At 35.1% G+C, this 57,671-nt stretch carries 62 protein-coding genes, 3 pseudogenes and 1 riboswitch (2 of these 66 cut by a window edge); of the genes and pseudogenes, 16 read left to right on the forward strand and 49 right to left on the reverse strand.

The genetic code is table 11. The features are described 5' to 3' along the window. The 3 genes from DN393_RS28505 to DN393_RS28515 all read right to left on the reverse strand — a co-directional run. A protein-coding gene (locus tag DN393_RS28505) for a putative quinol monooxygenase (protein ID WP_064475659.1) crosses the window boundary here: on the reverse strand, positions 1-156 show its 5' portion. 138 nt of this gene lie to the left of the window's left edge; the window shows 156 of its 294 coding nt (coding positions 1-156); its start codon is at positions 154-156; the stop codon falls past the left edge of the window. 44 nt (positions 157-200) lie between these two features. Further along, positions 201-761, reverse strand: a complete 561-nt coding sequence (locus tag DN393_RS28510; RefSeq protein ID WP_255449881.1) for a nitroreductase family protein — start codon at positions 759-761, stop codon at positions 201-203. Between the two features lie 107 nt (positions 762-868). Next, a complete protein-coding gene (locus DN393_RS28515) occupies positions 869-1,297 on the reverse strand; it encodes a MarR family winged helix-turn-helix transcriptional regulator (RefSeq protein WP_064475661.1) in 429 nt (142 codons plus the stop codon). 264 nt (positions 1,298-1,561) lie between these two features. On the opposite strand from DN393_RS28515, the gene tet reads away from it, so the two are divergent. Next, positions 1,562-3,505 (forward strand): tetracycline resistance ribosomal protection protein, encoded by a 1,944-nt coding sequence (gene tet, locus DN393_RS28525; protein ID WP_088046657.1) that lies wholly within the window; start codon positions 1,562-1,564, stop codon positions 3,503-3,505. A gap of 48 nt (positions 3,506-3,553) precedes the next feature. On the opposite strand, the gene DN393_RS28530 is transcribed toward tet, so the two are convergent. Together DN393_RS28530 and DN393_RS28535 are read right to left on the reverse strand one after the other, a co-directional pair. Next, positions 3,554-4,198: an alpha/beta hydrolase gene (locus tag DN393_RS28530; RefSeq protein ID WP_149174163.1), complete on the reverse strand. Its 645-nt coding sequence runs from the start codon at positions 4,196-4,198 to the stop codon at positions 3,554-3,556. Positions 4,199-4,219: 21 nt separating this feature from the next. After that, positions 4,220-4,687 carry an NUDIX hydrolase gene (locus DN393_RS28535; RefSeq protein WP_088046655.1) on the reverse strand — a complete coding sequence of 156 codons (468 nt, stop codon included), beginning with the start codon at positions 4,685-4,687 and terminating at the stop codon, positions 4,220-4,222. 136 nt (positions 4,688-4,823) lie between these two features. Between DN393_RS28535 and DN393_RS32635 the strand changes: the two are divergent. Next, positions 4,824-4,967: pseudogene (locus DN393_RS32635) on the forward strand (DUF4240 domain-containing protein); the annotation flags it as partial. Between the two features lie 55 nt (positions 4,968-5,022). On the opposite strand, the gene DN393_RS28540 reads toward DN393_RS32635, so the two are convergent. The 9 genes from DN393_RS28540 to DN393_RS28580 form a co-directional block, all read right to left on the reverse strand. Then, positions 5,023-6,060, reverse strand: a complete 1,038-nt coding sequence (locus DN393_RS28540) for an SDR family oxidoreductase (RefSeq protein ID WP_064475665.1) — start codon at positions 6,058-6,060, stop codon at positions 5,023-5,025. 183 nt (positions 6,061-6,243) lie between these two features. Further along, a complete protein-coding gene (locus DN393_RS28545) occupies positions 6,244-6,915 on the reverse strand; it encodes an ABC transporter ATP-binding protein (RefSeq protein WP_000522857.1) in 672 nt (223 codons plus the stop codon). After that, positions 6,915-8,180 carry an ABC transporter permease gene (locus tag DN393_RS28550; RefSeq protein ID WP_179876832.1) on the reverse strand — a complete coding sequence of 422 codons (1,266 nt, stop codon included), beginning with the start codon at positions 8,178-8,180 and terminating at the stop codon, positions 6,915-6,917. Before DN393_RS28550 ends, DN393_RS28545 begins: the two co-directional genes overlap by 1 nt. Before the next feature lie 2 nt (positions 8,181-8,182). Beyond that, positions 8,183-9,268 carry an FtsX-like permease family protein gene (locus tag DN393_RS28555; RefSeq protein WP_098103117.1) on the reverse strand — a complete coding sequence of 362 codons (1,086 nt, stop codon included), beginning with the start codon at positions 9,266-9,268 and terminating at the stop codon, positions 8,183-8,185. Between the two features lie 65 nt (positions 9,269-9,333). Beyond that, entirely contained in the window at positions 9,334-9,702 is a 369-nt protein-coding gene (locus tag DN393_RS28560; protein ID WP_088048318.1) for a hypothetical protein, read from the reverse strand. Between the two features lie 207 nt (positions 9,703-9,909). After that, on the reverse strand, positions 9,910-10,857 hold the full coding sequence (locus tag DN393_RS28565) for a serine hydrolase domain-containing protein (RefSeq protein WP_088048317.1): 948 nt from the start codon (positions 10,855-10,857) through the stop codon (positions 9,910-9,912). A gap of 23 nt (positions 10,858-10,880) precedes the next feature. Continuing rightward, positions 10,881-11,771, reverse strand: coding sequence for an AraC family transcriptional regulator (locus DN393_RS28570; RefSeq protein WP_088048316.1), 891 nt, complete (start codon positions 11,769-11,771; stop codon positions 10,881-10,883). Between the two features lie 48 nt (positions 11,772-11,819). Further along, positions 11,820-12,290 (reverse strand): GNAT family N-acetyltransferase, encoded by a 471-nt coding sequence (locus tag DN393_RS28575; RefSeq protein WP_098111780.1) that lies wholly within the window; start codon positions 12,288-12,290, stop codon positions 11,820-11,822. A gap of 17 nt (positions 12,291-12,307) precedes the next feature. Next, on the reverse strand, positions 12,308-12,709 hold the full coding sequence (locus tag DN393_RS28580; protein WP_000610481.1) for a DUF3980 domain-containing protein: 402 nt from the start codon (positions 12,707-12,709) through the stop codon (positions 12,308-12,310). Between the two features lie 96 nt (positions 12,710-12,805). Between DN393_RS28580 and DN393_RS28585 the strand changes: the two genes are divergently transcribed. Continuing rightward, positions 12,806-13,273: an NUDIX hydrolase gene (locus DN393_RS28585; RefSeq protein WP_098111781.1), complete on the forward strand. Its 468-nt coding sequence runs from the start codon at positions 12,806-12,808 to the stop codon at positions 13,271-13,273. 18 nt (positions 13,274-13,291) lie between these two features. Here the strand turns inward: DN393_RS28585 and DN393_RS28590 are convergent, their stop codons facing one another. Then, positions 13,292-14,203: a DMT family transporter gene (locus DN393_RS28590; RefSeq protein ID WP_088048314.1), complete on the reverse strand. Its 912-nt coding sequence runs from the start codon at positions 14,201-14,203 to the stop codon at positions 13,292-13,294. 124 nt (positions 14,204-14,327) lie between these two features. Between DN393_RS28590 and pdxR the strand changes: the two genes are divergently transcribed. After that, the gene (pdxR, locus tag DN393_RS28595; protein WP_064475673.1) at positions 14,328-15,770 is read left to right on the forward strand and encodes a MocR-like pyridoxine biosynthesis transcription factor PdxR; all 1,443 of its coding nucleotides are present in this window, start codon (positions 14,328-14,330) and stop codon (positions 15,768-15,770) included. 81 nt (positions 15,771-15,851) lie between these two features. After that, the gene (locus DN393_RS28600) at positions 15,852-16,292 is read left to right on the forward strand and encodes a YaiI/YqxD family protein (RefSeq protein ID WP_064475674.1); all 441 of its coding nucleotides are present in this window, start codon (positions 15,852-15,854) and stop codon (positions 16,290-16,292) included. A gap of 86 nt (positions 16,293-16,378) precedes the next feature. On the opposite strand, the gene DN393_RS28605 is transcribed toward DN393_RS28600, so the two are convergent. Further along, a complete protein-coding gene (locus DN393_RS28605; protein ID WP_098111782.1) occupies positions 16,379-16,693 on the reverse strand; it encodes a DUF3892 domain-containing protein in 315 nt (104 codons plus the stop codon). Between the two features lie 177 nt (positions 16,694-16,870). On the opposite strand from DN393_RS28605, the pseudogene DN393_RS28610 reads away from it, so the two are divergent. Continuing rightward, positions 16,871-17,743, forward strand: a pseudogene (locus DN393_RS28610) (hypothetical protein). A gap of 157 nt (positions 17,744-17,900) precedes the next feature. Here the strand turns inward: DN393_RS28610 and DN393_RS28615 are convergent. The 6 genes from DN393_RS28615 to DN393_RS28640 form a co-directional block, all read right to left on the reverse strand. Next, positions 17,901-18,725 (reverse strand): DUF2785 domain-containing protein, encoded by an 825-nt coding sequence (locus DN393_RS28615; RefSeq protein WP_098103113.1) that lies wholly within the window; start codon positions 18,723-18,725, stop codon positions 17,901-17,903. A gap of 235 nt (positions 18,726-18,960) precedes the next feature. After that, on the reverse strand, positions 18,961-19,503 hold the full coding sequence (locus DN393_RS28620; RefSeq protein ID WP_002168100.1) for a GrpB family protein: 543 nt from the start codon (positions 19,501-19,503) through the stop codon (positions 18,961-18,963). A gap of 43 nt (positions 19,504-19,546) precedes the next feature. Further along, positions 19,547-20,215 (reverse strand): nucleoside/nucleotide kinase family protein, encoded by a 669-nt coding sequence (locus DN393_RS28625; protein WP_149174164.1) that lies wholly within the window; start codon positions 20,213-20,215, stop codon positions 19,547-19,549. A 112-nt stretch (positions 20,216-20,327) separates the two neighbouring features. Next, positions 20,328-21,071, reverse strand: coding sequence for a metallophosphoesterase family protein (locus DN393_RS28630; protein WP_098111784.1), 744 nt, complete (start codon positions 21,069-21,071; stop codon positions 20,328-20,330). Positions 21,072-21,084: 13 nt separating this feature from the next. Next, entirely contained in the window at positions 21,085-22,023 is a 939-nt protein-coding gene (locus DN393_RS28635; protein ID WP_149174165.1) for an aminoglycoside phosphotransferase family protein, read from the reverse strand. Positions 22,024-22,037: 14 nt separating this feature from the next. Beyond that, on the reverse strand, positions 22,038-22,835 hold the full coding sequence (locus DN393_RS28640; protein ID WP_149174166.1) for a VOC family protein: 798 nt from the start codon (positions 22,833-22,835) through the stop codon (positions 22,038-22,040). A 98-nt stretch (positions 22,836-22,933) separates the two neighbouring features. Between DN393_RS28640 and DN393_RS28645 the strand changes: the two genes are divergently transcribed. Further along, entirely contained in the window at positions 22,934-23,944 is a 1,011-nt protein-coding gene (locus DN393_RS28645; protein WP_064475974.1) for a sulfite exporter TauE/SafE family protein, read from the forward strand. Between the two features lie 39 nt (positions 23,945-23,983). Here the strand turns inward: DN393_RS28645 and DN393_RS28650 are convergent, their stop codons facing one another. Next, entirely contained in the window at positions 23,984-24,433 is a 450-nt protein-coding gene (locus DN393_RS28650) for a GNAT family N-acetyltransferase (protein WP_064475685.1), read from the reverse strand. 323 nt (positions 24,434-24,756) lie between these two features. Further along, positions 24,757-24,949, forward strand: a riboswitch (Lysine riboswitch). Positions 24,950-25,061: 112 nt separating this feature from the next. Between DN393_RS28650 and DN393_RS28655 the strand changes: the two genes are divergently transcribed. From DN393_RS28655 to DN393_RS28665, 3 genes are all read left to right on the forward strand, one after another. Next, a complete protein-coding gene (locus DN393_RS28655; RefSeq protein ID WP_064475686.1) occupies positions 25,062-26,528 on the forward strand; it encodes an amino acid permease in 1,467 nt (488 codons plus the stop codon). Between the two features lie 113 nt (positions 26,529-26,641). Next, entirely contained in the window at positions 26,642-26,947 is a 306-nt protein-coding gene (locus DN393_RS28660) for an iron-sulfur cluster biosynthesis family protein (protein WP_064475687.1), read from the forward strand. 33 nt (positions 26,948-26,980) lie between these two features. Then, a complete protein-coding gene (locus DN393_RS28665) occupies positions 26,981-27,751 on the forward strand; it encodes a DNA alkylation repair protein (protein WP_064475688.1) in 771 nt (256 codons plus the stop codon). A gap of 63 nt (positions 27,752-27,814) precedes the next feature. On the opposite strand, the pseudogene DN393_RS28670 reads toward DN393_RS28665, so the two are convergent. Beyond that, positions 27,815-27,889, reverse strand: a pseudogene (locus tag DN393_RS28670) (DUF2716 domain-containing protein); the annotation flags it as partial. A gap of 240 nt (positions 27,890-28,129) precedes the next feature. Between DN393_RS28670 and DN393_RS28675 the strand changes: the two are divergent. Further along, positions 28,130-28,891: a class I SAM-dependent methyltransferase gene (locus tag DN393_RS28675; RefSeq protein WP_088048307.1), complete on the forward strand. Its 762-nt coding sequence runs from the start codon at positions 28,130-28,132 to the stop codon at positions 28,889-28,891. A gap of 49 nt (positions 28,892-28,940) precedes the next feature. Here DN393_RS28675 and DN393_RS28680 read toward each other — a convergent pair whose 3' ends face one another. Beyond that, the gene (locus DN393_RS28680; protein ID WP_064475690.1) at positions 28,941-29,798 is read right to left on the reverse strand and encodes a PhzF family phenazine biosynthesis protein; all 858 of its coding nucleotides are present in this window, start codon (positions 29,796-29,798) and stop codon (positions 28,941-28,943) included. 206 nt (positions 29,799-30,004) lie between these two features. Then, on the reverse strand, positions 30,005-30,193 hold the full coding sequence (locus DN393_RS28685) for a hypothetical protein (RefSeq protein WP_064475691.1): 189 nt from the start codon (positions 30,191-30,193) through the stop codon (positions 30,005-30,007). 248 nt (positions 30,194-30,441) lie between these two features. Here DN393_RS28685 and DN393_RS28690 point away from each other — a divergent pair, with 248 nt between their 5' ends. Beyond that, entirely contained in the window at positions 30,442-31,074 is a 633-nt protein-coding gene (locus DN393_RS28690; protein ID WP_081257278.1) for a cephalosporin hydroxylase family protein, read from the forward strand. A 33-nt stretch (positions 31,075-31,107) separates the two neighbouring features. Here DN393_RS28690 and lepB (DN393_RS28695) read toward each other — a convergent pair whose 3' ends face one another. Both lepB (DN393_RS28695) and DN393_RS28700 read right to left on the reverse strand, forming a co-directional pair. Continuing rightward, entirely contained in the window at positions 31,108-31,629 is a 522-nt protein-coding gene (gene lepB / locus DN393_RS28695) for a signal peptidase I (RefSeq protein WP_149174167.1), read from the reverse strand. 82 nt (positions 31,630-31,711) lie between these two features. Then, complete coding sequence (locus tag DN393_RS28700; RefSeq protein ID WP_064475694.1) at positions 31,712-33,865, reverse strand: peptidoglycan D,D-transpeptidase FtsI family protein; 2,154 nt, start codon at positions 33,863-33,865, stop codon at positions 31,712-31,714. 279 nt (positions 33,866-34,144) lie between these two features. Here DN393_RS28700 and DN393_RS28705 point away from each other — a divergent pair, with 279 nt between their 5' ends. Then, the gene (locus DN393_RS28705) at positions 34,145-34,723 is read left to right on the forward strand and encodes a hypothetical protein (protein WP_149174168.1); all 579 of its coding nucleotides are present in this window, start codon (positions 34,145-34,147) and stop codon (positions 34,721-34,723) included. A 47-nt stretch (positions 34,724-34,770) separates the two neighbouring features. Here the strand turns inward: DN393_RS28705 and DN393_RS28710 are convergent, their stop codons facing one another. The 8 genes from DN393_RS28710 to DN393_RS28745 form a co-directional block, all read right to left on the reverse strand. Beyond that, positions 34,771-35,499, reverse strand: a complete 729-nt coding sequence (locus DN393_RS28710; protein ID WP_064475696.1) for an NAD-dependent protein deacylase — start codon at positions 35,497-35,499, stop codon at positions 34,771-34,773. 75 nt (positions 35,500-35,574) lie between these two features. Further along, positions 35,575-36,222, reverse strand: coding sequence for a pyroglutamyl-peptidase I (gene pcp / locus DN393_RS28715; protein ID WP_064475697.1), 648 nt, complete (start codon positions 36,220-36,222; stop codon positions 35,575-35,577). A 15-nt stretch (positions 36,223-36,237) separates the two neighbouring features. Then, a complete protein-coding gene (locus DN393_RS28720; RefSeq protein ID WP_064475698.1) occupies positions 36,238-37,200 on the reverse strand; it encodes a DUF979 domain-containing protein in 963 nt (320 codons plus the stop codon). A gap of 1 nt (position 37,201) precedes the next feature. Then, positions 37,202-37,897 (reverse strand): DUF969 domain-containing protein, encoded by a 696-nt coding sequence (locus DN393_RS28725; RefSeq protein ID WP_000593388.1) that lies wholly within the window; start codon positions 37,895-37,897, stop codon positions 37,202-37,204. A gap of 21 nt (positions 37,898-37,918) precedes the next feature. Beyond that, complete coding sequence (gene pxpA, locus DN393_RS28730) at positions 37,919-38,680, reverse strand: 5-oxoprolinase subunit PxpA (protein WP_064475699.1); 762 nt, start codon at positions 38,678-38,680, stop codon at positions 37,919-37,921. A gap of 18 nt (positions 38,681-38,698) precedes the next feature. Continuing rightward, complete coding sequence (locus DN393_RS28735) at positions 38,699-39,688, reverse strand: 5-oxoprolinase subunit C family protein (protein WP_064475700.1); 990 nt, start codon at positions 39,686-39,688, stop codon at positions 38,699-38,701. Beyond that, on the reverse strand, positions 39,679-40,392 hold the full coding sequence (pxpB, locus tag DN393_RS28740; RefSeq protein WP_149174169.1) for a 5-oxoprolinase subunit PxpB: 714 nt from the start codon (positions 40,390-40,392) through the stop codon (positions 39,679-39,681). Before pxpB ends, DN393_RS28735 begins: the two co-directional genes overlap by 10 nt. Before the next feature lie 14 nt (positions 40,393-40,406). Next, the gene (locus DN393_RS28745; protein ID WP_064475702.1) at positions 40,407-41,159 is read right to left on the reverse strand and encodes an IclR family transcriptional regulator; all 753 of its coding nucleotides are present in this window, start codon (positions 41,157-41,159) and stop codon (positions 40,407-40,409) included. A 252-nt stretch (positions 41,160-41,411) separates the two neighbouring features. Between DN393_RS28745 and DN393_RS28750 the strand changes: the two genes are divergently transcribed. After that, entirely contained in the window at positions 41,412-41,825 is a 414-nt protein-coding gene (locus DN393_RS28750; RefSeq protein WP_149174170.1) for a hypothetical protein, read from the forward strand. 49 nt (positions 41,826-41,874) lie between these two features. Here the strand turns inward: DN393_RS28750 and lepB (DN393_RS28755) are convergent, their stop codons facing one another. The 4 genes from lepB (DN393_RS28755) to DN393_RS28770 all read right to left on the reverse strand — a co-directional run bounded on the left by lepB (DN393_RS28755) (position 41,875) and on the right by DN393_RS28770 (position 45,401). Beyond that, a complete protein-coding gene (gene lepB, locus DN393_RS28755) occupies positions 41,875-42,426 on the reverse strand; it encodes a signal peptidase I (protein ID WP_000662489.1) in 552 nt (183 codons plus the stop codon). Positions 42,427-42,449: 23 nt separating this feature from the next. Continuing rightward, positions 42,450-43,127, reverse strand: a complete 678-nt coding sequence (locus tag DN393_RS28760; RefSeq protein ID WP_064475704.1) for a copper homeostasis protein CutC — start codon at positions 43,125-43,127, stop codon at positions 42,450-42,452. A 193-nt stretch (positions 43,128-43,320) separates the two neighbouring features. Next, positions 43,321-44,454: a stage II sporulation protein P gene (locus DN393_RS28765; protein WP_149174171.1), complete on the reverse strand. Its 1,134-nt coding sequence runs from the start codon at positions 44,452-44,454 to the stop codon at positions 43,321-43,323. 218 nt (positions 44,455-44,672) lie between these two features. After that, positions 44,673-45,401, reverse strand: a complete 729-nt coding sequence (locus DN393_RS28770) for an ArsR/SmtB family transcription factor (RefSeq protein WP_064475706.1) — start codon at positions 45,399-45,401, stop codon at positions 44,673-44,675. Between the two features lie 69 nt (positions 45,402-45,470). Between DN393_RS28770 and DN393_RS28775 the strand changes: the two genes are divergently transcribed. Then, positions 45,471-45,941: a DinB family protein gene (locus DN393_RS28775; RefSeq protein ID WP_088048305.1), complete on the forward strand. Its 471-nt coding sequence runs from the start codon at positions 45,471-45,473 to the stop codon at positions 45,939-45,941. A gap of 197 nt (positions 45,942-46,138) precedes the next feature. Here the strand turns inward: DN393_RS28775 and DN393_RS28780 are convergent, their stop codons facing one another. The 8 genes from DN393_RS28780 to DN393_RS28815 all read right to left on the reverse strand — a co-directional run bounded on the left by DN393_RS28780 (position 46,139) and on the right by DN393_RS28815 (position 54,291). Further along, positions 46,139-47,287 (reverse strand): acyl-CoA dehydrogenase family protein, encoded by a 1,149-nt coding sequence (locus tag DN393_RS28780; protein ID WP_064475708.1) that lies wholly within the window; start codon positions 47,285-47,287, stop codon positions 46,139-46,141. Positions 47,288-47,441: 154 nt separating this feature from the next. Continuing rightward, positions 47,442-48,074, reverse strand: coding sequence for a YdcF family protein (locus DN393_RS28785; protein ID WP_000662228.1), 633 nt, complete (start codon positions 48,072-48,074; stop codon positions 47,442-47,444). A gap of 330 nt (positions 48,075-48,404) precedes the next feature. Further along, positions 48,405-48,992, reverse strand: coding sequence for a GNAT family N-acetyltransferase (locus tag DN393_RS28790; protein WP_064475709.1), 588 nt, complete (start codon positions 48,990-48,992; stop codon positions 48,405-48,407). 462 nt (positions 48,993-49,454) lie between these two features. Beyond that, entirely contained in the window at positions 49,455-50,783 is a 1,329-nt protein-coding gene (locus tag DN393_RS28795) for a YjiH family protein (protein WP_149174172.1), read from the reverse strand. Positions 50,784-50,895: 112 nt separating this feature from the next. Next, positions 50,896-51,774: an aminoglycoside phosphotransferase family protein gene (locus tag DN393_RS28800; protein WP_149174173.1), complete on the reverse strand. Its 879-nt coding sequence runs from the start codon at positions 51,772-51,774 to the stop codon at positions 50,896-50,898. After that, entirely contained in the window at positions 51,775-52,290 is a 516-nt protein-coding gene (locus DN393_RS28805; protein WP_149174174.1) for a GNAT family N-acetyltransferase, read from the reverse strand. 164 nt (positions 52,291-52,454) lie between these two features. Beyond that, entirely contained in the window at positions 52,455-52,889 is a 435-nt protein-coding gene (locus DN393_RS28810; RefSeq protein WP_098102041.1) for a ferritin-like domain-containing protein, read from the reverse strand. Positions 52,890-53,070: 181 nt separating this feature from the next. Next, on the reverse strand, positions 53,071-54,291 hold the full coding sequence (locus tag DN393_RS28815; protein WP_149174187.1) for a YhgE/Pip domain-containing protein: 1,221 nt from the start codon (positions 54,289-54,291) through the stop codon (positions 53,071-53,073). A gap of 131 nt (positions 54,292-54,422) precedes the next feature. On the opposite strand from DN393_RS28815, the gene DN393_RS28820 reads away from it, so the two are divergent. Further along, complete coding sequence (locus DN393_RS28820; RefSeq protein WP_098102038.1) at positions 54,423-55,040, forward strand: TetR/AcrR family transcriptional regulator; 618 nt, start codon at positions 54,423-54,425, stop codon at positions 55,038-55,040. Between the two features lie 55 nt (positions 55,041-55,095). Here DN393_RS28820 and ppsA read toward each other — a convergent pair whose 3' ends face one another. Beyond that, on the reverse strand, positions 55,096-57,671 hold the 3' portion of the coding sequence (ppsA, locus tag DN393_RS28825) for a phosphoenolpyruvate synthase (RefSeq protein WP_149174175.1). The gene runs 31 nt beyond the window's last position; only the last 2,576 of its 2,607 coding nucleotides appear in the window; its start codon lies off the right edge, out of view; it ends in the stop codon at positions 55,096-55,098.

The raw sequence follows: 57,671 nt of genomic DNA on the forward strand, positions 1-57,671 counted from the left end.
CATCGTATATACATTTTCTTTTTCTGTATCTTTATATAAGTCATAAGATACATTTCCACTTTCTTCTCTTGAGCCATGAAGTAGTGGCTGAATTTCTTCTAAAAATGATTGTTGTTTTGCTGGATCTACTTGAAATATTGCGTGAATAATAATCATGGTGTTTCCCCTCTCATATCTCACTTATTTCTGTATTTATAAAATTACTTCCACTCAGCAACTTTTTCAATTGGAAGGCGTACTGATTGGTAACCACTGTCAGCAGCTTTTCCGATAGAAATTAACATTACTGGCACGTGACGTTCTTTATCTAATCCGAAAGCTTCTGCGATTTGGTCTTTTTCAAATCCGCCAATTGGACAAGTGTCATAACCATGAGCACGAGCTGCTAACATAAATTGCATCGCTACAAGACCACCGTCAATTAGTACAGTATCTTTCATTACTTCTGGTGTAACCATTGAGAAGTAACCTGAAAGTTTTTTCATTTGATCTTCTTTTACTTCTGCTGGCATTAAACCGCGCTCTACTGCTGTACCGTAAATTTCTTCTGCGTTATCAAAGTTGTTTAAGTCACCAAACACAGCGATCATTGCTGAAGATGTTTCTACTTGAGATTGATTGAATTTCGCAAGTGGCGCAAGTGTTGCTTTCGCTTCGTCACTTTCAATCACTAAAAATCTCCATGGTTGCATGTTCACAGATGATGGTGCAAGTGTTGCTGTTGTAAGAATTTCTGTCATTTCTTCTTTACTAATTTTCACTGAAGGATCGTACTTACGAATTGAACGGCGTCCTGTTAAAATTTCGTTAAAATTTCGTTAAAATCATTTGTTTGTACTGAGTTAGTCATAGTTGAATTCTCCCTTTTTTAAAGTTCTTTTATATTTTCTTGAATGCGGTCTAACATTGCTAAAAGATTATCGCGCTGTTCTTCACTTAATCCTTTAAATGCAGATGCTGCAAAACGTTCTTTTTCCTCCTGATACACTTGAATTTTATTTCGTCCCTCTTCAGTTAGAGAAACTAACGTAATTCTGTTATCATCTGGATTTTTACGTCTTGTAATCATTCCATTTGCTTCTAGCTGTTTTAAATGCCTTGTAATTGCGGCATTATCAATATTCACTTCTTGCTGAAGTGCTTTTTGACTAATTTCACCTACTTCATATAACTGAAGTATAAGCTCTAATCGAGACTGGCTCATACCCGTACACCCTTCGAATTTTGAACTTACTTCTTTATTTAGAAAGTGTAATTTATATAAAATAATCGCTTCTTTCGAGCATGAACTTGTCAAAATACCCCTCCTTTACATGCAAAATAAAAATGTTTGATGTATCAATAGTTGATATGTCAATTAATATAATCTATATCGATTTAGAATGCAAGCATTTTGTTTTCATTTATATTTTTCCAAATTAAGACGCTTTGTCGCGTTACAAAAAATGTTAATTGCACTATAATAGTACTAATTTAAATGACTGGAGAGTGATTGTAATGCGGCAATACACAAATAGAAATGAGGAGATAAAAATGGAAAATGAAATGAGGATATTCACATATGACAACAATAAATATAGGGATTGTCGCGCACGTAGACGCTGGCAAGACGAGTTTGACTGAGCGTATTCTTTATGAAACGAATGTAATTAAAGAAATTGGCAGAGTTGATAGTGGAAGTACGCAAACTGACTCAATGGAATTAGAGAGACAACGCGGAATTACGATTAAAGCATCTGTTGTATCTTTCTTTATTGATGATGTAAAAGTAAATGTCATTGATACACCTGGACACGCTGATTTTATCGCTGAAGTAGAGCGATCATTCCGCGTTTTAGACGGTGCAATTTTAGTTATTTCTGCTGTTGAAGGTGTGCAAGCACAAACAAAAATTTTAATGCGGACATTGCAGAAACTAAACATACCAACAATATTATTCGTAAATAAAATTGATCGTAATGGCGCAAATACTGAAAAAGTTATGAAACAAATAAAAGAGGTTCTTTCAAATGAAGCATTCCCTTTCTACTCTGTAGAAAACGAAGGAACAAAGGAAGCACGAATTATTAAATACAAATCATATGACGACTGTATGGAACTGTTAGCACCATATAATGAATCATTACTTGAGTCATATGTAAATAATGAAATCGTACCGGGCACACTATTAAGAGAGGAACTCATTAAACAAATAGCGCAAGCAAATGTGTACCCGATCTTTTTCGGTTCAGCCATGACAGGTATGGGTGTAACTGAACTGCTCGAAAATATTTCAGCCTTATTTCCAGCTAAAAAGTCGGCAGAAAATGAAACATTATCCGGTGTTGTGTTTAAAATTGAACGTGAACCTTCTGGGGAAAAGATTGCATATGTAAGAGTTTTTTCTGGTCGTTTACACGTTAGAAAATATGTTGATATACAGCGCGGGGAAGCTCTGGCACATAAAGAAAAGATTAAGAAAATATGCATGTTTCATAACGGAAATGCTGTTCAAGTTTCTACCGTTTCTAGCGGAGAATTTTGCAAAGTGTGGGGACTGAGTGATATTAAAATTGGTGATATTATCGGTGAACGAACGGATTATATAAAAGACATTCACTTTGCCGAACCACAAATGGAAGCTGCTATTGAAGCAGTACCAAAAGAACGAATTCATGATCTATACGCTGCACTTATGGATCTATGTGAAGAAGATCCGCTCATTAAAGTGTGGAAAGACGATATTCATAATGAACTATATATTCGCCTTTTCGGTGAAGTACAAAAAGAAGTAATTGAAACAACACTTTATGAGAAATATAATTTGCAGGTTACTTTCTCAAATACGCGAGTTGTATGTATTGAGAAACCACTTGGCGTAGGGAATAGCGTTGAAGTAATGGGTGAAAAAGCGAATCCATTTTACGCAACAATTGGTTTTAAAATCGAACGTGGTGAGCTTAACTCTGGCATAACATATAAGTTAGGTGTTGAACTTGGATCATTGCCTTTAGCATTTCATAAAGCAATTGAAGATACTGTATTTCAAACGTTAAAACAAGGTTTATACGGATGGGAGGTTACGGACGTTATCGTCACGTTAACCCATACTGGTTATGCTAGTCCTGTTACAACAGCAAGTGACTTTAGAAATTTAACACCACTCGTTTTAATGGATGCTTTAAAGCAAGCTGACACATTTGTATATGAACCAGTTAACGAATTTGAATTGACTGTACCAGAACATGCAATTAGTACCGCGATGTATAAGCTTGCTGCTATTCCAGCCACTTTTGCAGAGCCTATATTCATTAATGATTCTTACCAGTTAACTGGGTCATTACCTGTCACGAAGACAGAGAATTTTAAGCGAATGCTTCATTCATTTACAGAAGGAGAAGGTATATTTACAACGAAGCCATCTGGTTATACAAAACTAAAGGCTCCCTTTCCTACTCGAAAACGTGTTGATTATAATCCTCTGAATCGTAAGGATTATTTGCTTCATGTGTTGAGGGCTTATTAAGTAAAAAAAGAGGTGCAATTTGCACCTCTTTTTGCATGTATTGATAGGTTAGTTTGTCCTAACAACTTCTTTAAGTTTTCCCATTATTTTTGCTATCGCTTCAATTGAATTCTCTGTTTCCAATCCCCCAACATTTACAGAATGATTTGCGTTTTTGACAACTTCAATTTGTAAATTCGTTTTATGTAACTGATCGATTTGATCTGCATTATATTGGTGATCTTTATCTCCAATTACTAATAGCCCTTCATGATGACTATGTAGGATCGAATCAAAAATGGAATCAAAAGTTAGTAAAGGTGTAAGTAGTATCATTTTTGACTGTAAAAACTCTTCCCTCTTCATTAAATCATTTGCAATCGGAATCGTTCCGAGTGACTTCCCTAAAAACATTGTATGATTGTATTGCTCACCTTTTAATACTTTTTTCATTACAGGATTAATATCATCCATCATTATTTTCGTTACTTCTTCGATTGGTTTATTCATTACTTGTTCGTCATAAGAATAATGAATATGTACTACATCTATTTTATTTTCGAGCATAAGCATCGTCGCATAATAAAATAACGGTTTATCGTAATTGTATCCTGAACCTGAGAACATAAAGCAAACCGTACTAGAACCTTTTTCGATATGTGTGTAACGAATTACCTTGTCATTTATATGTACCTCTTTTTTAGTCCCCTTCACCGTTTTCTCCTCCGAATACGTTTACTTTTGTAAAACGATATGTTCTGTATGAACTGCGATATCCTTTATTTTCTCTTTTATAAATGCTGGCTGTAAGTTATATGCATGTAACTCTTCTACCGGCACCCACTTAAATAGATATGTTCCACCCTCTTCTTCCAAAATATATTGATCCGCTCCATTTGCAGGTAACTCCTGTAGCTCTACTTCATAATAAAAACTAATCTCATGAAACTTCCTCTCAGAAAGTGTAAAGAAATTTTCTACTGACCATATTAATCTCTTCCCTTTAATAGGAACAGCTAGTTCTTCTGCAAACTCTCGTTGTAACGCATCTTCACTATTTTCTAGCATTTTCACTCTTCCGCCTGGTACGTACCAAAAATCTTCACCGTCACCTTGCAGAATGAGTATTTTATTATCATGTTTACAAATTGCTCCGACCCGATAATTAAAACATGTTTCTTCAACTTTAAATGTTAGATCCATACCGATTGCCCCCTATACTTTATTTGAAAATCGCTATAAAACTATTATGTATGTGCTGTACAAATAAGATTACTAAATTTTTCTATTTCATTCGATAGTTTTTGAATCTTCTGATTTTTTATCATTACAGGGATATAGTTACTTTACACTTTATCCTGTCTTATCTAATGAAAAATTCGACGATATAGATATCGAGTTTGACTGGAATGAAGATGACGAAAAAGGTTTGAAAAAGATGTTTCCTAGGTTATGGGAAATGTATGGGGAAGAACCGAGATAAATATTAGGACTCTGTTTAACCAATAGACAGAGTCCTGTTTTCATAGAATCCTTATTTACACTCTCTTTGTTTCATTCCACTTATCTAACAGCTCCTTTTCTCTTTCAATTGAAATACCTGCTTTTAATTCCCATTCGTCCACACTCTTCATCCACTCATACACATCTGTAACTGTATGTTCTAATTTCCTAAAAGTAAGTCCTTCTTTAACAGCTCTCTCAATACTAATATAAAAACCACCTTTCCAAGGCTTTGTCTCACCTTCTAATAAAAAAGTTTCAGGAAGCCATAGTGGCATCTCTGTCCAAGGCTGCACTTTATGTTCATTCATAAACGATTCATCTATCCAAACGAATGCGGCATCACTATTCGTAACCTTTTTGCACGTATTTAATAGCTCTTCCATCGTCAATTCATAATTTGGACCTGTAACATTGAATGTACCTGCTTTATTATTTTCTGCCATGTTGAGTCCAAAGCTCGCGACATCTTTTATATCAACGAATTGCACTGGACGATTTTTTCTGCCTGGTACTAACACTTTACCTCCTTTTGCTACACGCTGAATCCAGTATGTTAGTCGATCTGTATAATCAAACATTCCTGAAAGAAGTCCTGCTCTTACGTGTAAAACACGCCCTGGCCAATATTTATCTGCTTCTTTTTCGCATAATACTTTCAGTGCACCATAATGCTCATAAGGAGATATTTCACCATTCTCTACAGCCTTTATTTGCTCTTCCATTGGTTCAGGTTGTAATATATAGTCTTCTTTTATGTCATGCGGAATCCAATCTTTATATACGGAAAGGCTAGAGATGAATATATAGTGTTCAATATTATCTTTCAGTACTTCTCCAACATTTCTAATGTGATGCGGAGAAAACCCACACGTATCCACGACAACATCCCATTTTCGATTTTCTAAACTTGATACATCATCACTTCTGTCACCGATAAGCTGCTCCACTTCAGGAAAAACTTCTTTGTTTGTTCCGCGGTTAAATAATGTAACTTCATGCCTTCTGTTCAAAGCCTCTTTTACAACAGCTCTTCCCAAAAATCGTGTACCACCTAGTATTAAAATCTTCATGGTTCTCCCCCATTCGTGATTAAAAATCCTTTCTTTTGTTAAACGATTTTTTGTGCTGGAAAGTTACGGGGAATTTGTTATTTTACTTTAATTCTACAAATAAACAAGAATCCATTTTGAAAAATTAATCAATACGGATTCTTAAATTAGATATAATTATTTTACTGTATATTTGTTGAATTACTAACTCTGCACAATTTCCCCATCAACTAACTCAATAATTCTATTACACTTATTCGCTACTTCCATATCATGCGTTACAATAATAATTGTTCGTCCTTCTTCATTCAGTTGTAATAGCAAGCTCATAATTTCTTCTCCTGTTTTTCTATCTAAATTTCCAGTCGGTTCATCAGCCAATATTAATTCTGGTTCGCCTACTAACGCTCTAGCAATTGCGACGCGCTGCTGTTGTCCACCTGATAACTCGTCCGGTGTTTTATGCATATGTTCTTTTAAACCTACTTTTTCTAAATAGAACTTCGCCTTATTTTCTCTTTCTCGTTTCCTTAGCTTTCTATACGTGAGTGGTAGTGCTACATTATCCAGTACAGTATGTTCTTTTAACAATGCAAAATATTGAAAAATAAATCCAATCATTTCATTTCTTGTTTTATGAACTTTATTCGCTCTAATTTCATTTAATGGTTTTCCATTTAACGTATATTCACCCTCATTTGGCATATCAATTAACCCTATAACATTTAATAGTGTACTTTTCCCTGAGCCTGATCGCCCCATTATTGCTATAATTTCGCCCTTATTTATTGTTAAGTTTATACCGTTTAAGGCGAACGTATTGTGATTCTTGTTACTATACACCTTTTTAATATCTATTAGTTCAATTAAACCCATTATTCCATCCCACCTATTAATGTTTTCGGTTCGAGTTTTCTAATAAATAAGAAGACAATTACATTCGAGACAATGATGATCAATAATAAGAAAAGAAATACTAAAAATAATATAGGCATGTCCAATTTAAAGTCTAATGCCGATACTGCTTTAAAATCCTTTGACATTTGCAGCAGCTTCCCATACCTCCATGAAAAGTAAGCTATTGACATTCCTAAGCCCGCTATTGCTACAATAATGTTTTCTAAAACAATTTGAATAAACATTCCAAATTTACTTTCGCCAAAAACTATTTTTATACCAAATTCCCTCTTTCTCATTAAGATAGAAACGATGGTTGTTACCGCCATTCCGACGATCGAGAATAGAATGAATAAGATTCCTACTATAAGTTGAGGTAATTCAGAATAGCTGTTAAGAGTAACATCTATATTTATTTCATCACCTAAATTTTTCAAATGAAACGTTCCACCGTTTCCTTTAAGTTGAATTGATTCTTCTAGTTTCTTTACATCTGCATCTTTTCGTAAATGTAAAACTGTACTTTGATGCAGTCTTAAAAACATTCCTTCATAATTTTCATATCTATTAGATGACATAGGCATTATCATTGCGTAATCCAACTTCAAATAAACGTTCGTTGTATTATTATCTACGATAAATTTATTCTCTGGTAAAAAGCCTATAATTGTATATTGATTATTAATTGTATCCCCAACTTGAAAATATTTCTTAAAGTAAGAACCCATTAATACTTTTGTTTTTTCTTCACTATTTTTTGGAAAATCTTCATGCAAGAAACCCTCTTTAGGTTTTAAATGTAAACCTAATAATTTATAGTAATTTTCATCTACAACAATTGTTTGAACAGTAGGTCTTTCATCGTGAAACGTTTTATGTTTCAAATCAGCAATCATATTGTTTTGAAGTGGTCTATTACTTGATTCTATTTCAATTAAACTCTCCTCGTATGTACCATACGAAATCACGTCTTTATTTTGATGAATTGTATTATAAAACGCTTGAATTTGCTCTTTATTAAATTGATTGCTTTGTAACCTATCTGTCGTCCTTTCAAAAGTAACTAAATATGTTTTATCCACATTTAATGCTGAGCTGGATTTATCGTTTAGATGGTGTAAATTATAAAATACATTAATTGAACTCGTTATAGTTGCTAATCCAAATGTAATCTGTATTAGAAGAAGTACCGAAAATAGAAATCTCTTTTTTAATGCTATGAACGCACTTTTTATTCTCATCATTTTTACTCCTTTAATGCTTTAGCAGGTTCACTTTTAAGCACATATACAAATGGTATAACAGAGAGGATAAAAGCTATATTAAGTGAAAGAAATACACACATTACAATATGAGTAGGCTGTAAACTAATGCTATAGCTTGTAGACTCTATAATACTTTCACTCAAAGTGCTAAAAATCCATTGTATGCATATCGCACAGGCTGATGCGATGATTGCACATAAAAATAATTGACTAAATATAAAAATAAAAAGATTTACATTACTTGCTCCCAAAGATTTCCTTAGCGAAAGACTTTTTTTCTTCGTATAAATCCAATAATAACTTACTATTATACTGGTAATTAAAGCTATACAAAAAAGCCTAAATGGAAAACTTAATAACTCTTTCACAGCTTTACTTGAGTTTTTTTCTTTCTCAAAATTCTCTTTTTCACTTATCACTTTGGCATTTATATCTTTATTGTTCTGGTTTATATGCTGTATGAAAGTGTTTATTTCCTTTATAGGGTTTTCGTTAGAACGAACGATCATTTGGAATGTATTTTCATTTTGGATCATTTTTTTCACTTCATCTGGCATATCATATAAAGCGACGTAAATTTTAATATTATACTCATATCCAGTATTTGCTCCAGCTACACCTTTAACTGTATATTCCTTATTAAATAGTTTTATTGTTTCCGTATCCTTATAAATCTTCTTCCCGACTATTACACTATTTTCTTCATTTTGTTCCATCTGAGAACCTTTTAGCAAAGGTGGAGACCAATTTTTATTAAGGAGACCATTCATTGTTGCTCGGCCGATACCCGGAATAGTAATACGAATATCATTTGTAATAACACTAGCATTTTTAAAATCAGTCTCTACTAACGTCTGGAATTGTTTGAAATTTAATTCCCCTATATTAGTAAGTTGAACGGAATAGTAATAATTAAAATAACCATTTTTTCTATCATAAAATTTCTCATCATAATAATCTTTCGTCGACATTGCTATAAGTATCGGCCATATTGTCAATACAAACGCAATAAATAACATAATGAATATTGCTTTGTTTACCACTATTTCTTTTAATACTAAATTCATATATCCTCCTCATTTTAAAAACCGCGAAAAAGGTATTTATCCTTTTTCACGGTTTTTGTTGATTGTTATCTAATTACCATTTCCTTAGAGGTGTAGGCACTATCCCCTTTCATTACCCATTCATGACCCGAATAACCAGTGGTAATTGGCCCTCTGGATGAAACTTTAACGTTCACACGATCTGTAATTTTAGCATTATTCTTTTCTACCTCTTTAGAAGACCCATCATCAAAGCTAGCCCTTACAGTCATCTTGTAAAAATGAGGTTCATTTGTTTGCGCAGTGTAGGCGTGTCCGGTAGCCTTTCCTCCGCTCCCTTCCCATTTCCCATAAGAATCCCAACTAATCGAAGCAAATGAAACGGAAGAAACCATACCTAATAAACAAGCAGTTAGCCCTGTAGTAGCTAGAGTTTTTTGAAGTAAGTTTTTCATATAAACTCAATCTCCCTTGTTTAAAATATTCACTTAAATATTTAAGTATTTTCAGGCCTTGTCCTCATTATACATAAAAAAAATAATCTCATATTAAAAAATCCTAATTTTTACATTTTCCACACAACCCTTACATTGCTCTGAACTTTCCGTCATAAAAGAAAAAGATGGTATGAAACTCCCATTCACACCATCTTTTTGCTTCCGTTATTTATTTGATCCTGTATAAGGAAGAATATATTTCACAATCAATTCCCATCTATCCCGTACATTCGGCATAACTTCAGAAGCAATTACTACAACCAAATCCTTCTTCGGAATACAACAAATCAAATTCCCACCATCGCCCATTGCACAGTATGAAAAGATTCCAGCCTCTTCTCGTAACCACCATAAGTAACCATATTGATTTTGGTTCATTTCTGTCGATTCTTTTATCCATGATTTTGATAGTATTTGTTTTCCATTATGAATACCTTCATTCAAAAACATCTGTCCAAACTTAGCCATATCTTTAACTGTTAACGTTAGTCCCCAGCCGCCTGTCGAAATACCATTTGGATCATGAACCCATCCTTTTACATCTTTTCCGAATAAGTCATCGAATCCAAATGCTTTCATATTGTAGTTTGGGATTTTTCTCATGCCGAGTGGTTGAAATAAGTACTCATTCGCAAATTCACGCGCACTTTTTCCTGTTACGTTCGTTATAATCGCTGATAGTATATGAGCTCCTGCAGATGAGTATTTAAAAGATCCGATTTCTCCGCCATTCCCCATTCTATTAAGTGTATACTGTATCCAATCCTCTTGTGTACATAGTTCTTCTAACGGTTCCTGCCAGTCTACGAAAGGATGTGGAGCTTTCATCATAAGAAGATGTCGTACTGTTATTTCAGATGAATTAACGTTATATTCCGGGAAAAATTCTATTACTCTTTGATCAACGCTTTTTATATAGCCTTTATCTACACATAGTCCAATTAACGCAGAAATAATCGTTTTTGTGACTGACGCTATATGAAATGCATCATCTGGACCGTGACCGTTATAATATTTTTCAAAAATAACATCACCTTTTTGTACTACTAACATACCATTCATATTTTCATATTCTTCTTTTATAATCTGATCTAACTTTTCAGCAGTTTGCATTGTTCTTCCCCCTTAATCAATGATTAAAAAGGTTCGATAGGTACATATATATCAACTATATGTTTATTTTCCGGGTGCTGCTTTGGGTCATTTTTATACATTTCAAAAGGATACGAATTTCTCGGTTTATATCCGCTATTTGGTAGCCACTCGCCGTATAAGAAATCCCATGCTCCTTTATATTCGTTTTGGAATATTTCAAAATGGCCTATCGCATACTTGCCTGAAGGTATTACCATTATTCCAATGTCACTCGTTTCTACTGCGGATTCATTCGGAATTGTTATACAAAGACTCGTTCTTAAATGATTGTCTTCTGTAAATTCATGATGATCATGATAAATGGTTAATACTTTCGTATCCTCGAATACATGGTAGTTTTGCTTCGATGCGTAATAAAATAGTTTCTCTATCATTTTTGGAAAAGCAATCGTTAACTCTTCATATGTACCGATATGCCTTATGTATGCGACGTTTATATCGTCTGCTGATACAATTTCAACATTTCCTCGAACCTTCTTACACTCATTGTATTGAGAAGTTCCGCTTACGTCTTTGCAATTCTTGCTATTGTGGTTTCGATATTGAGACGGACTTACTCCGTAATAATTTTTAAATGTGCGGGAGAAAACTGCTGAATCTGTAAAACCAAAATGGTAAGCGATATCCGTAATCGTCATATCTGTGCGATATGTAAGTAGATTCGTTGCCCTTTCTAACTTCAATCGGTTTACATACCGTGATAATGGCTCGTCTACGATCCCCTTAAAAATCCGATGAAAATGAAACTTTGAAAATCCTGCTACATCCGCTAGCTCTTCAATTGAAATTGAATCATTTATGTTTGATTCTATATAATCTTGTACCTTATAAATGCGTCTTAAGTACTCATTTCTACTTTGTTTACTCTCCATACTTTTATCTCCTCACAACAAAAAGGCTAACGTTAAGCTAGCCTACTTTTATACATTTTTCAAAAACAAAACTCTACTACCGCCATTCCCATCATAATTTGTATGTACCGATACACCCTCTATCTCATCATCCCCGGCATCAATTCGAAAACCGATTTCTTGATGAAACTGTATCGACTTTTTGTTAATTGGTGACGTAATTGCTTTTACAACTTTACGATTATTTGCACGAGCGATATCAAAGAAATAAGAATACAATGTCGATGCAATTCCTCTTCTTCTATACTTCGGATTGACACCGATAAAATGAACATATGCTTCATCTTTATATGTTTGTGAAAAGAATCCACATAAGAAACCTAACGTTTCGCCATCTTCTTCAATGATAAAACTCGTTTCTTGAAAATGAACGAAGAACAGTTTTGGCAACATAGCAGCCATATCTCTACCGCCCCACCAATCATTTAAAACAGAATGAATCTTTACATAATCTTCCACTTGGATGTTTCTTACTTGCATATGTTTCTCCCTTTCACTCACTTCATTTTTTCATAAATTTTAATAACCGTTTCTACTAAAAGGATGAATACCCATATTCCACAAAATACAAGAACAGACTGAAATATCGATCCAATTATCATAACACCAACTGCACCTGTTATTGAAAAAGATATTCCACCAAGCCCTGGATCCTGTATAAATGCTCCAGCAGAAAAAGCGGTTATAATTGATACTATTAAATAAATAACACTCATTATTTTTAATATTTTTATAGAAAGATACGAAGTTTGTTCTTTCTCCACTTGTGATAATTCGATTTCCCCGCTCGCAATTCCTTTTTGCAAACAGTCCTCACATAAAAATTCTTCCTTAATTTTTTTACCCCCATGTATTGTACCCGTTATCTCTTTACACCTTGAACATTTTCGATTTATCATGTTGTTACCACTCCAATCTATTAAGATTATACTTATATCATTCTGCATTTACCTTAATATCCCTTTTATGTATTTTATAGAGAAAGGTCGTGTTTTATGATTTCAAAACTTACGTTTAGCTCGAAAAAGCGTACCGTTCATTATGTATTAAGACCTAGTTGTTATGCAGTTATTTTCCATTCATCTTCTTCAATGATTGCTGTTATCCAAAAAGCAGACCGTTACTTTTTACCTGGTGGTGGTATGGAAGGTAATGAAACAAAAGAAGAGTGTTTGCACCGTGAACTACTAGAGGAATTAGGATGGGCAATTGAAATTGATCAATATATCGGTAATGCGGCTCGATATTTTTATGCAGAAAAGGAAGATATATATTATTTAAATGACGGGTTCTTTTATATTGCGAACATGGTGCAGAAACAAACTGAAAACTGTGAGGATGATCATGTTCTAAGGTGGATGTCTCCTTTACTTGCTGTAGAGCTTCTCATTCATGATCATCAAAAATGGGCCGTTGAGCAAGCTCTTTTATTACGAAAACAAAAGGGATCTCCTTCTATATGAAAGAGATCCTTTTTACTACTAACTTACTTTTTTCAAATTAAGTGCAGGCTTTTTGATTCCGCCTTTTTTTACAACATATAAACCGATAAAGATAATAAGACCGCCAACGAGCTGCATCATATTAATTTGCTCTCCAATTGTAACTGCCGCAAAGATAACTGCGAACAATGGTACGAGATACATATAAACCATTACTTTCGTTGAGCCTATTTGACTAATACCGACATACCACATTGCTAGTCCGAAGATGGTCGCAAAGATGATTGAATATGCTAGTGAACCCCAGCTTGGCGTATCTACTGGCCATGTTAAAGAGTTTACATTGAATAAACAGTATATAACTAGTGGTACAATTCCAATTAAAGTAGACCATGATGTAACTCTCATTGCGGAGTACTTTGTAATAAGAGGTTGCGCTAATATTGGATACCATCCCCACGCAATTGCTGCGACTAATCCAATTACATTTCCGAGCCACGCATATTCGTAAGTAGCTCCTCCTATATGTCCTGTTAATAAAACGAATGCTGCACCAATAAACGCTATTATTGAACCTATTTGTACTTTCATCGAAAAACGTTCTTGTTTGTGCAATACTGCTAATATCCCTGTAAAAATAGGTGACATCGCAATTAATAATGAGGCGTTCGTTGCTGAAGTATATTTCACAGATAGCATAAACATCGTTTGATACATTGCCGTACCAACGATACCGACTGCTACTAGTCGTAACCAATCTTTTCTTTCAATACGTAATGAGCGTTCCATTAAAAATGTAATAAGTAATAATACCGGAGATGCTACTAAAAATCGTAAACTATTAAATTGAATGGATGACATATATGCCACGCCATACTTTCCAATTGTATAATTTGCTCCCCATACTAATGCTACTGATACTAGGAGCCACTCCATTTGCCATCGTTTCATCCGAATCTCCCCTTCCATATTTAGCATAGTAAAATTGGCTGGATATAGCACCGTCCAATTGGCTGTTTTTTTCCCCAGCCAATTTGTTATACTTAATGTATATAAGAGATGCGGAGGCGTTTGTATGGAATGGAAGCTAGATAACGACAGTAAAATCCCAATTTATCAGCAAGTAGTTGACTTTATTGAGAAACGTATTACATACGGAGAACTTCCTCCTGGAAGCTTCCTCCCTTCCGAACGGAAATTAGCTACGCAGTTAAATGTAAACCGAAGTACGGTAACGACTGCTTATAATGAACTACGTGCTATGGGGATTGTGGAAAGTACGACTGGTAAAGGGACACGTGTAAGTACACATATGTGGGGCGTTTCTCCAACATTAACTCCGAATTGGAGAAATTTCGTAGAAGGTGGTACTTTTTTACCAAACTTACCGTTACTTCGCCATATTCGGGCAGAAGTACAACAAAATGAAAATATCATTGATTTCGCAAACGGCGAGCTCGGTTGTAACCTTTATCCTCACGATCAACTACAGACAATTTTACGAGAACAACCGTTAACGCATTCATTAAGTTATGATCATCCGCAAGGCTATCTCCCGCTAAGACAAGCGGTCGTAAAATATATGAAAGAATATTTAAAAGTTGAAGCGACTGAACAATCCATAATGATTACATCTGGCGCACAGCAAGCACTTCACCTTATCGTACAATGTTTATTAAATCCAGGTGATGCAGTTGCTTTCGAAAGTCCTTCACACTGTTATTCCTTACCGTTATTCCAATCAGCAGGTATTCGTATTTTCCCATTACCTGTCGATGAACACGGTATTAACCCAGACGATGTGCAAGAGTTATATAGAAAGCACCGTATTAAAATGATATTTTTAAATCCAAACTTCCAAAATCCTACGGGCACAATGCTTCATCCAAACCGTAGAAAAAAACTGTTATCACTTTGCGCAGACTTACGAATTGCGATTGTGGAAGATGATCCGTCCAGCTTACTTACGTTAGAAAAGAAACAACCTTGCCCTACTTTAAAATCGATTGATGAAAACGGAACTGTCATTTATGTACATTCCTTATCTAAAATGATTGCACCAGGTTTACGAGTTGGCTGGCTTGTCGCTCCGCAGTCTGTAGTAGAAAGGTTATCTGACGCAAGGCACCAAATGGAATTAGGTATGAGCATTTTCCCGCAGTGGCTTATGCAACAATTTTTCGAAACTGTACCATTTCAGTCTCATATCGTACCGTTACGAAAACAATTAGCAGAAAAAAGAGACGTTATCGTTCGCGCCCTAAATGAGCAACTTCACGATAAAATCTCTTTTTCAAACCCGACTGGCGGTATATACATATGGGGAAAATTAAAAGAACCGATAAACGAAAAACAACTCATTATGCAAAGTTTAAAACAAGAAATCGCCTTTATGCCCGGTAGTATTTTCGGTGCGAAAGATGGTTATATTCGTTTATCTTATGGAAAAGTGAATATTAATCAAATTGAGGAAGGTATTTCTCGTTTGCGAGAAGCTATTTTAGTTTGTGGAAAATGACTTTACATAAAGCTTTATCGTTTGACAAAAGAAAAATCTACCATTATTATCAACACGAACCTAGTTATAGGAGTGATAAAAATGAAAATTTACGTTGATGCAGATGCTTGTCCTGTAAAAGATGTAATTATTTTAGAGGCTACGAATGCAGAAATCCCTGTAACCCTCGTTACTAGTTTTTCTCATTATTCTAATGCAGAACAACCAAAAGGTGTGGAAACAATTTATGTTGATTCCGGAGCAGATGCTGCGGATTACCGCATAATGCAGTTAGCAAAAAAAGAAGATTTAATCGTAACGCAAGATTACGGTCTTGCTTCGCTTGCTTTAGCAAAAGGCTGTATCGTGCTACATCATAAAGGCTATAAGTATACGAATGATAACATTGAACAATTGTTACAAACACGATATTTAAGTGCAATGGTTCGAAAAAGTGGTAAACGTACAAAGGGACCGAAACCATTTACAGCAGAAGATAAAGAGAAATTTAGAGAGCTCTTTAAAAGTATGATCGCACTTTAAAAATGAATCGTCTATTTGCTAGGAAAACTTCGCAAAACAAAGAAGAGAATATCCAAATGAACATTCTCTTCTTGAAGTTTACCCTTTTAAAATGAAGGTAAATTATCTAAGTTATTTTCTTTTATTCCATCCGGTTCACTACGTATAATATCTCTACCATACTTATGAAATACGTCCACATGAGCTAACTTCCCTGATTTTGCTTCACTAAGAGCAGCTACATAATCTAACTCTCTCCCGCTACTTGTTTTAAACGCTATTAAATCACCATCATCATTTTTACGAACGGCAACAATTTGTTCTGCTCCTGAGTTGACTTCATGGTCTACTTCAAATTGCGCTTGCTCTTCTCCTTGATGTAAGTAATCATTGTAAACTTTTTCAAAGTCTTTTTTATCCATAACATTCACCTCCAACACATTTTATTAGTATGGTTGGGAGGTGTTGGTTTTATGTACTTTTTTATCAACTTACAAGACTTTACTTCTTAATTTAAGCTAAATTTAAGTGTTACTATTTTCCTGTCAACTTTATAATTGATTATATCGAAACGAAATTTGAAATGGAGAATGGCTAAGATGAATATAGATATTAATCGTTTAACTGATATTTGTTTAGAGTATTAGCAATCTAGATTTTATGTTACTAGAATCCCTAAAGATTTCTTATCAATTGCCAAAAAACGTTTTTCTATACCAACGGATGATCAAATTATTGCTTTTTTAAGTTGTAATTTATTTGGATTAGGCAAGTATGGTGTTTACTTTACGAGTTCGGGTTTATACTGGAAAAATTGGTTATTAAGTAAAGGAAGTTTAAAATGGGGTCAATTAATTGAAGTGCAACAAATTGAAATTGATAAAGATGGTTTCTTATCTTTTGATGCACAAAAAAGCTTCAATATTAACGGGAGTGATTATCCCCCACTGTTATTTAAAGAATTACTTATAGCTCTTACGAATTCATTCCGAAATTCAAAACAACATGATATACATCCAGTTATAAAAATGGATGAGATAAAATCCATTTGCTCATTATTTGAAACGTACAATGAATTATTAGAACCTGATAACGGATTATTTGTAGACACTCATATTTCAGACAAAAAGTTAAAAGCAATTGAGGCACGATTTATCGTTCCAAAAGAAGAACAAATCATTGCTTTTTTAGATACGTCTGTCCTTGGGAATATGGGGAAAGGATCTGATGGAGTATTAATTTGTCAATCAGGTATATATTTTAGAGAAACCTTTGTACACTTATATTTCCCATGGCATGTCTTTAAAAATATCCCTATTACTTTAACTTCAGATGAATTTGAAATTGGGAAAGGAAACATGTTTCATCTTCAACATGCTAGACTGCCTAGTCAAGATATTTTATTGTTCATCAAGAATTTAAAACAGTATGTGAATAGTTTATATGAAGAAAATCCACAATTACATATTTAATAAACTCGTTATGACATATACGCTCGTGTATAGTTAAGTCTAAAATTTCAATTCAACTAAAAAACCGATTATTTTTGTAGAGAGCCTACATGTATAATCGGTTTTTTAATCTTATTCTTTTCTTACATACTCATTTATAATGGCATCTAGTGATTTTTTAATACCTACGCAAACCCTTCAAAGTCTCCAATATATCATCTGTAAAGGCTGTACTACCTTCTGCCTCTAAAACTCTAAAATAAAAACTTCTTAAGAAAGTTCTAATATTTTGTACTAAAATAGCATGCTGCGGATGTCGGATGTCTTCAACAGTTGCTATACTATGTAGCCAATTGCTCCACTCTTCTCCAATTAAAATATTTTGGTTACGTAACGACATAATTGGCGCTACTAATCTTTCATCCTCAAAGTGTACATATACGTAATCACTCAATCGAACCTTCTGACGAACAGCAGCTAGTATTGCATATGAAAACTCACGATTTTGTATTGTACGTGCTAACGCATCTAGTGCATCAGCCGCATGCGCCGTAGAGTGTGCCCAGCCTTTTCCTTCTACGTATCCTCTTACATCTTCTTCTAAATATACATATTCCAGCACTTGTTCTGCCACACTGTATAGTTGTTCTTCAGATAACAGTGGTTCTCTTTCATGAACAGATAAAATAAGTGGCGGAATTAATACGGAGAATGCACGTTTAAATACAGAGTCTGTGCCCTTTTCACCAATTTTATAAAATAAATAATCAGGACTAATCGCTTGTAGCATTAACCCTCTTAATTCTTTTTGTCTAAACACATCATTTGTAATCCATGTGTGAAGCGTACTATAAATTAAATCATCACGTAATTCAGCATCAGGTGAACCGATATAATCTAGCATCCACTGCGCATATGGATATGCATCTACGTCTTCTGGTACAGCATAATTATTATTTTTAATTTGTAGTAGTTCTTCTTTTAATTCTAGTACTTCATTCATTATATTTCCTGTCCCCTTTTTACTTTATTAACTTATTTCCGCCTTATCCCCTGTAATTGCCTATCCTTATATGAACTTGATTCAATTATATATAATTTATCCTGATAAATAAAAGGAAATACATTAGAACTTCGCGGTCTCTCACTTTGTTTACATGCATTTCATGTAAGTTTAGGCTATAAAATAAAGTATTTTTTTCATTTATATTCAAACGTAGTTACAATCAAAAATTAAATCATTTTAGAACTTGTTTAATAAATTCTGTTTTAGCTTTTGTGTATGCTTCTCTATCTTGGTTAAACTTTTTTGCTAACTCTTGCTTTAGATTTGAATAATCATAAACTAATTGTGGATTTTCTCGTAAGCGGTTACGAAATAAAAGTTGTTGCTCCCATCGTTCAGTTCCTTTAACCATCAAATGCAGATGAGCTACACGCCTATTATTCTTCACTTTCACAAAGAACCTTCTCCAAGGTCTTTCATCTAATTCCGGGCCTACATAATGCCAATCATATATAGCCAATTTTGCTGAAATATCGAGCACTCTATCAAATGAGTCTGTTTCAGCCATTAGATCAATGATAGGTTTTGCAGGTAAACCAGGTATGGATGTACTTCCTATATGTATTACTTTGCTAATACCGAGAGGAGTAAGCAGTTCATAAAGTTGCCGTTCTTCATATCGGCCTTTATCTTGCCAATCAGGATTTGCATTAACTATCTCTACTGACTCATTCGCCCATACAGGCCAATCGTTCGGATTATCTTTTTTATCCACCCGACGCATCCCCTTTCACGAACTTTTTGTTATATAAAAGATTTTAAATTCCTTTAAATACAACTACCGGATCATCAAAATTACTATTCTGAAATATAACATTTGCACATTCTTTCGCATTATGCTCATCTATATACATCTTACAAGCCGCATGATATCTGTTTATAAACATTTTCTCTGCTTCTTCATAACTTCCAAAAGCCTCAGTCTCGCGCTCTGCACCACGTTTTCTCGCAATCTCAAAATCTGTATTTAAGAAAATTTTATAGTCAAATAGATACTCAATTTCTTTTTTCAATAAAAATGTTCCATCTACTATTAGCACCATATTTGGCGAGGCCACTAGCGGCGTATTATGTACAGGGATGTCCGTTATTAAGTTATGAGAAATCGTTTCATACTGTAAATTCCCGTTAGGTCCTAAAGGTTTTAATAGCCTTTCTTTGAAAGCTGTATAATCGTGTGCATCTTCATAATACCCTCTTGCTGATTCTTTGCCTTGTGTATAGCGAATCACTCTAGGGTTATGAAAATCGTCAATGCTGGCGCGTGTTACTGGTAATCCTCGTTTTTTTATTTCTTCAGCTAGTTCGTTTGCAAGTGTTGTTTTTCCTGAAGCTGTAATACCACTTACTCCAACTCTTGTTGGATGGGTTAAGTTTAATTTTAAAATATGATCTACAATTTCTTTCATGCGTTGTATTCGGTTCAAGATATTTCCTCCTACAATCAGTTTACATAATATAATTATAGGTAACAATTCGTTTCATTATTTGTCGGTAAGTCGATATCCTATTTCGAATCGTTGATATATTATGATTGACTTACTTTCCCTTAAACCCTCGATACAATGCAGTCCGTAATTCTTGTTTGTATTCTTCAATTTCTGGCATATCGAGTTCTTCTGCTAGTCTGATAGCTAATTCAATATCATACGGTACACGTACGAGTTGAATGGAAAAGCTCGCTGCTTCTTTTTCATTGTAAGTTCCTTCGAATATTAAATAAGAAGCTTGTGTAATTTCCAGAGGATTACCTACGCTACCAGCATTACATAACGTTTTCCCTCTGAAATTTTGAACGAATGCTTGGTGAACGTCACCGTAACAAACGACATCTGGTTTTCTTTCCCCTTCTATATTCTCTGTGAGCTCACTATTTTCGAACATACTAATACGCTCTTCTCTTGTTGCATGTGGTTGAATTCTTTCATACAAACTTCTCGGTGAAGCGTGGAACATACGAATCAGTTTCCCACTCATATAAAACTCGATTGAAAATGGTAAGCTTCTTAAATACTCATTTTGTTCTTCTGACAATTGTTTTTGATGCCATTTTAACGCTTCAAATTCAGTCGGTTTTGTAATGAAATCATCCCAGTTCCCCATTACGGTTCCTTCACATTCTTTACGAACGATTTCAATTACTTCGCTAGAATGCGGACCTTTTCCTACTAAATCTCCAAGACAAATAATACGTTCAATTCCTCTTAATTTAATATCTTTCAGTACTGATTCTAATGCCGGAATATTACCATGTATATCTGAAATTACCGCAATTTTATCCAAATGAATCCCTCCGTTATTTATTGTTTATTATATCCTCATGTTGTGATTGATACCATTTTGGAATATAAGATGAAAAATGATTATGATCTTCTATAATTCGGTTCAATCTTTCTTTCATATCCTCTACTAAATGTGGTGTAGTTCGGTTTGTCCATACGATATCCGCTGGGAATGTCATCGCTGCATATAATGAATACAGTTTCCAAAAGTGGATTGACGGATCGCCTCCGCAATAACCGTGAACTTGTCCAACCGCAAATGGTTTACTTATTCTTGTAGTAAAAATCGCTACGTTATAAAAATCGTGTATTGGGTCACCAAAATCATATCCTCCAAAATCGATAACGATAAATTTCTTATTATGAATCATACTATTTGCTGGATGGAAGTCATCGTGTAAAAAGGTAATAGGGCGATTTTTCAATAATTGTTTATGCTCCCCTACAAAACTTAATACTGGCTTCAAATTAAGGAAGTCTATTTCATAGTTTGCTAACGCTTCTACGTATCTTTCGTATTTATTCCATCGAACCGTTTCCCATTTATTACTTGCACTTTCTCTTTCAATTGAGTGAATCCTCTTTAGTACTTCTCCTGCTTTTCTTCCTGCATGGTACTGTTCTTCCACGGATAGCTTCCCTAAACCTTCTTCACCATTTATACCTTGGATCCATTCAAATACTTGAACACATTTATTTATTTGTTCAAGTTTTATAAAATGAATTAACTTAGGCGTTGGAATATGTAATGACTCTAATTGTTTCATATACATATATTCTTCTTGTTTACGTTCAAAATGAACAGCATCACATACTTTCACAAAATATGTTACTCTGTTTTCTAATTCTATTTTATATTTCTCTTCATGTGAAAAACCTTTTGAAATAACTGTACACTTTACAATACGAGGCCATTCTAGTTGTCTCTCTATCTCTCTAAGCATTTCCTTCACAACGTTCACCTCTATCAATATATGTACAAACTACGTAACACTTCATGCTCTCGCTTATTTTCACCTTTAAATTCCACTGCAAATGGATATTCGCCATGATACTTCAATCGTTCTAGTACTAGCCCTTCTCCAACTGGTTCACAAAACCGCACATGAACATCACCAAACGATACACTTTGACACTCCGCACTCCATTCTTCATTTTTCACGACCTGGCTTGCAGTTAGCTCCATTACTTCTTTCCACTTCCGTACTGTTTCTCGAACATTTTCCACTGCGTAATGAATCGTTTCAATTTGTTGTACTTTGTTTTTATGTTCAGTAATCGTTCCTATGTTACGTAAATCGTTTCTTCTTTCTTCGTCCGTTTCATTCCACTGTATAAAGAAGGGTAATTTTGGTCCGTTCTCTTCTTGCTTTACAAATAACATTTTCCACTCTAAAAGACGGCCATCTTTTCTTATACGTTTTCCTTCAAATGGTCCTATCGTATGTAAACCGTGCTTACTAAAATTATTTGCTAGGTCTTCAATGGCATCTGTTCGAATTGCGATTTGTAGCATTCCTTCTCCGTCTTCTAATTTCACTACTGTTTCTTGTACTAATGGATTGTCTGCTTTCTTCGCTTTTTCTTCATGCTGCACTGCTAAAAATTCGATATATGATAAATCAAAATAACATAAACTATTCCAAGTACCCCAAGTAATATGCTCTCCGCCTACTGCAGTATGAAATCCATGCTCCTGCATTTGTTTTGCCGCTTCCTCCGGTGTACCATGTACCGCGTGTACGAGATGATCGAATCGTAACATGTCTTTCTCCCCTTTCTCTCCATCCTTTTATTGTATATTTTATTTTTCTTTCATTCAATTCAAAAAACTTTAAAACCTAGTTGATTTATACGATTAATATGTATTATAATGAAACAAATTTAATTATTGCTGATTGGAAAAACCAAAGGCACTTTTCTCATACGGGAAAAGTGCCTTTTTCATTTATTATTACAGGGGGATTATTTATGCAGAAATTAATTGTCTTTGCTATTATTGGATTTTTCGCTCAATTGATTGATGGGGCACTTGGAATGGCGTACGGGGTAACATCTACCTCACTATTATTAATGTTTGGTATCGCACCGGCTGTAGCTTCCGCATCTGTTCACTTAGCTGAAGTCGTTACAACCGCCGCTTCTGGTGCATCTCACATCAAATTTGGAAACGTTGATAAATATACCGTTTCCAGGCTTACATTACCAGGAGCAATTGGCGCATTTATTGGAGCATGTTTTTTAAGCAATTTACCTGGGGATGTAATTAAGCCGTACATTTCCGTATTTTTATTTACTTTAGGGGTTTATATTTTATTACGATTCCTCATTCAAAAACAAATTGTCACTTCAAAAAAACGTATGTCTGCAAAACAACTTGTTCCGCTTGGTTTATTTGCTGGATTCGTTGATTCAACTGGTGGTGGTGGCTGGGGCCCGATTACGACACCTGTGCTTCTAGCAAGAGGAAATGAAGCTAGAAAAGTTATCGGATCTGTAGATACGAGCGAGTTTCCGGTTTCACTCGCTGCAACAATCGGATTCTTCATTTCACTTGGCTGGGAACAAGTAAGTTGGGTTTGGGTATTTTCTCTCATGCTCGGTGGTATCGTTGCGGCACCAATCGCTGCATGGCTAGTACGCATCGTTCCTTCTCATTTACTTGGCGTATTAGTTGGTGGCCTTATTATCTTTACAAACATTCGTACACTGCTTACTACATTTAAAGTGGACCCTACTATTATTTCACTTTCTTACGTGGCAGTTGGTCTTGTCGTTATTATTTCTATTTTCATTGCTGTTCGCAATCATTCCAAGCGTTCTAACGCATCGACAACCGGATATCCGAATGATCAAAAACAAATGCTACCATAACGATAAAAATACCGCCCGATATACTTCGAGCGGTATTTTTTATTTTTCTATTTTCCAATTAATCATCGTTTCTGTAGTGCTAATTCTCTTCATATGTAATTTCTCTAATACACGAATCGAGCTTTCATTTTCAAGAAGTGTCTCCGCAATAATCGTTTCTACTTCTCCTGTTTGAAAAGCCCAATTTATTAATTCTCTTACAGCTTCTGTCGCATACCCTTTATTCCAATATTTCTCAATAAATCCGTAACCAATTTCTACTGTATGTTCCTCATTTGGTTTCCCTTTAAATCCTATATCACCTAGAACGATGTCATCTTCTTTGCGAATGACATACCACGCGCCCCAAGGTAATAAAACCTTATTTTGTTTTACATTTTCTACATGCCCTACAATATGCGGACCACTGTTATATCCTTGCTCGTTAGCAACTTGCATACTCTCTTCTGTACACGGTACTATATAGAGTCTTTCTGTTTCTAATTTCATGTTAATTTCCCCTTTTTTGCTTAAACGTTATTTTAATTATAACAAAAAATATGACCTTATTATGAATGTCGAATTATATTTTCAGAATTTTCTTTTAGTTTTAAAGGGTTTTTCAATATTTTTTGCGAAACATTTGTATAACAATTTCTTTATTTGTTTTTTGTTACATAACAGTAGGTTCGGGTGGAGTTTTGCAAGCGTTTCCTATACAATAACCGATATTTTTTGACTTTTTCTAACAAAATATCTTGCAATATATTCAGAAAGTCATTACAATTGCCATATATTAAAAATCTTAGCAATATATCAAATCCTCATCAATCCGATGAGGTAGAGGTTGCGACTTTTATGAGTAAAACGGACGAGACACAGAGAATGTCACCAACTCCGTTTGAAAGGAAAAGTTGCCGAAGTTTATATTTCTTCTCTGGAAATATGAGCTGGGGCTGTCTCCGAAAGGAACAGAACTGTCACGTTTACAAAATTACCGTGTAAACGTGGGGTGCTATCTTAACGGAAGGGTATGATGGGGTGGTTATTTGTGAAACGTTCCGCCTAATTCCTTTGGCGGTTTTTTGTATTTTTCTCCCCCGCTCCTTCCTAACCTACAAGAAAAGGAGTGTTGAACATGAATAGCGCAGCAAATCAATCTACCTCTAAAACGCAAACTACACAAGGACAAGGTGAATTAAAACGCGGATTAAAATCTCGTCACCTTACGATGATTTCTCTCGGTGGTACAATCGGTACCGGACTATTTCTTGCCAGCGGTGGTGTCATCCATACAGCTGGTCCTGGCGGTGCACTAGTCGCATACGCCGCAATTGGAATTATGGTTTACTTTTTAATGACAAGCTTAGCTGAACTCGCGGCTTACATGCCTGTTACCGGATCTTTTAGCACGTATGCAACAAAATTTGTTGATCCATCACTTGGCTTTGCACTTGGATGGAACTATTGGTATAACTGGGCCATTACAATTGCCGCTGAACTCGCGGCTGTAACATTAATTATGAAATTTTGGTTCCCAGATACCCCTTCTCTTATTTGGAGTGGATTATGTTTAGCTATTATTTTCCTTTTAAACTATTTATCTGTTAAAGGGTTTGGTGAATCTGAATATTGGTTCGCACTTATTAAAGTAGTTACTATTATTATCTTTTTAATTGTCGGCTTTATGATGATTTTCGGAATTATGGGCGGCGAATCTGTTGGCTTTAAAAACTTCACTGTTGCAGATGCACCATTTAATGGCGGCATTATGGCAATTATCGGTGTATTTATGGCTGCTGGGTTCTCATTCCAAGGAACTGAATTATTAGGTGTAGCTGCTGGTGAAACTGCTGATCCAGAGCGTAACATTCCAAAAGCAATTCGTTCTATCTTTTGGCGTATTCTTTTATTCTATATCCTTGCGATTCTCGTTATCGGTTTATTAATTCCTTATACGACTGAAAGCCTTGCTGCAAGCGATGTAACAGTAAGTCCATTTACACTTATTTTTGAAAAAGCGGGCGTTGCCTTTGCTGCTTCTGTTATGAACGCTGTTATTTTAACGGCAGTATTGTCTGCTGGTAACTCTGGTATGTATGCATCAACTCGTATGCTTTGGGACTTAGCTCGCCAAGGAAAAGCACCAAAGTTTCTTGGTAAATTAGATAGCCGCGGTGTACCTGTTAACGCATTAATCGTAACGTCAATTGTCGGTAGTATCGCTTTCATTGCCTCTTTATTCGGTGACGGTGTTGTATACATTTGGTTATTAAACGCATCTGGAATGTCTGGCTTTATCGCATGGGTCGGAATTGCAATTAGTCATTACCGTTTCCGTAAAGCATATATCGCACAAGGAAAAGATTTGAAAGACTTACCATATAGAGCAAAATGGTTCCCGTTCGGTCCAATTTTCGCATTTGCACTTTGTGTCATCGTAATTTTAGGTCAAAACTACGGCGCATTTATGGGCGAATCAATCGATTGGAACGGTGTACTCGTTTCTTACATCGGTTTACCACTCTTCTTAGTACTATGGTTAGGATATAAATTTACGAAGAAAACGAAAGTGATTCCGCTCGATAAATGTGAATTGAAATAAAGTGAAACGAGCAAACAAATATGTTTGCTCGTTTTTTATTCCAATGCTTCTCCCTTTATTATTGCTCCTGTTTTTGCAATAATAAAGGAAATATAAATAAAGGTTGGGATACGATGAACATTCGCATTACTGATGAAGCAAAAGCAGCTATACATAGATTAGAACGTGAAGACAAAAAGATTATTCGCATTAGAGGGACAATGACAAACTCTTGTAGTATTTTCGTTGATGTGGATTTAATTTGGGATACATATAATGCAGATGACGTTGTATATGAAGATGCTGATTTTACCGTACAAATGGATTCATTTACGAAAGACTATACTGGTGATACGGTGAAACTTGATTATAAGACGACTGGTTTTAGTATTACGACTCCGAGTGAGACTTTAGTTTATGGGCTGTCGATTAAAAAATAAAAATTGTTTTTAACTGATCAATGAGGTGAAAACATGGGTAAATATGTTCCGTTAAAATTTTTATTTAATGAAGAATTAGCAGAAAGTATGGCTGATTCTATTTATAAACACGATCCTACTTTCTCTAAAAGCATCTTTGTAGATTCTGTAACATGTAAAGTTGAAAATTTAGAGTTAAAGCAACGTATTGAAGTAATAGCAGATGAATTACACAATGTATTACAAAAAGATTTTAATGAAGCAATACATATTTTACTGAAAACATTGGGACCAGAAAATACAACAGAAGTAGGTACTTTTACAAACGGATATATGTACATGCCTATTGCAAAATACGTTGAAAAATATGGACTTAACCATTTTGAAGCCTCATGTAACGCCATGTATGAAATAACAAAAAGAAATACTGCTGAATATGCCATTCGGCCTTTTCTCGAAACATACCATGAAGACACACTACACATATTACAACAGTGGATTCATGACGAAAACAGCCATATTAGAAGATTAGTTTCCGAAGGTACAAGACCAAGACTTCCTTGGGCTAAAAAAATGGGAGCTCTAAAGGGTGACTTTAAGAACAATTTACAACTTCTTGAACCATTAATGAATGATCCTTCTAAATATGTCCAAAAATCTGTAGCCAATCATATTAACGATATTACGAAAGAAGATAAAGAACTCGTTTTTCAATGGTTACAGCAATTACGTGATAAACAACATCCTGTTAACCCTTGGATTATAAAACATGGGTTACGAACGATTATTAAAAATGGTACTTTGCCAAAAGATTTTTGTTTTTGAGTATTTTAAACAAAACCGCTTATGCTTCAAGAATGAAGTATAAGCGGTTTTCACTTTCAAATATTATCCTTGTCTTAAAATATTTCGAAAAATTTCCGGCTTATTTCGTTCAAAGCTTTCTATAAGCTCTTTTCCAAATTTGATCGTCCTCTTTGTCTGTAAACTCCATCCAATTTTCCATTAAACAACTGCCTTCCCTTATAACTTCAAAGGATTTCCACTCGATTATCCCGAATATACAAATAACCACTCTAACAAGGAGCGAATTTATATGAATCTATTCGAACATGAAACGTAAAACCGTTCCACTTTAATAAGAGGTCCTCCTTTTTTCTTTTCTCATCATATCATTTACTTACAAAATAGGAGGATATAATTATGAAACGTGATTTATTATTTTTAACTTTATTAGAAAGTGCTAATACAAATTTTAGCGGTTGGGATTTTTCTTTTATTTCAGAAACTGGTCGAATGAAGAGCGAGCCTTTATCATGGCCATACGGCAGCACTGCTTTTCAACTTATGCAGCGTGCAGAATCAATGCTCGATATGGGTACTGGCGGCGGAGAGTTTTTATCTATGTTACAACCGTTCCCATCAACTATTTTTGCGACTGAGGGCTATGCTCCAAACGTGCCAATTGCTCGGAAGAAATTAGAACCTTTAGGGGTTACAGTTATAGAGGTAACAGATGATACTGCTTTACCATTTCAAGATGGTCAGTTTGATTTAATCATAAATCAACATGAATCATATGCTGCCTCTGAGGTAAACAGAATCCTTTCTCCTAATGGAATATTTCTTACACAACAAGTTGGTGGTCTCGATTGTGCGGAACTAAATGAACAGTTTAGCACACCGCTAAATAGCGAATTTGCAAGTTGGTCGCTTGAAACGGCATGTAGTGAGTTAAAGGAAAATGGATTTACTATTTTAGAAGCAAAAGAAGAGTTCCCTTTTCAACGCTTTTACGACATTGGCGCTATCGTCTATTATTTAAAAGCGATTCCGTGGCAAATTCCTGATTTTACTGTCGAAGGTTATTATGAGGAATTATATCGTATACATGAAATCATCTTACAAAAAGGTTATTTTGATGTGAAGCAACATCGTTTTATGATTAAGGCGATTCGCAGTTAATCATGGAGCATTTGAAAAAGAGATGGATCTACCATCTCTTTTTTTATTTTCACTCAATATTTTCTATATTTAAACACTTCGTTTCACAGTAATAGCCTTTGCCACCAACATAAACTTTTTCTATTTTATTCTCGCTATTGGTTGCTAATTTAACTAATATTTCGGAAGGCGAGTGTAAAGAATAACCTTGTTCAAATACATAGACTTCTTTTTGTAAGTAGCGCTGTTCATAAAGATAGCAAGCTAATGCACCGTTTGAAGTTCCAGTCGCTGCTTCTTCATTAATGTCGTATAGTGGAGCAAAATTTCTGCATATAATTCGATTGTCATTAAAAGTATATAGATGCATCCCGACAACATTATAATACTTGCTGATTTCTTTAATTTTTTCAAAATTAGGTTGCATTGTATGTAATTGTGTTTCGCTTTTTATAGGAACTAAAATATCTTTTAAGCCCGTGGAGACAATTTGAATTGGGTATGTATTGTCTATATCTTTAATGTCAAAGCAGTCGATAAACTCATTTGGAGATATAACATCATAGAATATCGGTTCGTTTTGTTCCATGAATATGATGTCATCTTTTATGGTAATAGCAAGAACACCGCTGTTCGTTTCAATCGTATAGCGATTCTTGAAAAGTTTATTTACATGCATCAGTATCGTGAAAGAGGCAATTGTCGCATGACCACATAAATCAACTTCCTCTTTTGGTGTAAAATACTCAATTTTATAATCAGCAATTTCAGATTCTGATATAAATGCGGTTTCCGCATAGCCCAGTTGTTTGGCTATTGCCATTTTTTGAGTAGTGGTCAATGTATTCTCTATAAATACCACTCCTGCTTTATTTCCGCCTTTATGATCCTTGCTAAATGCACTTGCAACATAAACAGATATTTTCATAAGATACCTTCCTCCCCTATAATAAATTGTAGCATAGAACGTACTACATATATATATTGTTGGATAAATTAGCCATAAAGCAAGAGACAAACTATTTTTTAGTATCTGAACTCTCCAAAAAATAGTTTGTCTAGAGCCTGAGAGTTGGATCTATCATCTCTTTTTTCCCGTTTATTTTTAAAAATTTTGTGGTGGCTTCTAGATTGTTAAGTACGTTCACGTCTCGCAATCGCATCAGCTAATGTAATAAGTTGCTTGCGCGTTATCTTTCCAGCTAACTTTTCTTTTATAACTTTTTCCATTTCTTTTGTAATAATCATACCTTCTATTGCTAGAGTCGCTTTAGCTGCCTCGAAAGCTTTATTCAGTTCTTCTTCACTTTTGAATGCCGTAATTTAAGTTATCTCCTTCACATCATTTTCATTTCCTTTTCTAATGAAGCAAATTGTGTACTTATACATACGTTCCTTTTCCCCTCATCTACATATTTAAATTGCATTTTGATTAGACCTTGCTGAATTAAGTTTTTTATTATACAAAAAATTGGTTTTTAATGAGGTATTTTGCTCATTTTTATTAAAAAACATTCTCCTTATAATTATATTTCACATAATATATTGTACAACTTTCGTTTCAGAAAGGAGTGTTCAAAATCGATAACATAAGTAGCGAATTTTTAAAACAATATTACGATAGTCGAGTCTGGTTATATGATACACATTGGCTTGGGGTCCCCATTCTCAAACTTCCCACTGATCTTTTTTTGTATCAAGAAATTATTTACGAATTAAAACCCGATTTAATTATTGAATGTGGTACTTGTTATGGTGGTAGTGCGTTGTATTTAGCTTCTATATTAGATCTAATTGGAAAAGGTCACGTTCTTACTATTGATATATTCCCACAACCAAATCGTCCATCTCATGACCGCATTACGTATGTAACATCTTCTTCTGTTTCTGTACAGGCCGTCCAAACCATTTTAAGTATGCGCAAACCTGATGATGTAATTTTAGTTATTTTAGATTCTGATCATAGTAAAGAGCATGTCTCAAAAGAACTTTTACTTTATAAGTCTATCGTTACTACTGGCAGTTATATTATTGTAGAGGATACATCTATTAATGGAAATCCTGTTTCGCCCGATTGGGGGGCAGGTCCAATGGAAGCTGTAGAAGAGTTTTTAACTAAAAATAACAATTTCATAATCGATGAATCTAAGCATAAGTTTTTCATCTCATTTAATCCAAAAGGTTTTTTAAAGAAGATAAAGTGAAACTTTAATAAGTGGGGTTGTGTATAACCCCACTTATTCTATAATCTTCATTTTTGAAAAAGGATAATATACAAATTCCACTTTGCCTATTATATTATCTTCTTCAATATATCCTAAGCCGTTTCGACTATCTCTACTAAGTTCACGATTATCTCCCATTACAAATAACTTATTTGGCGGGGTTTTTGTCTTTTGAAAGTTGTAAAACACTTGCGTATTATTGAATAAATCTTTATTTGTATACGGTTCTTCTTGCTTTTTATCATTCACATATACTGATCCATTCGTTATGTTAATTACGTCACCAGGAAGTCCTATTACTCGTTTTACATAATATTTCGACTCATCCTCTTCCTTTATAATGACAATTTCTCCGTGCTCTATATTAGAAAAATGTACTGCTGCTTTATTTACAAATACGTAGTCTTCTTCATATAAAGTCGGTTGCATCGATTTCCCTTCCACTTTACATAAAGTAAAAGAATGATAGGCTACTACCAAAACAAACGCGAAGAGTATGTATTTCCCCCAGCCTCTTTTAATCTCCTGTTTCATATCCATTCCCACCTTATTTAAACGCTTTTTAACTCAAAAAATATATCACTGCACAATATGTCTCCATGCAGTGATACTATTTTTACTGGGCCTTGTTCGGCTGTTCTACTGGGACTGGATTTCCACTCGCTCTTTTCGTTTTCAATTCAAAATACGCATCCAAAATCTCTTTACCAATCGCGGAATTAACTCCTGATTTGTCATCATTCACCCAAGGTACAACAACTGAAAAAGCTACTTCCGGATCAGCATCATATGGTGCATAACCGGCAAGAGTTAAATTATAACATTTTTTTCGGTTATTGTTTTCATCTCTTCCAATATCACTTTCTCCACCGTATACAGTTTCAGCTGTTCCTGTTTTTCCAGCTGGTTTATACGGTAATCCTTTAAACGTTGCCGTACCTGTTCCGTCAGTTTCTTGAAAAACTCTTCTAAATCCTTCTTTTACATGATTAATGTATGAAGTGTCCATATCCACTCGATTTAAAATAACTGGTTCAATAGACCGAACAACTTTTCCAACATCCTCTGGTCTATGTGGTTGCTCTCTCACTTCTTGTACAATTTGTGGTTTCATTCGGTAACCACCGTTTGCAATTGTTGACATATATTGAGCAAGTTGAAGCGGCGTATATGTATCATACTGTCCAATCGCGTAATCAAGTAAAAAGCCAGGTATGTTATCTGTTCTACCCATTTGACCAATCGATTCATTCGGTAAGTCAATTCCAGTCGGTACGCCTAAGCCAAACTGTCTAAAGTAGTAGCGTATTTTATTAAATGTTTCTTTTTTAATATCTAGCGGATTGTTTGGTACATAATTTACACCTGCCATTTTTAATGCTGTATTAAACATATAAACGTTTGATGAAACTTGTAAAGCTCTTAAATCATCAATATCACCAAAATCTTTCCACGATTTCTTTGGCTTGACACTTCCTTTAAAATACATTGGTGCATCGAAGAAATGCGTATACGGCTTTATTGTTTCAGTTTGATATCCGGCTAATAATGTAGCCCCTTTCACAGTTGACCCTAATTCATAAGAACTTGTCATCGTCCCTAAAGCGAAGTCTTCTATTTGCATGCCGCCATCTTTATTTACAATTTTCTTTCCTGCCATTGATAAAATTTGGCCATTTTTCGGGTTCATCATTACTACAAACGCACGATCCATCATCGGCTCTGCAGAATGAAATGCTCGTAAATTCTTTTCAAGACTTTCCTCTACTTTTTTCTGTAACTCCATATCAACAGTTAACATTAAATTATTTCCGCTTTTTCCTTCAGTCACTTTTTCCGTCCGAATAATATTTCCTGCTTTATCCGTAATGTTTTTAGACTGTTCTTTCGTTCCATGTAATGCATCTTCGTACTGTTTCTCGATGTAGCTCTTACCAATACGGTCATTTCGGTTATAATCACGCACTAAATAATAATCTAACTGTTCTCTCGGTAAGCCCTCATTTTCAGTAGAAACGCTACCAAGTATGGAACGAAGTATTTTATCATTTGGGTATTCACGTTCCCAATCCACTGTCGTATCCACTCCTGGCAAAATTGCCAATCTTTCACTTACGATTGCATATTCATTTTGGCTTACATCTTTTTTAACGATTTGCGGCGTCATTTTATATCCCGCATTCATCCTACTTTTAATTGCTAGTACTTCTAGATCCTCTTTTGATAGTTCGCTTAATTCTTCTTGCGTAATTCTTTCACGGCGCAACTCTTCAACTTTTTTATCTAATTCTTTCCCCTCTATCTCTTGCTTCCTAAATGTACTCTCATCTTCTTTCGTTACTTTTTCTGCTGCTCGTTTTTCATTTAACTGCATCCAAAAATCTTTTTTATCTGTTTCTGTTAACTTAGCTATATCTTCTGGCGACATTTCTATTAGCTGAGCTAACTGTCTCGCTACTTGTAAAACTTCTTTCGAATCTACTCCTTTCATTTTCGTATATGTAACGGTTCGTAGTGGTTTATTATTTACAATCACTTGACCTTGCCGATCAAACATTTTCCCTCTAGGAACAGGAGTGCTTACCGTTACATCTTCCTTTTTGTTCACTTCATTTCTATACGTTTCTCCATCAATGATTTGTACTTTACCTAATTGAATTATAATAGCTGAAAATAAAAGAAAGACGATAAAAAATAGTACATTTAATCGAAATGGAATGTGGGTCTTTTTCTTTTTCGATTGTTTCTTCTGCTCCTTTTTCTGTCTCATTTCGCTCCCTCGCTTCATTCTATTAACATTTCTACACAGAACCATTATGTATCAAATTTATTTATATGATATATATAGAATTTTATATTAATTACTAAAGAAATAAAAGATTTAATTTTCAGTATTTTAATTTTATACCCTATTTATTACCATTCCCTTATTAAGAAATAACATGAATGTTATTCTAAAAGAAAGTGTGTATACAATTGTTTTTTCATACCATTCATTTACATTTCTTTGTATACTAACAATAAAAGACACCACTAAGGAGAAAATGAAATGACAGATTCATTTACAATACATACTAATACGTCATATTGTTTAAACTTTATGATTTATATTCAAAATATTTATCTCAACCAAAAAGAGAATAAAGAAAATTTGCGGTTTCCTTACATAGCAAAACAAGTAAATTTTTCTACTGAATTTGAAGATAATTTCAAAGAATTATGGCATACACTCCGTAAACAAATTGCTAATGAGAGATATGATTTACAGATTTTTTATGAGGAAAACCATATCTTTTATGAGAAGCTCTTTGACACTCAATTATGTAATGAGGACTCCTTTCAAGAGTTAGTATGTAGTTTTAAAGTATGGTGGACTAGCATAGCAGGTCAGCTTTCATTAGAACATTCTGTAAGTGAGTATAGTGAGCAACTTTATAATGATTTGGTTTTATACGTAAAGCAACACCAAATAGAGCCTTTACAACATCTACATATTAGCTTACTTTATGACGACTGTGTATTCGTTAAAGGTAATACTACTTCTTACTCTGCTATTTTACCTACGAAACGCTTTTTTATTAATTATAGAGATGTGGTTACTACATTATCGAAGTGCTTTAAACTGTGATTATCCAAATAAAAAACTGAGGTGGATACCTCAGTTTTTTCGATAACTTATTTCATTGAGGCTAACCCTTCAACAAACTCACCAATCTTATTTTGAAAAACAAAATCAAAGTTATATTCTCGTCCTGTTAACTCTTCATTTACTAAAATTGTCGTTGCCCCTATCTCCCTCTTTGCGATTTCCGGGAATGAAGCGACAGGTTGTACTTTTAATGACGTTCCCATAACGATAAGCACATCTGTTTCATATAAACGTTGTATCGCATTTTGATATTGCGGCAATGTATCTCCGTATAAAACAACGTCTGGATTTAAAATGAAATTACACTTCTCGCAGCGAGGCACTTCATGATCAATCATATACTGCAAATCATATCCCGCTTTACACTTCGGACAGTGTGCTGTTTGAAGTGTTCCATGTAAATCAATGACATGTTTACTACCACCTAGTTGATGTAAACCATCAATATTTTGCGTTAAAATCGTAATATCTTTCCCTTGTTCTTCTAATTCAGCTAAAAAGCGATGCCCGCGATTTGGTTTATATTGATGAAACGTATTAATTTGAAAGATTTCTTTATAATGCTTCCAAAATTCTTTCGGACTTCTATTATAATATCCCCTTGATAAATACATCTCTACATTCGCATCAGCATACAATCCATTTGCTGAACGAAAATCTGGGATACCACTTTCCGTACTTGCTCCTGCACCTGTTAACACTGTAATTTTCTTCGCTTGCTCTAAAATTGAACGTACTTCTTCAAATTGTTGCACAAAAATCACCTCTATGTATATTGCTATACTTATTATACCAGTTGTTTACAGGAGGTGTTGTATGATTCGTTTTATTTAATGCGTCGTACCCCCAATTTCTACAATATCGACCTCAACTGTCGTCGTTACCTCTACTGCTGATTCTATCCCTTTACGAATAGTAGAAAGTGACATACTCGGTTGGCCTGGATAATTGCTCGCTTGTTCTGGTAAGAATGGAATATGAACAAATCCACCTTTTATTTTCTTACCATGTTTCTCTAATTCATGCATGAGACCGTAGAATAAATGATTACAAACGAATGTACCTGCTGTTTGTGAAACGGAAGCCGGTATGCCTTCTTCTTGAAGTCTTTTTACAATTGCTTTCATCGGAAGCGTAGACCAATAGGCAGCCGGTCCTTCTTCCACAACCGGTACATCTACCGGCTGGTTCCCTTCATTGTCGGCAATTCTTGCATCATCAATATTAATTGCGACACGCTCTATCGTAATATCTGGTCTGCCTCCAGCTTGTCCAATACATATAATCATTTCAGGGTTTAGTTCTTCTATATACTCTTTTAATACGCTGATTGATTTATGAAATACCGTTGGGACTTGTTTGCTAATAATCTTGTACTCTCCAATTGTTTTTTCATGTAAACTTTTTGCGACTTCCCAAGCTGGGTTGATGCTTTCTCCGCCGAACGGATCAAATCCTGTTAGTAATACTGTTTTCATAGTTTTCCCTCCTAATTAGAAACGATATACAAGGCCGTACATAATAAACATATTTATGATAAAGATTGAAAGAGCAATTGGTACTTGTGCTTTAATAACTGCATTTTTATCTTTTAGCTCTAAAAGCATCGCCGGAACGATATTAAAGTTTGCTGCCATTGGCGTAAGTAGCGTTCCGCAATATCCAGCAAACATACCGAGTGCTGCCATAATTGCTGGATTCCCACCATGCATTTGAACAATTAAAGGTAAACCAATTCCGCCAGTAATAACGGCAAACGCTGCGAATGCATTTCCCATTACGACTGTAAAAAGCATCATTCCTAAACAATACGCCATAACAGCTACGAACGGATACTCTGTCGGTAATACTTGACCGACTAAATCAGAAACGACTTGTCCAACGCCAGACTTTGCGAAAATACCGCCAAGTGCCGCTAACATCTGTGGTAAAATAACAGCCCAGCCGACAGCTTGTAATAGTCTGCTTCCTTCTTGTACAGGCGTTGTTATTTTCGATTTTGTAATACGCATCGCTGCAACGAATGCAAGTAATGCCCCTAGTGCTAATGCTACTAGCGTTACTTTATCTGGATCAACAAGGGAAACATTTCCCCATTTGATTTTCCCTAACGTTAACGTACCGATAATTGTAAAAATAGGAATTAATAGTGCAGGCATAAAAATTTTATTTTTTAATTTCTCAGCATGTTTCACACGTTCTTGTACAGGTACTTCTTTCTCTTCTGATTTTGTTACTTTATTTAGTGAAGCTAACACGACCATAGCGAGCACAATACAACCAACGTAAAACGAAGGGATTATATTTCCGAATAAAAACGTAACTGCAAATAATGCCCAAAATAAGCTAGAACCCCATCGATTTGGATGTTCACGATCAAATGCAATACGAACAGCGATAAAGGCAACGATTATACCTAATACGTAATAAATTGTATCCATTGTGATGATGTTCATTTTATATTGCCTCCTTCTCTTCTTTTTCTTTTGATGTCATCGTTTTCGCTATATATTTATCAAATCTTCTAAATCTGATCCAGCTGACAATAAGCGCAGATATTGCAGTTGGAATACCCCAAAGCGCCATATCCCACACACCGACATGCATACCTACTGAATCGAAGAATCCTTTCATTAATAAAATCGCACCAGTCGCGATAAATATATCCTCTCCGAAAAACCAAGCTGTATTTTCCGCAGCTGCTGCGTTTGCTTTAATCTTTTCTCTTAACTTTTCAGGTAACTTACCATATTTACCTTGCGCAGCCCCTTCTGCCATCGGTGCAACGAGTGGCCTTACTGTTTGTGCATGACCACCAATATTCAGTCCAAGTGCTGCTGATGATTCTCTTATCGTAAAATATGACATTAACACTCTTCCAGTTGTTGCGCCTTTTGATTTCGTTATAAGTGCTTCTGCTCTTTCTTTTAAACCGTAACGCTCTAAAATTCCGATTACCGGTAAAGTTAGTATAATCGGCATAGACATATATCTATTTTCTATGAAAAATTTACCGAACATGCTAATCACATCATAAAAGCTTAATCCTGAAACCATACCAGTAACAATACCTGCAACCATAACTACTAATAATGTATTTAATCTAAATAAAAAGCCCACTGCAACAAGTAGTATCCCGATTAATTTAATCATTCCAGCACTTCCCCCTATTTTTTATTTCGGTGCACAAATAGAAATACCATTAAATTCGAATGTTCTGTATATTTTTCTCGCAAATTGGACTGCTTTCTCTCCATCACCATGTAAACAAATTGTTTGTGCTTGAACTGCTACTTTCTCTCCGTTCACCGCGTTTACGTAGCCTTCTTTCACCATTTGAAGCACTTGCTTTATCGCTTCTTCTTCATTTTTTATAAGTGCATTTTCTTCTGTCCGGCTCGTTAACGTTCCATCTTGCTTATACGTACGATCAGCAAAAGCTTCTTGTACGAGAGTTATATTGTATTTTTCCGCAGCCTGTATAAACGCCTCGCTATTTGCTAATCCGTAAAGTAATAGCTTGGGATTACTATGATAAATTGCTTTTGCGATTGCATCTGCAATTTCCGGATTTGTCGCCGCCATATTATATAGGGCACCGTGCGGTTTTACATGATGCATGTTCCCGCCTGCCGCTTTCACAAAAGCATCTAATGCACCGATTTGATATAAAACGTAATCGTATACTTCACTCGCTGAAACATTCATGTTTCTTCTTCCAAATCCAATTAAATCAGGAAAACCAGGATGCGCGCCAATTGCTACGTTATGCTGCAGTGCCTTTTCGACCGTTTTCCTCATTACAGTCGGATCACCCGCATGAAAACCGCAAGCAACGTTTATAGAGGAAACGAACGGAAGAATTTCATCATCATTCCCCATTTTATAAGCTCCAAAACTTTCTCCTAAATCACAATTTAAATCGATTGTCGTCACGATATTCCCCTCCTAATGTCAGCTTCGTAAAGTGATGAATTTCTTTAATAGATTCATATTTACTTCTTGTTCTATGTACAATTGTTCCGCTTCTTCCAGCGTAATTTTCTCAAAAGAAACATAATCCCCCGGTTTTAACTGAGCAAGAAGTGGTAAATCTACTGAAATAATATTTCCCATTCTCGGATAGCCACCTGTCGTTTGCCTATCTGCCATTAATATAATCGGCTGTCCTCCATTAGGAACTTGAATGGTCCCAAATGTAACCGGACTCGATAAAATCTCTTTTTCTTCAATCCTATTTAAAACTTCTCCTTCAACTCTATAGCCCATACGATCAGCGTAATTAGATACTTTATACTCTTTCGTGAAAAATGCCCTTATACTTTCTTCTGTAAATTGATCATATTCAAAATCAGTTATAACGCGAAGCTTAGGATATTTCTTATACTTTGGCAGTACGCCGCTGCTAATTGCCCATTTCGTTTTGACTCGCTCATCCTTTTGTAAGTCTTGAATGAAACGCCTTGCCATTTCTGTGTGTGTACCAATTTGAAAATAATCTCCTTTTTTCAGCATTCTTCCTTCAATACCACCAATCGCAGCACGTATGTAAGTACTTTTGCTTCCCATTGTACGATCAATCTGTATACCACCTGCAAAAGTCACATACGCTCTGCAACCACTTTTCACTTTCCCAAAACAAAGCATGCTACCTTCTTCCGCTAAAATGGGACGCCATAATGGAATACGCTCTCCATTCAATAACGGCTCCATATTTGCTCCGCCAATCGCAAGTAAAGTCGTTTTCTTTATTAACAATTTAGGTCCCATAATTGTCATTTCAAGTCCCGCTTCATTCTCTTCATTACCGACTAACATATTAATCATCCGAAGTGCACTTTGATCCATGGCCCCGCCAACTGGTACACCGTATTGTTGATAATGAGATCGCCCTAAATCTTGGACTGTTGTAAACATTCCCGCATGCAAAACCTCTACATCCATTCTTTAGCCCCCTCAAGTGATACATACTCTTCCTTCGTTATTGGGATAAATCGTAAATACATACCACTTTGAATATATGTCGGTGTTTCTTCTTCTGTATTAAATAATGAAATAGGAGTTCGGCCAATAATATTCCATCCTCCTGGTGTTTCAAGTGGATATATACCTGTTTGATTTCCACCAATACCTACCGAACCAGCAGGTATTTGTAACCGTGGTGTTTCTTTTCTAGGTGTTTCTAGTTCTTTTGATAGTCCTCCTAAATACGGGAACCCTGGTGTAAAACCTAACATATACACAAAATATGTTGTCTCGCTATGTATGCGAATCACATCCTCCGCTCGTAATCCTCTACAATGCGCGACCTCTTCTAAATCAGGTCCATATTCTCCCCCGTAGCAAACAGGTATAGAAATATATTTCACATCTTGGTTCACTTCTTCTTTATACGAATTACACAGCTCTTTTATATATTGGCAAACGTAATGATATGATCCTTCACTTCTCTCATTTCGCTTCCATACTTCGTATACATTGTAGTAGACCGCTAATGAAGTGAAAGATGGTACACACTCAACCATTCCTGTAAACGGGTGCCGTCTCAACGCTTGAAATAATCGCTGCACTTTTTCGTATGTCTCCATCCCAATTTCTTCACCAAATGTAACAATCATTGCTTGATCTCCTAATGCAGAAAATTTCATCCCACTCCCTCTTTCTATGCCAAAAAGCCAAGTTCTTTCGAAATGCGATGTGCTGTTTCTTTCACCTTCGCAATAAAATATGAAATGTTACTTTCGCTATACTCAATTGCTAAACCTGAAATACTAATACCCGCTATAACTGTTCCATCGCTTGCAAAAATGGGCGCTGCTATAGCCGCTGTATGATTTTCTAACTCCGAGTAGCTAATTGTGTGACCTTCCTTTTTCGCCATTTGTAACACTTCTAACAATTGCTCCTTATCCACGATTGTTCCATCTGCAAACTGTTTTAAATCCGTTTCCTCTATGTACTTCCATGTCTCTTTCTCAGAGAAATACGATAGTAAAATTCTCGGACATGCACCAGCATAAAGCGGTGCTCTTCTTCCAACCGCGGTATACACGCGTACAGGCTGAACGCCTTCCATCTTTTCCACATAAATCGCGTCATTACCATCTTGAATAATTAAATTAACTGCCTGCCCTAAACTATTTCTAAGCTCTTTCATATATGGAATCGCAATATTTCTTACGGATAATCTTTGTGACACAAGTTGACCGAACCGTAAAAAAACGACTCCGAGACGATACTTCCCCTTCTCATTTTTTTGTAATAACTCCATTTCTTCTAACGAGCCAATTAAACGATAAACAGATGTTTTCGGCATACTCGTAAGCTGAACCATCTCTGTTAAACTTAACTCTTCATGCTCATAAAACAACTCTAAAATATCCATTGTCTTAACTGCCGTTTTATTTATACTCATTCTATCTCCCTCTTGTTCCGAATTACGGAACTTAAATTCCGTTTTTCGAAACAAACATATAATTTAAAATTATAAAATATTCTTTCAATTCTATCAATATTTTTTTAAGTATGTGACCTGATATATTTTGTCAGTAATTTTAAAAACGTAAACAATTAAATGCATTTGTAAATTTTTACATCAAACTATTACATCTCCACTATATTTCGATTATTATAATATACGCAAAACAAAATGTAAGGAGTGTTTCTTTTGAAAAAGCTGCTAGTGATTCCTGCTATTATGTTGTCTTTTTGTATAGGTTATAAGGTAACATTTGCGACAAATGAAGATACTCATTCAACCGCTAAAATTGCCCAACATCATAAAATAGCGAACGAAGAAATTCATTTTTTCGGATCAAGTATTTCTGGCTTTAACTATTCTCATGGAGATGAATTAAGTGTTCTTGTAAAAAATATAGGTGATTCTCCTTTTAGTTACACTTTATATAATGCTAAAGATTCTTGGATGATTGACGGAACTTTAAAACCTGGGGAACAAGCGATCAATGAATTTAGTATAAATTGGAGTGATTGGCTTCCTGAAGGTGAATACAAGATAAAATTTAGAAATAATGATGGTTCTCTTTCAAAAGTTCAAGTTATAGCAAAACCTACCATATAAATAAGGCACAAAAAAAGTATGGAAGAATATTTCTTCCATACTTTTTGTTTTATAACGCTCTTACTTGTTTCAACGGCCAGAAAACAGCTTGTCCTTTTCCGACAATCTCATCTTCTGAAATGAATCCGAACATACGACCATCTTTCGAAACTTCACGATTATCTCCTAAAACAAACACTTGGCCTTCTGGCACTTTCGTTTTTCCTGTGATTTGTTCTAACGTAAAGTCTGGAGTTAATACACGGCCTGCTGCTTTTTCTTTAAACTCTTTTAAATATGGTTCTTCCATCGCTTTTCCGTTTACATATAAAACATCGTTTTTATACTCAACTGTATCGCCTGGTAAACCAATTACTCGTTTTACTAAATCGTACCCTTCTTTTCCGTGGAAGACGATAATATCAAAGCGATCTAATCCACTTATACTATAACCGATCTTATTCACAAGAACTCGTTCGTTATTTTCTAAAGTGGGCATCATCGATTCACCTTGTACTAATGAGGGTGTAAATAAAACACCGCGAATAATAGCAATTAGGACAAGGGTAAATCCTATCGTTTTAGCCCATGAGAATAATTCTTTCTTCGTATTTTCCTTCATCGTTTCTCCTCTTTCTTATGTGCTTATTTTATTATTTGAACTAATTCTTGTACTAAATTCGGATCAATTTCAGAAAAACATGATTTCCCTTCTCTTACCGCTGTACCGACATGAGCTTGCGTGATTCCAGTTTCATCTAGCAATTGCTTTATATTTTCTTTCGTCACGCCAGCTCCAACTACAAGCTGAATTTGACCATCGCTTACCTTTTGCATTTCTGTAAGCACCGGTATATTCTCTACTATATTTCCTTGTCCACCTGAAGTTAAAACGTGAGTCACTTTATGAAACTTCTTTAAAGTTTCCATCGCTTCTACTGGATTTTCTATATCATCTATTGCACGGTGGTACGTTACATTTATTCCATCTACAACAGATAGTAAATCCGCTAATTTCTCGTCATCCACTTCATTTCGTTCGTTTAATACGCCTAATACAACACCAGCTGCACCTAACTTCTGCGCAATGATAATATCTTCCTTCATCATTTCAATTTCTTCTTCCGTATATGTAAAAGACTTCGCATGCGGACGAATCATAACGTGAATCGGTATATGTACCGCTTCTACCGCTTTTTTAATAAATGCATAACTCGGCGTTAAACCGCCTTCTGTATAAGATGTAATTAATTCAATTCGCTTCCCGCCAGCTCGTTCAATTCGTTTCACATCTTCTAAACATGTTGCAATAACCTCTAGCATGAGATGACCTCTTTTCGTGCTTTTTTCTTATTATAACATTAGTAAAAATAAGAAACCTAGCTTTCTCCTATAAAACTGTAAAAAGAAGAATGAAAAGAAAGATTTTTTTATTGATTGCGTTTATTGGTAATTTTATATTCTACAAAAAAAAGGAGCGATACCTAGCACTTCGGACTAGGTATCGCTCCTTTTTTTAGTTATTTTTCTTAGTTACTTCATTATAATAGTGGCTAAATGCTTCTACTAATGCGTCAACTGACGCATACAATTCTTCTGGTGTATTATCTACCCCTCCCATTTCAATAAGTAATGCATTCGGAGAAAGGTCTTGATTATATACTCCGTTCCCGCTTTTACGATCTTTAATAAAAATCCCTCGGCTTAAACCGTAATACTTCTCATCTAAATATGAATTTATTGTCGTTACTATTTTTTTATTTTTTTCATAGTTAGGATTTTCTCGTCCTAAAATAAAATAGAGCCTAGCATAATTCTTTCCGTTAATATTTTTTGTTGTAATATTTTTTCGGGCATCATCTCTATGAAGGTCCATTGGGAACATAATATTTTTATCTTGTGCTAATTTATCTTGTAATATTTGACGGGATCCTTTGTAAGATTGGGCCCAATTTAATTTTTTATTTCGCAGAAAATCCCTCATATTTGTCGTATCATGTGAAACACCTATTCCTTTTTCTTCTAACTTTTGTTTTAAATAGTTTCCAACAAACGTAATATTCACTTCATTATTTGTACTGGAAGCATCATCAGGTATCGTAGCACCTGGAATAAGAGGAATAAACGCTTCCCAACTATGTGTATGATAAATAAAAACTTTATTTTGTGTATTTGAATTTTCACCAGTAGAATTGTTTTCTTTCCCACTCTTTGGGTGTTCAATAGCAGTACCTTTATCTTTAATGTTATCTAAAGGAATACTGGATTCTTCAGGAATGTTCGTATAATCTGTTCCTTCCCCAGCAATTAATATTTCCGAATAAAATTGATTCATATTAGGAAGTTCCCGGGTTAATAAACTTCGGAGATCATTTACATTAATGTTTGTAGAAAGTGATAGTAAAAAAGATTCTAAAGACGCTCGTCCTTTTTCTTTATGAAATTCTTCTGCAAAATAACGATTTTCACTTCCTATCATATACATAAGTCCTTTAGTAGAATTCGTTCCTAATAACTGATTTATATAAAATGATTTAAATACGCTTGAATTACTAGAAATGAAGAATGAAGTGAGGATACATATAATAGTGAATAAAATACATATCACTATATACCTTACATTTAATACTTTCAGTTTCACTTTATTCATTTTATATCTCCCTTCATTTACTATATTCTTACGCATAATTTTTAAGTAATATGATTAATAATTTAATAGAACTGCCTCAACTACTATGTTTTCATTTAACCTCTTTCTGTAAAGTGAATGAGCTTAAAGTTGCTGTACGCAAATATCATCAAAGGTTTTAAAAGAAATTAAATAACCTGAGTCTATATAAATATAGAACTCAGGTTATTTAATACTATCTATTTGACCGGAGGCATTGCATTTTGATTGACTTTTTTATTTTCCATGTCAATGTCTAATTGATCTTTCAATAGCTTCACACCTTTTTTTGTAAGATGGACAGCCCGACTCTTATCCGTTTTTGTAATCCATTCCTGTTCAAAAAATAGTTTTGCTATTGCAGATCCTAACCAACCAGAAATATGGTAGCGTCGTTCACTCCAATCAAGACAAGGTTTTGCAAATACTCTCCTTTTTATCTCTGCCGTTTCAATATTTATTCCAAAATTCAGAAACCACCCCTTACCTTGTTCCGTTACAATGTATTCTCCTTCCTTTAAAATTATAAATTCCCTATGTAGTAATTTTTCAGTTATCTCTACACCGAGTCTGCCTGCAAGATGATCATAGCAAGTTCGCGCATAACGAATTTGTTTTAGCTGATCCGATTGTTTTAAAGACCGAACTTGGACTGTTGGTGCAATTGTTCCTAACTTTTCAAGAACTTCTGCTACCTCTTGATTAGCAAGTCGATAGTAACGATGTCTACCATGTTGTTCAACTGTAAGTAGATTTCCCTCTACTAATTTAGAAAGATGAGAACTAATCGTTGGATGTGACACCTTTGCCATATAAGCCAATTCGCTAGCAGGTAGTGCCTGATTATTCATTAGACAATCTAAGATAATTGCTCTTGTAGGTTCAGCAATTAGTTTAGCTATATATGAGATATTCGGATATACATTCATATTTCGATGATACCCTAACTATTAAACTGATACAATTATTTTAAGTTTAATAGTAAAGGAGAATGTATTATGAATGCAATTGATCTTAGTATATTAAATTTGAAAGAAACGAGAAGGCGCTCAGAAAAATTATGGAATTCTCTTCCCGATAATTTTCTTAATTGGAAGCCTGATCATGAAGCTATGTCCTTTGGTGAGATGATTCGTCATGTATGGAGCTCAACTTTTTATTATCATATGATTTTAAAAAACAACGGCTCAATAAATGACATACGTATCCCGTATGATGACGAGCCAATTACTTGTGTAAAAAAAGAAATTGAATTGGCACAAGTATACTTTACTGACTTTATAGAATATGTGCAATCCATAAACATAGCTGAGCTAGATTCAACTCTTATTGATCGAAGCGATGTTGGCTATCAACGATATTTAGGGGACATGCTATTAAGAATTGCCTATCATGATGCGGTCCATGCAGGTCAATTTTTACAATATTTACGAATGGTAAACTTGGAAAGACCTTTAATTTGGGATTAAAAGTTGTCAAACTAACATTGCAATACATATTCATTCAGCCAATAACAATCCAAAATCATGATAACCATTTATACTAAAAATCTACATCTCAATCTGATACGTCGCACACATAAAAAGCACGTGTTCGATTATTAATCAAACACGTGCTTTCAAAACAACTATATTGTCCATAAACAATAAAATATAAGTTAAAAAAACTACGATTGAAACGCCGCATCCGCTAATATAGATAGTGTTGCATCATCCATCGGCGGATTGTGTAATCCTGCTCTGACGTTTAAATAGTAACGATGAAGTGGATTTTTTTCTGATAAACTTTTTGCTCCTACTATGCGCATTGCTTTATCTACAATTGATATTGCCGCATTCGTTACGGCATATTTCACTGCTGCTAATTCGGCTTGCAATGATAGTTTATCCTCTGCTTCATCGTACTTTTTCGCAATTTGATATAAAAAGACGCGAGCTTGCATAAGCTCAAGTTCTAATTCTCCAACTAATCTTCTAACATTCGGCAATAAACTAATAGAATGATTTAAACTATTTGGCTTGTATGATCCCGCAAACTGAACTGCATAATTTCTTGCTGATTGTGCAATTCCTAAATAACATGCTGGTATATGTAGCAACCAGCCAATACCCTTTTGTTTCACTTTCCCGCCCTTTACATCTGTAAAAAAGCGACTTTCTATCTCTACATTTTGTAAGACAAGGTCATGACTAGCAGTCCCTCGCATCGCAACGCTATCCCACGTTTCTTCAATGGATACACCGAGCGTATTTCTCGGAATGACAAACTCACCAACTTCTTCTCGGCCTTCAATACTCGCTGAAATAATAAAATAATCAAGTATTGGCGCCATCGTTGTAAAAGTTTTTCTTCCATTTATAATCCACTTCTCGCCTTGTTGAACCGCTATTGTTTCTGGTTTACCGCCACGCGTCGGACTCCCTGTTTTTGGTTCTGTTGCTGCCCGGTTAAAGAGTGCACCGTTACGCACTTCTTCGCAAAACCATTTGAACATCTCATCATTCCAAGAGTGATTTTCCGCTAGCTCTTTCACAATGCCAATATGCCAGCCAATTGATAGTGCAGTAGCTCCGCAGCCTTCCGCGATTTTCTCTTGAAATAAAACGAAGTCATATAAAGAAATCGCACTACCACCAAATTCCTTTGGTAACGTTAATTTCGTATATCCGATATCTTTCAAATCACTCATATTTTCATACGGAAATGACCCTAATTCACTTAGTTGATGCTCCCTTTCCATGAACTTTGGAAGCAATTTATTTATTTGTGCAATAATGAAAGATTGTTCTTCTGTTTCAACAAATGAGAGTGCCATACTATAATCTCCTTTATGCTCGATTCATCAACCGCTCACTTTTTCATTATGATTATATGAAGCTACCTCTCTATTGTTTCACTATTCCGATAAAAATACAATGTTTTTGACTAATAAGAAAAGTTCCTATTTAAAGATAGGTTCTTTTCTTATATTAGTCTCCCTTCAATGCCTTTAATGGCAAAGAGGTTACATATCCAATGTACGAGAATAATTCTTTAAAGAAGAATGGAATTTCTGTATCTAACGTTTTATATGCTGATGTCGGCGTTGGTGAAGCATACGCTTCAATATTAATATGTTTTGCGATTCTCATTGCGCGTTTCATATGAAGTGGATCACTTACAATCGTGTATGTGCGTATTCCGTTCTCTATTCCAACTTCCTTCGCATTCTTTAAGTTTTCTTCTGTGAAAAGGGATTTTGTTTCAATTAAAATATCTTCCTCTTTTACACCTTGTTTCATTGCATATACTCTTGCAGTACGCGCTTCCTCAAGTTCTGCCTCGAACTTTGTACCACCTGTAAAAATAATCTTTTTAATATCTCCGTTCTTATATAAAGAAATCGCATGATTAATTCTTTCTTTAAATACAGGAGATGGTTTTCCGTTCCAAGAAGCTGCTCCTAGTACGATACCAGCATCCGTTTTCACGCCATCATTTGTTTTAAAACGATAACTCCAAATATCGTAAGCTGCATAACTTACATATAAAATAGCAGAACAAATCATTAGTAAAAATACTTGAAAGATTCGTCTTTTCTTACTCTTCTTATTTTCTTTCATTTGTAATTGCCTCCGTACATCATCCATACTTCTATAAAAAAACATTTATATCAAATCGTTTCGTTTGAGTTTATTTAAAAGAAGGAACTTTACTTGTTATTTATGTATAAAAGGGTTTTCATTTAAAATTGAGGATTATCAATTCATTTTTATTTGCGGTTTTCATTACATGTTTTAAATTCATAAGTTTATTACCATACAACTACATTGTAACGAATTTTTTCTCAGAAGGGAACGATGAAACAAAAGGAATTAAAATAAAGTAGCATTTTGTAAGAAAAAAGGTATATTTTTCATACATCACGAACAATATACCTTTCAAAACACGAATTATAACTTTTCTTTATACAACTCTAAATTTTCTAATAAACGTGCTTTCACAACTGGCCATTCGCTTACGATAATACTATACACAACCGCATCTCTCACATGTCCACTTGGCAATTTCCTTTCATTTCTAAGCACACCTTCTTTAACTGCACCTAACCTTTCAATTGCTCGTTGTGCATTTTCGTTTCTTGCATCTGTCTTAATTTGTACCCTCAGCATACGCAGTTTTTCAAAAGCATACTGGAGAAGCATATACTTACACTCTGTATTGATACTCGTACGTTGCACACTTGGATGATACCACGTTTGTCCTAACTCGACTGTTTTATCTTCTACTGAAATATTATATAGACGTGTACTTCCTACAATCGTATTCGTCTGTTGATCCACTACAACGAAAGGTATTTGAGTACCCTTCCCATAACCCTGTATCGCTTTTTGAACGTATTGTTGCATATCTTGCACATTATCCATTTTAGAAATTAAATACGCCCAAATATCCCGATTTCCTTCTACAATCGAAAACAAAGTTTCGACATCATCACTATCTATTATCCGTAACTTTGCTCTTTCGTGAATGATTTCCATTTGTAAGCCCCCTTTGTTGTTACTATATCATATGAAACAAAAACGTTTTATAAGAATAATAGAATGTTTTTAAAAGAATTCCTTTTCAGATATAATCTTCTCGTATAAGGTAGGAAGGCTCATCAATAACCTTTAAAAAGGAAAATTTTGATAATTCCCAATAAATTCTATATAATGATAAACGGGAGGGGATAAAAATGCTAGATCAAATTACTTGGGGAACGCCAGGCAGCTTATTATGCTTAGGTTTCTTTTTTGCAGGACTAGGAATCTTCTTAAGAAGCATGACGTCATATTCAAAAAATAAATAAAAACATCACAAAAACAGAAAATAGTATATTTTCACGTTTTAGGATATTTGATTTTCTTAGCTTGATAGTAATGTGGGAGTAGCCCGCTTTTAAACAAAAGAAGCCTTCTGTAAAAAGGCTTCTTTATTTATAGCTTTATCTGTTAAAAACTTTAAAGCAACAAATAAGCAATCGGTGTAATAATAAGTAACGTTAAAATCGTTCTTTGTACGTAGAGAATAATAAGTTCTGATACTTTTAACGGAATGTCTGTCGATAAAATACAAGGAATGGAAGCTGAGAAGAACAATATAGATGATACCGAAACAACCGCAATGACAAACTTTGTCACAAGTGGTGCACTTACAACTAAAAGAGAAGGTAAAAACATTTCTGCGATACCAACGGATGCCGCTTTAGCAGCTAGTTCTGCTTCTGGTAATTGTAATAGCCATGTAAATGGATAGAAAATATAACTGATCCAATCAAATATTGGCGTAAATTTCGCTAAGACGATACCAATTAATCCTACTGACATAATGGATGGCAAAATTCCCATCGTCATAATAAATCCATCTTTTAAATTTACTGCAATGTTTTTCATAATACTCGGTGCAGATTTTGATACTTCTAATGCATCTTCCCAAGCACGTTCTAACATTTTCTCCTTATAAACAGGCTCTGGAAACCCTTCTTCCGTTATGTATGTATCTGGTTTTCTACTAAGTGGCGGGATTCTTACGGTGATAGCGGTCACGATGAATGTTACAACGAGAGTAGTCCAAAAATAAACATTCCATAAATGCATAATGTCTAATGTTTTTGCGATGATAATCATAAATGTTGCGGATACTGTAGAAAAACCTGTAGCGATAATCGCTGCTTCTTTTGTCGTATACTTTCCCTCTTTATACACGCGGTTCGTGATAAGAAGTGCAAGCGAATAACTCCCCACAAATGAAGCGACCGCATCGATTGCTGATCGTCCTGGTGTTTTCCATAACGGTCTCATAATCGGACGGCAAAATGTACCGATAAATTCAAGTAATCCGTACCCGACTAATAACGCTAAAAAAGCCGAGCCAATTGGAACGAGTAAACTTACCGATATTACTAGTTTTTCATACAAAAACGGCCCTACATCTTGTGCAAAGAACCAAGCTGGTCCTACTTTCAAGCAATACAATACGCCAAAGACAACACCAACTACTTTTAAAATCGAAAAACAAATGTCTACGATAGATGCATTCCACTTTTTCGTATAAAATGGATAAATCGCACCCATTATCATAACAAGTAGTGCGTAATAAGGTACGACGCTCGGAACAGAAGTCCTGATCCATGAAACGATATGATCAATCATAATGGACGAAGCACCGTTTATCGTAACTGGTACGAAAAACATAAACACCCCAACTAGACTAGCGAGTATAAACCGGAGAATCCCCCCCTTCTCACTCCCAGTCTTAATTACATTCCTTTTTAATTCAATTTCACTCAAAATTCGACACCTCCTATTATCTAAATATTCTGTATAATAATGTTGGATTCCTTCTTTCCATTTCTAATATTTCATCATATGAAAAAGCCTATTTTAAAATAGGCTTTTTCTACTATCTCTCATAATCATCCACAATCACTTGAATAACACGATACGATTCCTCTGCCACTATTTTATTACTAGTCTTATTTGCATCATATGTAATTAACGCTTTCCAAAGTGCCCATCCTCTCGCTCTATTCCACGTTTCTTCATCTATTTGTAATACTTCTTTAAATATTTTTCTACTACTTTTATCAAAAAACGTCCATGCCATCGCTGCATCACAAGCTGGATCTCCTACTCCTAAAATACCAAAATCAATTACGGCGCAAAGCTTTCCGTCCTTAACGAGTAAATTTCCTGGTGCAACATCCCCATGAACCCAAACTGGCTTGCGCTCCCACGTTGACTGAAGTGCTACATCCCAAAGATGCTTTAATATTGTTTCATCAAAAACGTCCTTATTATTTTTGATAGCACCTCTCGCCTCTTCATCATATACAGCTATAAGCCCACCTCGGTAAAAATTATGTGCTCCAGCTATTGGGCCTTTCCTCGCATCAATGGATTGTAATTCTACTAAAAATGATCCTAAGTTCTCCGCAAATTCATTTAAGTCACGGACATTTTGTTTCGTAACAGTTTCTCCTTCTATCCACTTATTTATAGACCAAGGCCACGGATACTCTTCAGATGGATTTCCTTTCGCAACTGGTGCAGAAATCGGTAAAGAAAGCTCCTTACTTAATATAGGTAGCCACTTATTTTCTTTCTCTACTTGTGGTGCATATCCCACGTCACTTGGCAATCTTACACTCATCTCATCCCCTAGGTGAAACGTTCTATTATCATGCCCACTAAACTTTACAGGCTTCACGTCTAAATGTGCCCATTTAGGAAATTGTTCCCCTATCAACCTTTTTACTAAATCAGTATGAATTTGATTCATTCACTTGCCCCTTCTCTTTTGAAATTTACTAAGTCCATCTGTACTCCCAATATAATCAAAACCACTACTCTTATAAAAGTCATTCAACGTACGATTATGTCCAACACAATCTAGTTTCAAAAACTTTTTGTCATGTTGTACATTCTCTTCTACCCACTGTAAAATCCATTCTCCGATTCCATTCCCCTTATACTTCCGTTTCACCGCAAATCTATGAATATATAAAGAATCGGAAACTTCCTCCTTACCAAAAATATGCTCATCCCATTCACTTTGTTTAGGAGATACTGTAATCGTACCGACAATTTCCTCTTCTTTCATAACAACATACGTATACTTCTCTCTTATGCCTTCTAATATTTCAACTGTAGCTTCTCCTCCTAAAAGATACTGCCATTGATTCACTTCTTTATGTTGTAGCCACTGTGCTACTTCTTTTAATAGAGTGATGATACTATTGCTTTCCTCTTCAGTAGCAGTTCGAATTGTATATTCTTTAACTGTATTCCTCTTCATATTGCTGTTCTCCTTTCAAAACTTACTTCTCTCTTTATTAATTTACGTTTTATACATTATATACCAAAAATAATCATTACACCTTCAAGGTACCTATTTTACAACTTGTATTCCATCAAAAAAACCGCCCACTACTAGTGAAACGGTTTTAATTCCTTAAACATTCACTTCGACTTCACAAAATAATATAAAAACCACACCGCATGATTTTGTTCATCGGCAGCTATTCTGCGCAACAACTCTTTCAGATGTGCATCCGATGTCTCATCTGAAATTTCCAAATAGAAATCAACTGTCTTCTGTTCATCTTCTATTGCGAATTCTAATCCTTGTAAGTACGTATTCGGACATTCTTCCGTAATTTGTGGTTTCGGCTGCTGGCCAGTTACATTTGTATAGATTTGTACAAACTGATGAAAATGCTTTATTTCATCGTTTCGAATTTCAAGAATTTGATTTCGTTCCGCCACATTTGGAGCCATCTTAGCTAATTTCGCATAGCAATTTATAGCACTAAACTCTCCATTAATCGCTTTCTCAATATCACGAATCAGCTTATCATTTTGCCTATACGAATCATAATAATTCGAATTATACATCGTATCCCCTCCATTATTTCGCATAACATTTTATGCAATTTGAAATAGCAGGAGCATGTATATAAAATGATACCGCATCTTCTATTCCCTATAAAATATAGAAAAACCTGTCCTACTTGATTTCCCTATAAGTTTATAAAAATCAAACAACGCTTCACTCCTAGTGAAACGTTGTTTGATTTTACGCATTTACTTCCGTTTTATGTTCCTTCACTACACTACGTTTGAAAGCAGTCGCTAAAATAATCATCATACTTACCACACCAATCCAAACGAGCACAGTAAGGGGTGTACTCCAGCTTAGCCCTTTTCCGAAGAAGAATATTTCTCTAAGTCCTTCGATCATAAATCGCATTGGCAACCATGCGTACACCCAGTCTTGATAAAATGGCGACAACATTTCCGGTGCTAACGATAATAACGGTGCACCGAAGAATAGTAAGAGAGCGAATACACCGATTCCCTTTAGTCCAACTAATGAAAGTACCGCCGATATCATTAAGAAGAAACTAAAGGATGTAATAGATAAAAACAGTGCCGTATCAGTGAAATTCGAAATGTTTAATCCTACCATTCCATCCGCAATCCATGTAAGGCCAAACCCAATTACAAGTGCCGCGACAGCTCCTGTTATTATTTGTTTTAGTTTTAATACGAAGTTTTCTTTTCTTGTACCTACTAGCATTTTACTTATCGCAATAAAGATAATTGCTGCGCTCGCTAAACTTGCAATCCATAACGGCTGGAATAAAGACATCGGCGAGTTACCGTTCGCACTATTTTTTCCGATTTCATTTACGTTTGTCACTTTCTTTGCAATTGGTGTGACTACATTTGAAACTTGGTCTTCTGTTAATGTAGCTCCTTTTGCTTTCAATCCTTCTAATAGTTGTGTGCGAACAGTATTGTTCATATTATCAACGATCGTATTTAACATTTGTCCTGCCATAGTTGATGCCGCTGTATTCATTCCTTGGTTTATGAATATTTCTATCTCTGGCGAAGATGGCTGTGGTGTTCGTAATGATGCTTGTTTTGTGCTAAAGTCTTTCGGAATAACTAATGCTGCGTAATATTCTTGATTATTTAAGCCATTTTGAACTGCTTCTTTATTTTTTACTTCTACCCACTTCACCGCAGGTTCTTCCTCTGATTTTGATGTCTTTTTCATATTATCAACAATCGTTTGCCCCATATTCATCTTCGATTGATTCGGAATTTCTACTCCTTGATCCTCATTTACAATTGCGATTGGCAAATTTTTCGGCTGAGGTTGAACGTTTGGAAATAACGTTAATGAAAAAATAAAAACTACAAGTAGTGCAATAACCGGTGATAATAATAAAAGTTTATTTTTAAACATTTTCTTTTCTCCTCCTATAATTTGATTTATAATAACCAACAACGTGTTGTTTATTTATATTTGAATTATATGTTCGAGTTGAACCTTATACAATAATCAAAAATCGTGAATGTGTCGGTTATAAGACACATCTTTGAAATGTGTTGGCTAAAAAGAAGGAGGGACATACTTTGCGTGATAGTAATTTAGATTTACGCGTTATTCGTACGAAAACTGCGATACGAAATGCATTGGTCGAATTAATTGAAGAAAAAGGTTTTGACGCCATTACAGTGAAAGATATTACAACGAAAGCAAACATGAATCGCGGTACTTTCTATGCGCATTATCAAGATAAATTTGATTTAATGACGAAATGCCAAGAAGAAATTATGTATGAGTTTTCTAGCATTGCCAAACAGAGATTACCTGAAGTTATTGCTGATCTTGGGTCAAATCCTTCCCCAACAATGCCGTTTATACTTATCACTTCTATTCTTGAATTTCTAAATGAAAATAGTGATTTTATGAAAGCTGTATTAAGTCCAAAAGGTGATTTATCTTTCCAAACAAAACTGAAAGACTTTATGTGGAAAACACTATTTGAAGATACAAATGGTGCTCTCATTAATAAGGAGAATTTACTTGTCCCAAGCCAATATTTAGCTTCTTATATGGCATCTGCTCATATAGGTGTCATTCAGCAATGGTTAAATACCGGGCAAAAAGAAACACCTGAGGAAATTGCTCGTATTTTATCAACAATCGCAGTTCATGGACCTTTTTATGCAGCTGGTTTAAAGAAATAAGTCAGCTATATAATAAAAGATCATCCACTATAATAGCGGATGATCTTTTGTTTCATTACAACACTTCAATATACCCTTCTGTTCCATGTACACGAATTCGTTGACCGTCTTTTATTAATTTCGTAGCATTCTCTACTCCAACGACTGCTGGTAATCCGTATTCACGTGCAATCACTGCCCCGTGCGTCATGAGCCCGCCAACTTCGGTAACTAATCCTTTTATAGACACAAATAACGGTGTCCAGCCCGGGTCAGTAAAAGCAGTAACTAATATATCTCCATCTTCTAAATTCGCATCTTCCATGTTTAAAATAACGCGAGCTCTTCCCTCTATAACTCCTGAAGAAACAGGCAAACCTACAATCGCGTCAGCTGGGAGGTTTTCTCGTTTATATTTACCTGTAATGATTTCTCCATCAGACGTCATCACACGCGGAGGCGTTAGTTTTTCATATAATTTGTAATCATTTTTTTGCTTATGAATAAGCTCGTAATCTAGTTTATTCGTGCGAACGACTTCGTGAAGTTCTTCAAAAGTTAGATAATATATATCTTCTATTTCATTAATAACGTTATTTTGCACAAGTTGCTCCGCTTCTTTCAGTAATGCCTGCTTATATATGAAATAACGATTAATCATGCCGTATTTTGGATATTCACGATAACCGATACAATTACGGATGTTACGAATCATTCGCTTCGTCTCTTCTACTTTTTGTGTACCATCCGGCAAGTGTTGCAATCGATCTACTAACTCTTCTTCTTTTTTCAAAGCTTCTTGCAGTCCCTCTTCAAACTTCCGCTTACTCGCACCAACTTCAAAGTCTCTTATATTATTTAAAATTATTGGGATCATGGTTGTTGGCTTTTCACTCCAGCGCGTTTTCGTAATATCGATTTCTCCGCTACATCTCATTCCGTATTTATTTAGAAAAGTTAGAATGGCATCTCGAGCTTTTTCTCCGCCTTTAAATTGAACTAATTCATCTAAAAAGTTATCATTTTCTACATGTTGTAAATACGCAATAACTTCTGGATATGGCCGAATCACATCAGCAACATCGAGTAATGCTAGCCCCATTTCAGACGTAATATTATTTTGTACGGATTGAGAAAGTGTGTCTGCTGCATTCTTTTCGCCTAGCCATTGCTCCATTTTTTCATTGATCCATGTTGAAGCATCCATACCTGCCATAATGACAGCCATACTTTGTGGATGAAATAATATTTTCTTTAATTGCTGAATATCTTCCAAAATAAAATCAAGTACATCCACTCCTGATTTCGTTTGCATGTTTCGTTTTAACTCTTCGATTGATGCTTGATTCCTCTTTATTAAATCCGTAACGATTGCTGGATTGTTTTCGACTTGTGGTTGCGAACTTGCAGGTGGTCCACTTTTACCAACACTCTTTTCTTTTTCATCATCTCGTAACAATGTAATAAAATCATCTCGCTCGACTACAGTCGTTAATGCATCTTTAATAAGTGGTTCCGAATTCCCTATCATATTTAATAAAAGTTCTCTACTAGTAGGCGAAGCCAATCTTTGTGCAACATCTACAAACAACCTTCCTCCAGCTTGAAACCTCTGTCCAAAAGATGTTAACTGGAATAAAGACATTCCTAATGGCTTCAAAGGATCGGTCATCATTTGCTGGTGACCAACCGATACATACACATGATTTTCCCCATCATTTACTTCTGGTATTGGATATAAAGTCGTGATTGGGCGACTTTGGACAATATAAAATGTATCATCCACTAAACACCATTCAATATCTTGTGGACAACCAAAATAGGCTTCAATCTGTCTTCCGATCTGTGCTAGTTGTAAAATTTGTTGTTCAGACAATGTTTGAATTTTTTGCTGAGCCGGATCAATCTGTTTCGTCTCCGTTCCGCCCTCTTTTAAAGCATAAATAGCTAATTTTTTAGTCGCTATCATCTTTCCGGTAATTTCGCCTTCTTTTACTTTATAATTATCGGCAGAAACCAGTCCTGATACTAACGCCTCACCAAGTCCAAAACTGGCATCAATGGATAACACCTTTCGGTTAGAGGTAACCGGATCAGCCGTAAATAAAATACCCGAAGCCTTAGGGAAAACCATTTTTTGAACGACAACACATATAGAAACTTGATTATGTTCAAAACCATTTTGCATGCGGTACATAACTGCTCGCTCTGTAAATAAAGAAGCCCAGCACTTTCTTACATGCTGCAAAATCGCTTCTTCTCCGATAATATTTAAATACGTATCTTGTTGACCAGCAAACGAGGCATACGGTAAATCTTCAGCCGTAGCACTAGAACGCACCGCATACGCATGTTCATTTCCAAAACGTGAGAGATAATGAGCTACTGATTCCACTACATCAACTGGAATTTCCACTGCCATAATGCTTTCTCTAATTTCCTTACTGATTTCACCAATTTGAGCTCGCTCTTCACGTTTCAACTTTGTTAGCTGCTGCAACAAAGTTTGAAGCTCTTCATTTTGCTCGATGGCCTTTTCATATCCTACCGTTGTAACACAAAATCCTTCTGGCACTTGTATCCCTTGAATTTTGGATAACTCCCCTAAATTTAATCCTTTTCCACCAACGAGTGAAAGCTGCGCGTTTTTTA

It is taken from the genome of Bacillus sp. BPN334, from assembly GCF_008368885.1.
Classification (GTDB): Bacteria; Bacillota; Bacilli; order Bacillales; family Bacillaceae_G; genus Bacillus_A; species Bacillus_A wiedmannii.

What these genes read in the sequence shown, in the direction of transcription:
- DN393_RS28780 (WP_064475708.1), bottom strand. Translation starts at nt 47,287, where the DNA reads ATGGCACTCTCATTTGTTGAAACAGAAGAACAATCTTTCATTATTGCA.
- DN393_RS28650 (WP_064475685.1), bottom strand. Translation starts at nt 24,433, where the DNA reads ATGAAATTAGAAACAGAAAGACTCTATATAGTACCGTGTACAGAAGAG.
- DN393_RS28575 (WP_098111780.1), bottom strand. Translation starts at nt 12,290, where the DNA reads ATGCAAGTAAGAAACATCCAAGTGGAAGATTATGTAAAGATTCATTCT.
- pdxR (WP_064475673.1), top strand. Translation starts at nt 14,328, where the DNA reads ATGGAATGGAAGCTAGATAACGACAGTAAAATCCCAATTTATCAGCAA.
- DN393_RS28555 (WP_098103117.1), bottom strand. Translation starts at nt 9,268, where the DNA reads ATGAATTTAGTATTAAAAGAAATAGTGGTAAACAAAGCAATATTCATT.
- DN393_RS28785 (WP_000662228.1), bottom strand. Translation starts at nt 48,074, where the DNA reads ATGAAAGAAAATAAGAAGAGTAAGAAAAGACGAATCTTTCAAGTATTT.
- lepB (WP_149174167.1), bottom strand. Translation starts at nt 31,629, where the DNA reads ATGAAACAGGAGATTAAAAGAGGCTGGGGGAAATACATACTCTTCGCG.
- DN393_RS28720 (WP_064475698.1), bottom strand. Translation starts at nt 37,200, where the DNA reads ATGAACATCATCACAATGGATACAATTTATTACGTATTAGGTATAATC.
- DN393_RS28765 (WP_149174171.1), bottom strand. Translation starts at nt 44,454, where the DNA reads ATGAATAAAGTGAAACTGAAAGTATTAAATGTAAGGTATATAGTGATA.
- DN393_RS28745 (WP_064475702.1), bottom strand. Translation starts at nt 41,159, where the DNA reads ATGAGTATAAATAAAACGGCAGTTAAGACAATGGATATTTTAGAGTTG.
- DN393_RS28550 (WP_179876832.1), bottom strand. Translation starts at nt 8,180, where the DNA reads ATGATGAGAATAAAAAGTGCGTTCATAGCATTAAAAAAGAGATTTCTA.
- DN393_RS28680 (WP_064475690.1), bottom strand. Translation starts at nt 29,798, where the DNA reads ATGAAAATATCTGTTTATGTTGCAAGTGCATTTAGCAAGGATCATAAA.
- DN393_RS28615 (WP_098103113.1), bottom strand. Translation starts at nt 18,725, where the DNA reads ATGAATGAAGTACTAGAATTAAAAGAAGAACTACTACAAATTAAAAAT.
- DN393_RS28560 (WP_088048318.1), bottom strand. Translation starts at nt 9,702, where the DNA reads ATGAAAAACTTACTTCAAAAAACTCTAGCTACTACAGGGCTAACTGCT.
- DN393_RS28590 (WP_088048314.1), bottom strand. Translation starts at nt 14,203, where the DNA reads ATGAAACGATGGCAAATGGAGTGGCTCCTAGTATCAGTAGCATTAGTA.
- DN393_RS28790 (WP_064475709.1), bottom strand. Translation starts at nt 48,992, where the DNA reads ATGGAAATCATTCACGAAAGAGCAAAGTTACGGATAATAGATAGTGAT.
- DN393_RS28600 (WP_064475674.1), top strand. Translation starts at nt 15,852, where the DNA reads ATGAAAATTTACGTTGATGCAGATGCTTGTCCTGTAAAAGATGTAATT.
- DN393_RS28640 (WP_149174166.1), bottom strand. Translation starts at nt 22,835, where the DNA reads ATGTTACGATTCGATCATCTCGTACACGCGGTACATGGTACACCGGAG.
- DN393_RS28725 (WP_000593388.1), bottom strand. Translation starts at nt 37,897, where the DNA reads ATGATTAAATTAATCGGGATACTACTTGTTGCAGTGGGCTTTTTATTT.
- DN393_RS28800 (WP_149174173.1), bottom strand. Translation starts at nt 51,774, where the DNA reads ATGAATCAAATTCATACTGATTTAGTAAAAAGGTTGATAGGGGAACAA.
- DN393_RS28655 (WP_064475686.1), top strand. Translation starts at nt 25,062, where the DNA reads ATGAATAGCGCAGCAAATCAATCTACCTCTAAAACGCAAACTACACAA.
- DN393_RS28570 (WP_088048316.1), bottom strand. Translation starts at nt 11,771, where the DNA reads ATGGAGAGTAAACAAAGTAGAAATGAGTACTTAAGACGCATTTATAAG.
- DN393_RS28700 (WP_064475694.1), bottom strand. Translation starts at nt 33,865, where the DNA reads ATGAGACAGAAAAAGGAGCAGAAGAAACAATCGAAAAAGAAAAAGACC.
- DN393_RS28605 (WP_098111782.1), bottom strand. Translation starts at nt 16,693, where the DNA reads ATGGATAAAAAAGACTTTGAAAAAGTTTACAATGATTACTTACATCAA.
- lepB (WP_000662489.1), bottom strand. Translation starts at nt 42,426, where the DNA reads ATGAAGGAAAATACGAAGAAAGAATTATTCTCATGGGCTAAAACGATA.
- tet (WP_088046657.1), top strand. Translation starts at nt 1,562, where the DNA reads ATGACAACAATAAATATAGGGATTGTCGCGCACGTAGACGCTGGCAAG.
- DN393_RS28705 (WP_149174168.1), top strand. Translation starts at nt 34,145, where the DNA reads ATGACAGATTCATTTACAATACATACTAATACGTCATATTGTTTAAAC.
- DN393_RS28645 (WP_064475974.1), top strand. Translation starts at nt 22,934, where the DNA reads ATGTATTATAATGAAACAAATTTAATTATTGCTGATTGGAAAAACCAA.
- DN393_RS28535 (WP_088046655.1), bottom strand. Translation starts at nt 4,687, where the DNA reads ATGGATCTAACATTTAAAGTTGAAGAAACATGTTTTAATTATCGGGTC.
- DN393_RS28760 (WP_064475704.1), bottom strand. Translation starts at nt 43,127, where the DNA reads ATGCTAGAGGTTATTGCAACATGTTTAGAAGATGTGAAACGAATTGAA.
- DN393_RS28770 (WP_064475706.1), bottom strand. Translation starts at nt 45,401, where the DNA reads ATGAATGTATATCCGAATATCTCATATATAGCTAAACTAATTGCTGAA.
- DN393_RS28675 (WP_088048307.1), top strand. Translation starts at nt 28,130, where the DNA reads ATGAAACGTGATTTATTATTTTTAACTTTATTAGAAAGTGCTAATACA.
- DN393_RS28660 (WP_064475687.1), top strand. Translation starts at nt 26,642, where the DNA reads ATGAACATTCGCATTACTGATGAAGCAAAAGCAGCTATACATAGATTA.
- DN393_RS28585 (WP_098111781.1), top strand. Translation starts at nt 12,806, where the DNA reads ATGATTTCAAAACTTACGTTTAGCTCGAAAAAGCGTACCGTTCATTAT.
- DN393_RS28580 (WP_000610481.1), bottom strand. Translation starts at nt 12,709, where the DNA reads ATGATAAATCGAAAATGTTCAAGGTGTAAAGAGATAACGGGTACAATA.
- DN393_RS28805 (WP_149174174.1), bottom strand. Translation starts at nt 52,290, where the DNA reads ATGAAGAGGAATACAGTTAAAGAATATACAATTCGAACTGCTACTGAA.
- DN393_RS28735 (WP_064475700.1), bottom strand. Translation starts at nt 39,688, where the DNA reads ATGGATGTAGAGGTTTTGCATGCGGGAATGTTTACAACAGTCCAAGAT.
- DN393_RS28565 (WP_088048317.1), bottom strand. Translation starts at nt 10,857, where the DNA reads ATGCAAACTGCTGAAAAGTTAGATCAGATTATAAAAGAAGAATATGAA.
- pxpB (WP_149174169.1), bottom strand. Translation starts at nt 40,392, where the DNA reads ATGAAATTTTCTGCATTAGGAGATCAAGCAATGATTGTTACATTTGGT.
- DN393_RS28810 (WP_098102041.1), bottom strand. Translation starts at nt 52,889, where the DNA reads ATGTATAATTCGAATTATTATGATTCGTATAGGCAAAATGATAAGCTG.
- DN393_RS28540 (WP_064475665.1), bottom strand. Translation starts at nt 6,060, where the DNA reads ATGAAGATTTTAATACTAGGTGGTACACGATTTTTGGGAAGAGCTGTT.
- DN393_RS28545 (WP_000522857.1), bottom strand. Translation starts at nt 6,915, where the DNA reads ATGGGTTTAATTGAACTAATAGATATTAAAAAGGTGTATAGTAACAAG.
- DN393_RS28665 (WP_064475688.1), top strand. Translation starts at nt 26,981, where the DNA reads ATGGGTAAATATGTTCCGTTAAAATTTTTATTTAATGAAGAATTAGCA.
- pcp (WP_064475697.1), bottom strand. Translation starts at nt 36,222, where the DNA reads ATGAAAACAGTATTACTAACAGGATTTGATCCGTTCGGCGGAGAAAGC.
- DN393_RS28775 (WP_088048305.1), top strand. Translation starts at nt 45,471, where the DNA reads ATGAATGCAATTGATCTTAGTATATTAAATTTGAAAGAAACGAGAAGG.